Raw genomic sequence first — 56,004 nt, forward strand, 5'->3', positions numbered from 1 at the left:
CTCACCCAAGCTGCGCTAGCCAGCAGGCTGGCAAGCTTCGCTAACCCTCTCCCCTGTCCAGGGGAGAGGGGAAGAAGGCGCAATCGTGAATGCCGATCCCCCTAGGCGGCTGGGCCTTGCGCCAAGTTCCGCTGGTATCGCGGCAAGTTATTGGCGGTGGCCGACGGACAGGCTCTTGGCTAGGTCCGATTGCCATTCCACGCCTTTCCATCCTGAGCGACCAGAGCCTCCATGCGTTTCTTCCAACCCCTGCTGGCCGGCGCCACCCTGTCCGGCCGTCTGCTCGCCTGTATCGGGGCGGTCATCGGCATCGCGCTGACCATTATCGTATGTGGCGGGTTGCCTCCGCTGGGCCCCGACCTGCCGATCATCGTCGCGCCGCTGGGGGCGTCCGCCGTGCTGGTCTTCGCCGTCCCCGCCAGCCCGCTCGCGCAGCCCTGGTCGGTGGTCGGGGGCAATGTCCTGTCCACGCTGGTCGGGGTGGCGATGTTCCATGCGATCCCTTCGCTGCCGCTGGCGGCAGGATGCGCGGTGGGCGGGGCGATCCTGGTCATGTCGCTGGCCCGGTGCCTGCACCCGCCGGGCGGCGCGGCGGCGCTGACCGCGGTGATCGGCAGCCAGGGCATCCATGCGGCGGGCTTTTCCTTCGCCTTCGCGCCGGTGGCGATCAACTCGATCGCGCTGGTGGCGCTGGGCATGTTCTTCCACCGCGCGACGGGGCGCAGCTATCCGCACGAGCCGGGTGTGACCCCGCCCGCGCCCGCCGCCGTGATCCGGCCGGAGGATGTCGAGGCGGCGCTGGCGGACATGCATGAGAGCTTCGACATCGCGCGCGAGGATCTCGACATGCTGCTCGCCCATGCCGAGCGCCATGCGCGGGCGAGGACATAGCCCGACGAAAAAGGCCCGCCCCTCGTATGGAGGGACGGGCCTTTCGCGTCATCCGGTCAAGCCGATCAGCGATACTTGCCGCTGAACGAGACGCCGATGATGCGCGGTTCGTTGAACACGGCCGCCATATAGTTCTCGATCACGCCCTTGAGGTTCTTCTCGTTCGTGATGTTGCGGGCGAAGACCGACAGGCTCCAGTCGTCGTTCGGCGCCGAATAGCCGATGCTCAGGCCACCCTCGAAATTGCCGTTCGAGGTGAACTCCTTGGTCCGGTACAGGACGAAGTTCGTGTAGCCCTGAAGATTCCAGTCGGTCGAGATGAACGCCTTGCCGCCATCGGACAGCGGCAGGTCGTACTTGGCCGCCAGGTTGACGTTATATTCCGGCGCGTTGGGCAGCGGGTTGCCGTTGATTGGCACGAAGAACGCGTTCGCCCCGAAGATGCGGCGCGTCGTCACCGGGCCGTTCAGCACGGTGCAGACCATCACGCCGTTCAGGCCGCAGGTCTGGACGCTGACATTGCGGTCGCGGATTTCCGAATGCAGCAGGCTGACACCCGCCGACAGCGCCAGGTTGCGCACCGGCAGCCACTGGGCATCGGCTTCCAGACCGTAGGCGACGGCCTTGTCGGCGTTGAGGAGCACGCCGTTGCCGTCCGAGTCGTTGCCGTTCAGCTGGATGTTCTTCACCCGGTACGCGAAGGCGGCGGCGTTCAGGCGCAGCGTGTTGTCGAACAGCTTCGACTTGAAGCCGGTCTCGAACGACAGGTTCGTCTCCGAACCGGCGGTCGAGAAGTCCGAATTGAACACCGCCGAACGGCCCTGGATCGTCGGGCCACGGAAGCCCTGGGCCGCGCGGACATAGACGTTCAGGTTCGGATTGACCTCATAGAGCGCCGACAGGTCCCAGCTGGGCTGGGTGTCCGACAGACGCACGTCGCGACGACCACGATAGGTCGAGACGCCGGCGGCGCTGTCGGCGGTGCGCAGCAGCTGGGTCCGCTTGGTATCCTCGCTGATCCGGCCACCGGCGGTCAGGGTCAGGCGGTCGGTCGCCTGATAGCTGACCTGCCCGAACACGCCCCAGCTGGTGTTGACGTCGTGCAGGCGGACCCAGTTGTTCGGGTTCGCCCCGATCAGGAACGCGCGCTGGTAGAAGTCGGTGATGTCGCGGCTGTCGAAATAGATGCCGCCGACCTGCCACTTGAACGGCCCGCTGCCGGTCGAGGCGAGGCGGACTTCCTGCGTCCACTGGTCGAGCCCGCGGACCTGGCCCATGCTCAGGCCATAGCCATTGGCCACGCCGTTGACCGGGAAGTTGGCCGCCGCGCCGCCATCGGTGTCGCCCTTGCTGAAACCGGCCGTGGTTTCATAGGCGGTGATCGAGGTCAGCTCGGCCGCGCCCAGGTCCCAGGCGGCGCGCAGCGAGGCCCCTTGCGTGTCATAGGACTGCGGATTGCCGCGCCCTTCGTCATAGGCCACCCGGTCGCGCGGTTCGGCCGAGACGTCGCGCGAACCCTTCTTGATCGCGCCGCGATGGAACAGGGTCGAGGTGCCGTCATACCAGCGGGCATGGCCCGACAGGTTGAACGACAGCGTGTCGGTCGGCGTGAAGAGCAGCTGGAGGCGGACGTCGCGCTCGGTGAAGCCGCCCATCGCGTCCTTCTTCGGGGTCAGCGTGCCGTCGGCGCTGGGACCCGAATAGACATTGTCGACCCAATCGTCGCGGTGCTGCACCAGCGCCGACAGGCGGAAGGCCAGCACGTCGCGGATCAGGGGGCCGCCGACACCGGCGTCCATGCTGATCGTGTTGTAGCTGCCGATCGAGGCGGTCGCGCGGCTCTGGAAGCTCTGCGTCGGCTTGATCGTGTCGAACTTGATGATGCCTGCGGTCGTGTTGCGACCGAACAGCGAGCCCTGCGGTCCGCGCAGCACCTCGACCTGGTCGACGTCGAACACCGGGTTCGACTTCAGCACGACATGCTCCAGCACCACATCGTCCTGGATGATCGACACCGGCTGCGACGCGCCGAGGTAGAAGTCGATATTGCCCAGGCCGCGAATATAGAAGCGCGGGAAGATGCGGCCGGTGGTGGTTTCGGCATACAGGCCGGGCACCCGACCCGACAGCGCCAGAATGTCCTCGCCGCCCTGCTGGAAGGCGCGCAGGTTGGAACCGCTGACCACGCCCACCGACACGGGCACGCGGTTCAGATTCTCCGAGCGACGCTCGGCGGTGACGGTGATCTCGCCCAGCCCCTGTTCGGGGCCATTGTCGGCCGGGGTGGCCGCCGCCTGATCGGCGGTCTGGGCAAAGGCGGGCACGGCCGCCAGCGTTCCCCACGCCGCGCCCAGCAGCGCCACGGTCTTGATTACGGATTTCATGTCGTTCCCCACGCTCGGCGGATCGGTCGATGCCGTCCGCCCGATTGATTTTCTCCCGGTAAGCCGAGCGGTTAAAAGTGCATTATGGCGCTTACGTGACAGGACTGATGCGCAAAAAGCACAGCGCGACATGAAAAATTCATGACGACATGGCGCGACCGTCATGCAAGGTTGTGCCCCGGCCAGATTGCGTCCTGCCCGCCGTTGCGGGGGCGGACCGGAACGGCCGGGAGGCAGCCATGACAGGGCGGAGCGGCGGAAATGCAGGGGGAACACAGGCCATGGCGGTCCACGAAACCTCGCCTGTCGCCCACCGGCGAAGGGGCCGGAATCCCGCTTCTGTCACATTGCTGTAACAGTGTTTTGCTTGACGCGGGGCGTTCGGCTGGTCAGGGGGGCGGCGTTCGTGCAAGCTTCGATCCCAGGGTCCATTTCGACGGTCCGGCGTTCCGCCGTGGCCCGCAAAGCCATGGGTGCTGAACACGCACGCTATCGGATCACTATCGGGGTTACCGACTGATGTTCGCCTGGTTCCAACGCCTCCTGCCGAAGACGGGGAATTTCTTCGAGCTGTTCGAGGCGCAAGCCGCCACCATCCTGGCGGGGGCCGAAGCCACCGTCCGGCTGTTCGATACACAGGGCAATACCGCCCACGAGATCGCCGCCGTCGCCGCGCGCGAGCATGAGGCCGACGCGATCACGCGCGATGTGCTGACCTCGGTCCGCTCGACCTTCCTGACGCCGTTCGACCGTGCCTCGATCACCTCGCTGATCGGTTCGCTGGACGATACGATCGACGAGATGCACGCCGCCGCCACCGCGATCGGCCTGTACCGTGTGACCAGCTTCGCGCCCGAGATGCGCGAAATGGCGGCGGTCGCGGTCGAGGCGGCCAAGCTGACCGTCGAGGCGATGCCGCTGATGCGCGACGTCGCGCGCAACGGCGACCGCCTGCATGCGCTGACCGAAGAGCTGGTCCGGCTGGAAGGGCGTGCCGACGAGATCCATGCGGCGGGCCTGAAGCGCACGCTGGACGAATGCGGCGAGCGCGACACGCTGCGCTTCGTGATCGAGAAGGAAGTGTACAAGCATCTGGAGCGCATCCTCGACGCGTTCGAGGATGTCGCCGACGAGATCGACGGCATCGTCATCGATCACGCCTGAGGCGTCGGAGATGCACGAACTCGCCTTTCCGTTGCTGGTCGGCCTGATCCTGGTCGCGCTGGCGTTCGATTATCTCAACGGGCTGCACGACGCGGCCAATTCGATCGCGACGGTGGTGGCGACCCGGCTGCTGCCGCCGGTCGCGGCGGTGGGCTTTGCCGCCTTCTTCAACTTCGCGGCCTATTTCCTGACCGTCGCCTTTCCCAGCCTGCACAAGGTGGCCGAGACGATCGGCAAGGGCCTGATCGACCAGAGCATCGTCACCCCCGCCGTCATCTTCGGCGCGCTGGGCGGGGCGATGGCCTGGAACGTCATCACCTGGCTGCGCGGCATCCCCTCGTCGAGCAGCCATGCGCTGGTCGGCGGGCTGGTCGGCGCGGGCGTGGCGCATGCGGGCATGGACGCGGTGAAGTGGGCGGGTCTCAACAAGACGCTGCTCGCCATCGTGCTGTCGCCGATGCTGGGCATGATGCTGGCCATGCTGGTCATGCTGGCGAGCAGCTGGGCCATGCGCCGGTCGAGCGCGGGACAGGCGGAGCGCAGCTTCCGCGCGATGCACCTGGTCTCCTCGGCGGCCTATTCGCTCAGCCACGGGCTGAACGACGCGCAGAAGACGATGGGGATCATCACCGTCCTCCTCTATTCGACCGGGCGGCTGTCCGGCCCGTTCGAGGTGCCGCACTGGGTCGCCATCTCCTGCTATGTCGCGATCGCACTGGGCACGATGACCGGCGGCTGGCGGATCATCGAGACGATGGGCACCCGCATCACCAAGCTGTCGCAGCACCAGGGATTCAGCGCCTCGACCGCGGGATCGATCGTGATCTTCTGCGCCTCTGCGCTGGGCATCCCGGTGTCGACGACGCACACCATCACCGGCTCGATCATCGGCGCGGGCGTGGCCCGACGAGCCTCGGCGGTGCGCTGGGGCGTGGCGGGCAATGTCGTGATCGCCTGGATCATCACCATCCCCGCCTCGGCGGTGATGGGGGCGGGCTTCTACCTGCTGACCCGGTTGTTCTGACAAGGGGGAGGGCGAAGGTCCTCCCCTTTTTCGTTGGGCATAATCCTACTCTCCGTTCAGCCTGAGCGAAGCCGAAGGCCACGGGATTCGGTTCGCGCAGAGGACACCGAGAGCGCCTTCTCCAGAACGCCACCTCAACATCCTTCTGTTCCCCGGCGAAGGCCGGGGCCCAGTTGCTATATACTGGGAGGTGCGCGGCGTCGGTGCGTGGGAGGCAAGAGCGGCCCGCCGTCGATGGTGGGCCGCAACTGGGCCCCGGCCTTCGCCGGGGAACGGAGCAGCATTGAGGGGGGCATTATCCCAAAGAACGCGATCTCTGCGTCCTCCGCGCCTCTGCACGAACCGAATCCCGTGGCCTTCGACTTCGCTCAGGCTGAACGGAGGTGGGTTGTGGGGCGGACTTTGGTCATCCGCCCCCATAACCCTCAAGACCCCGTAACCGGCCCCCCGGCCGCCTGGAACAGCGCGACCGAGTCGGTCATGCGCGCCGCCTTGGCCTGGATCAGTTGCGACCGGGCCTGCGCGTCGGTTGCGGTGGCGTTGAGCAGCTGCAACGTGCCCACATCGCCCAGCGCCAACTGCCGTCGGGCGAAGGTCAGCGCCTGGCCCGCCGCGTTGCTCGCCCGCTGCGCCGCGTCCAGCGCCTGCGCGTCGGTGGACAGGCCGGTCAGCGAGTCGGCGACATCGCCGAACGCCTGGAGCACCGCCTGGCGATATTGCGCCTTGGCACCCTCCAGTGCCGCCTCGGCCGCCTTTTGCTGGTGGCGCAGGGCATTGGCGTGGAACAGCGGCTGGGTGATCCCGCCGAGCAGCGCCCAGAAGGGATTGCCGCTCTTGAACATGTCGCCGAAATTCTGTGCCGAACCGCCCGCATTGGCGGAAAGCTGGATACTGGGCAGCCGCGCGGCGATGGCGGCGCCGACATCGGCCCCGGCCCCCCGCAACTGGGCTTCGGCGGCCAGCACGTCGGGACGGCGATGGACCAGATCGGAGGGGACGATGGCGGGCAGCTCGGTCGGCAGTGTCAGCTGCGCCAGCTCGGGCAGCGGCGGCAGCGCCGATCCCGCCGGGCGGCCGATCAGCGTCGCGATGATGGTGCGCTGCGCCGCCTCGGCACGGACCAGCGGGGGCAGCGCGCCCTCGGCGGTCGCCAGCGCGGCCTGTTGCGTCGACACGTCCGAGGCGCCGACCGCACCCAGCCGCTGACGCTGTTGCAGCGCGCCCAATATGTCGCGATTGACCTGCACCGCCGTCTGCGCGGCGGCGACCTGTTCGGCCAGGCTCGCCCGCTCGATCAGCGCGGTGACGAGGTTCGCCGCCACCGTCATCCGCGCCGCGTCCAGCTGGTGCCGCTCGACCTCGGCGCGCGCGGCGGCGGAGCGGACCTGCGCCCGGTTCCCGCCGAACGCGTCGACGTCATAGGACACGCTGACCTGCGCGGTGTGCAGCGTGTAGAGTTGCTGGTTCTGGTCGGCGACCGCCGGCGACAATGCGTTCGACACCCGCGTCCGCTGCGCCTGATAGTTCAGGCCCCCTTGCGGGAACAGCAGCGAGCCGCGCATCGCCCGCGCCTGTTCCTGCGCCTGCTTCAGCGAGGCTTGCGCGACGGCCACGTCGTTATTGTGCGCCAGCGCCTCGGCGACCAGCGCGTCGAGCTGGGCATTGCCGAAGGCGTGCCACCATTGGGGCGCGACGGTGGCGGACACCGTCTGTGCCGGGCCGGTCGCGGGTGCGATGACCGGCGCGGGCGCCAGCGGCGGCAGGCTGGCATGCGCGTCCAGGTCATGCAGTCCCACGGCGCAGCCCGAGATACTGGCCGAAACGCACGCCAGCAGCGGCAGGGTCAGGAAACGCTTCATGCCGGAACCCCAGAGTCGGAGATGGTGTCGGTGGTGGTATCGTCCTGGTCGTCGACCATCGGATCATGCTTCTTCTTGCGCTGCGACAGCGGCAGGCGGGTCGAATAGCGGCTGATGAGCACCGGCAGGACCAGCAGGATCAGCACGGGGGCCAGCGTCATGCCGCCGACCACGACCAGCGCCAGCGGCTTCTGCACCTGGCTGCCGATCCCGTGCGACAGGGCGGCGGGCAGCAGGCCGATCGCGGCGACCAGACAGGTCATGACGACGGGGCGCAGGCTGTTCTTGACGGTGTTGGCCAGCGCATTCTCGCGCGGGGCGCCCTCGTCGATCGCGTTGTTGAAGGTGGTGACGACCAGGATGCCGTCCATCACCGCGATGCCGAACAGCGCCACGAAGCCGATCGCCGCCGAGATGCTGAACGCCGTGCCGGTCAAAGCGAGGGCCAGCACACCGCCCACGATCGCCATCGGGATCGCGGAGAAGGCGAGCAGGCTGTCGCGCATCGACCCGAAATTGGCATAGAGCAGCAGCAGGATGAGCACGAGGCTGATCGGCACCACCACCTCCAGTCGGGCAATCGCGTTCTTCAGATTGTCCAGCTCGCCTGCCCATTCCAGATGATAGCCCGGCGGCAGGTGGACATTCTGGTTGATCCGCGCGCGCGCCTCCTCGACCGCACCGCCCAGATCGCGGCCGCGCACCGAGAATTTGATCGGGACATAGCGTTCCTGATGCTCGCGATAGATGAACGACGCACCGCTGGTCAGCTTGACGTTCGCCACCTCGGACAGCGGCACCTGGATCGTGCCGTTGCCGTCGGGCGAAGGCGCGCCGATCGTGATGTTGCGCACCGATTCCAGCGAGTCGCGCTGGGCGGGCTTCAACCGCACGATGATCGGGAAGTGACGGTCGGTGCCGGGTTCGTACAGGTCGGCGGGCGACTGGCCACCGATGGCGGCGGCCACCGTCTGGTTGATGTCGTCGGGCGTCAGGCCATAGCGGGCGGCCTTGGCGCGGTCGACGTCGATCCGCACCGTCGGCTGGCCCAGGATCTCGAACACGCCGAGATCCTCGATGCCCTTCACCTTGGCCATCTGCGCCTTGATCTGGTTGGCCAGCTTTTCCAGCGTGACGAGGTCGGGGCCGAACAGCTTGATCGAATTGGCGCCCTTCACGCCCGAGGCGGCTTCCTCGACATTATCCTCGATGATCTGCGAGAAGGAGAAGTCGACGCCCGGATATTTCTTGGCGAGGCGGCTCGACAGTTCCTCGATCAACTTCTCCTTGGTCATTCCGCTCGGCCAGCTGTCGAAGGGCTTGAGCGGCACGAAGAACTCGATGTTGAAGAAGCCGGTCGCATCGGTGCCGTCGTCCGGGCGGCCATGCGCGGACAGGACCGCGGTGGTCTCTGGATAGCTGGCGATGATCTTGCGCACCTCGTTGGTCACCTTCTCGCCCGCCTCGAGGCTGATCGAGGAGGGAAGGGTGGCGCGGATATACATATTGCCTTCTTCGAGGTGCGGCAGGAACTCGATGCCCAGCGAGCGCACGCCGACGATGGCCAGGCCCATCATCAGCAGGCCGCCGCCGATCGTCACGATCTTGTTGCGCAGCGCAAAGGACGCGGCGGGTTCATAGACGGCACGCAGCTTGCCGACGATGAACGTCTCGGTCTCGGCCAGCTTGTCCGGTAGCAGCAGCGTCGAGAGGACGGGGGCGACGGTGAAGGTCGCGAGCAGGCCGCCGGTGATGGCATAGGCATAGGTCTTGGCCATCGGGCCGAAGATATGCCCCTCCACGCCGGTCAGTGTGAACAGCGGCAGGAAGCTGGCGATGATGATCGCGGCGGCGAAGAAGATGCCGCGGCTGACCTCGGACGAGGCGCCCAGCACCGCGCCGAAGCGGCTGGCCAGGGTATAGCGGCCCTGGCCGTTCTCCACCGCGGTCGAGCGTTCGACCATGTGGCGGAAGATATTCTCGACCATGATGACGCAGGCATCGACGACGAGGCCGAAGTCGAGCGCACCCACCGACAACAGGTTCGCACTCTCGCCCTGGAGCACCAGGATCAGGATCGCGAAGGCCAGCGCGAAGGGGATGGTGGCCGCCACGATGATCGCCGAGCGCAGATTGCCGAGGAACAGCCATTGCAGCGCGAAGATCAGCAGGATGCCCACCACCATGTTTTCCATGACGGTGTGGATGGTCAGGTTGATCAGGTCGGACCGGTCGTAGATCCGCTCCAGATGGACGCCGGGGGGCAGGATGCCGCTGTCGTTGATGTTGGCGACCTCGGCCTGGACGGCCTTGATCGTCGGCATCGACTGGGCGCCGCGCTGCATCAGGACGATGCCCTGCACGATGTCGTCGTCGTTATTATACCCGGCGATGCCCATGCGCGGGGCGTTGCCGATCTTGACGGTGGCCACGTCCTTGACGAGCACGGGCTGGCCGCCCGCCTGGCCGACCAGGACGTTCTGGATCGCGTCGGGCGACTGGATCAGGCCGATGCCGCGCACGATCGCGGCCTGTTCGCCGAAGTTGATCGTCTGGCCACCGACATTGCCGTCGCTCTTGGACAGCGCCGCCAGCACCTGCGACACGGTCACGCCGTGCGCGTTCAGCCGATTCTGGTCGATCACCACGTCATAGGCGCGCAGCTTGCCGCCCCAGCCGGTGACGTCGATCACGCCCGGAATCCGCTTGAACCGGCGCTGGAGCACCCAGTCCTGCAGCGTCTTCAGGTCCATCACCGAATAGCCCTTGGGCGCGGAGATGCGGTAGCGATAGATCTCGCCCACCGGCGAGGTCGGCGACAGCGTCGGCTGTGCGCCGCCCGCCAGCGGGGGCAGCTGCGACAGGCGGTTGATGACCTGCTGGCGCGCCTGTTCGTTGGTATAGTCGTAAGTGAACTGGATCTTGATGTCCGACAGGCCGAACAGGCTGATCGCGCGGATCGCGGTCAGATGCGGGATGCCCGCCATCTGGACTTCGATCGGGATGGTGACGTTGCGCTCCATCTCCTCGGCCGACAGGCCTTGCGTCTGGGTGATGACCTCGACCATCGGGGGCACGGGATCGGGATAGGCTTCGATGTTGAGGTTGATGAAACCGATGACGCCAGCGACGATCATCGCGAAGAACAGGCCGACGATCAGCAGTCGCTGACGCAGCGCAAAGTCGACGATGCGGTTCATTACTCGCCGATCCCCGCTTCGTTGACGAACAGCGCGCCCGAGGTGACGATCTTCTCGCCCGGCTTCAGGCCCGACGTGATGGTGACCAGCCCGTTGGCCGAGTCGCCGGTCGTCACGTCGCGCGCGACCAGCAGGCCGTCGGGCCGCATGATCCAGACGCGGGCCGCGTCGCCTTCATGGATGACGGCGGCGGCGGGGACGCGAATCGCCTGACCCGCACCCCGGTGCTGGATCGCGAAGCTGGCGAACATCTGCGGCTTCAGCGCCTTGTCGGGGTTGGGGATCGAGGCGCGCACCGGCAGTCGGTGGGTCTGCGGGTCGAGCGCGGCGCCGACCAGGTCGATGGTGGCGTGGAAGACGCGGCCGGGGATGGCTGGCGTCGTCACCTCGACGGGATCGCCGACGCGGACATTCTCGGCATCGCTTTCGGCCACCTGCGCGACCAGCCAGACGCGCGAGGGGTCGGTGATCGTCATCACCGGCTTGTCGCCGCCCTGCGAGACATATTGCCCCGGCGCGACATCGCGCGAGGCGACGACGCCGCTGATCGGCGCGTGCAGCGTGGTGATGTCGTGGATGCCCGCGACCTCGCCGACATTCTCCAGCCGGTTGATCTCGCCCTGCGACTTGCCAAGGATCGCCAGCTTGTCGCGCGCGGCGCCCAGCGAGGCGGCGGCCGTGCGCGCGGTCGCCTGCGCGGCGGCCAGGTCGACCTTGGCCTGCTGATAATCCTTCAGCGCGCCGCCGGCGGTCTCATAGATTTGCTGCTGGCGGTCGGCATTGCGCTGCGCCGCGACCAGCTGCGCCTGCGCATTCTGATAGGCCGCGCGGGCCGAGAACAGCCCCGAGCGCGCATCGACGAAATCGCTGGTCTTGATCTGCAGCAGCGGCTGGCCCTGGCGGACCGCCTGGCCCGCCTCGGCGAGCACGCGCACGACCTGGCCCGCATAGGGCATCAGCACGGGGGTCGAGCGGGTCGCATCGACCGTGATCGCGCCCGTCGCCATGGTCTGGTCGCCCGACGCGCCCAGCCCGACGCGCACCGTCGGCATCGCCGCCAGCTGCTCCCTGGACAGGCGCAGCGTGCCCGGCGGCGGCGGGGCGGGGGGCGTTTCCTCCTTGTGGGTCAGCTTTCCGATCACCGTGATCAGGATCAGCGCGCCCACCAGCACGGCGGCGGCGATCCCGATCCAGCGCCATTGCTGCGCGGAGGACAGGCGGCGGGTTTCGGGTAATGTCGCGTCGGCAGGATTGACGTGCATCGGAGTCTTTCGGCGCAAGGAACGGAATTGCTTCGGCCGATACGGGCAAGGCTCTGACGCTTTCCTTGCGGAAATCTTACGAGACGTTCATCTGTGCGGGCATTGCGGCATCGATGGCGATGCCGTTTTTGGCATCTTCCTCATCTATTCAAATGCTTGGTCATTGCGGACGCGTCATGAACGGCGTGTCACCTGACAGGGAACAAAAGTTTCGGTTCGTCGTTCGAATCGAACGGCTCAACTGAGGGAGGGTGAAGATGGCCAGCCATAGACCGCCGCCGCGGATTTCGGACCTGCCGCGCGAGGAACGTCTGGATGCCTTGTATCGTCGCGCCGCCGACGATCGCGCGCGCTATATGGCGATGCGGGACCGCAAATCGGGCCTGTTCGACCGACTGCTTCACCTGTTCTGAAACCCGCCGCCGCCGGGGCCTTCCCGGCGGATCGTCAGCGTCCGGCCGTCATCCGGCGCTTGCGGCGGGCGGGCTGACCGCTCTGGACCGGGCGCAGGCGAAAGCGCCGCTCCATGCCGATATCGCTATGCCCGATCGCGATCAGGACGATCGACAGCGACGACAAAGCGGATATCGTGAGCCATATCTTCAGCAGCGCACCCGCCATCCGATATCCCCTGCGTGAGCCGGGCCAACGGCCCATATGCGGCTTTGCTCCCCACAGATAAAAATAAAGTGACGGAAGGCGTCCACGGCAGCCCAAGATGGCCATGTGCGGCGAAATACGATCATGACGTGCGCACGGCCTCGCTTTATGACGGCGCATCATGATCCGATCCGATCGACGTTCCTGGCCCCTGGCCATCGGGCTGGCGCTGCTCGCGGGCTATGTCGACGCGATCGGATTCCAGCATCTGGGCGGCTATTTCGTCTCCTTCATGAGCGGCAACGGCACGATGCTGGCGGTGCATCTCGTTCGTCCCGGTCCGGCGGACGGGAGCGTGGCGATGCTGGCGATGTTGCTCGCGCTGTTCGTCGGCGGGGTGATGGGGGGCACGTTGATCCGCCTGGTCCTGCCGCGTGGCGGACAGGCGGCGGTGCTGCTGCTGGTCGCGCTGCTGCTCGGGCTGGCGGGACTCGATGCGCGGCTCGGTTGGGGAATGGCGGTGGCGATGGGCGCGGCCAACGCCACCTTCGAGCGGGACGGCGAGGTCAGCATCGGCGTCACCTATATGACCGGCACGCTGGTCAAGATCGGCCAGCATCTGGCGCAGGCCGTGGCGGGGCGCGAGCGGTGGCGCTGGTTGCCCTATACGCTGCTCTGGGCGGGATTCGTCGCGGGGGCGGGGCTGGGCGCGTGGCTCTATCCCTTCTGGGGCATGGCGGCCTTGCACGGCGCGGGCATCGGCGCGCTGGCGGCGGCGGCGGTCGCATGGCGCTGGCGTCCGGCTTCCTGACGCGCATCGGGGGCGTTCCGGCGAGGCGCTGCTCGGCTTTTGTTGCGGCCCGACTTGGATTTCACGTGCGAGTAATATAATTACAAGACCTAGAGTCGGGCAGCAGACCCGCGACAGGAGAGCATATGCGCGTGATCGACCATGTGGTCGCCGGTGGACAGACCGCGACCGACGCCGCTTCGACCCGTCAGGGTGATGTGTTCGACCCCAATAGCGGCCAGGTGCAGGCGCGCGTGCCGCTGGGCGATGCCGCGCTGCTCGACCGGGCGGTCGCCGCCGCGCAAAGGGCGCAGCCCGCCTGGGCCGCGACCAATCCGCAGCGCCGGGCGCGCGTGATGTTCCGGTTCAAGGAACTGGTCGAGCAGAATATGGACGCGCTGGCGCATCTGCTCTCCTCCGAACATGGCAAGGTGATCGCCGACGCGAAAGGCGACATCCAGCGCGGGCTGGAGGTGATCGAGTTCGCCTGCGGCATCCCCCACGCACTGAAGGGCGAATATACGCAAGGCGCCGGGCCCGGCATCGACGTCTATTCGATGCGCATGCCGCTGGGCATCGGGGCGGGCATCACCCCGTTCAACTTCCCCGCGATGATCCCGATGTGGATGTTCGGCATCGCGATCGCGTGCGGCAACGCCTTCATCCTGAAACCGTCCGAGCGCGATCCCTCGGTCCCCGTCCGCCTGGCCGAGCTGATGCGCGAGGCGGGGGCGCCCGAGGGCATCCTGCAGGTCGTGCACGGCGACAAGGCGATGGTCGATGCGATCCTGGACCATCCCGCGATCGGCGCGGTCAGCTTCGTCGGCTCGTCCGACATCGCCCATTATGTCTATCGGCGCGGGGTCGAGGCGGGCAAGCGCGTCCAGGCGATGGGCGGGGCCAAGAACCATGGCATCGTCATGCCCGATGCCGATCTGGACCAGGTGGTCGCCGACCTGTCGGGCGCGGCCTTCGGCTCGGCGGGCGAGCGGTGCATGGCGCTGCCCGTCGTCGTGCCGGTGGGCGACAAGACGGCGGATGCGCTTCGCGAAAAGCTGATCCCCGCGATCGATGCCTTGCGGGTCGGTGTCTCGACCGATGCGCAGGCGCATTACGGCCCGGTGGTGAACGCCGCGCACAAGCGCCGCGTCGAGGACTGGATCCAGACCGGCGTCGACGAGGGTGCGGAGCTGGTGGTCGACGGGCGCGGCTTCAAATTGCAGGGCTATGAGGAAGGCTTCTTCATCGGCCCGTCGCTGTTCGACCGGGTGACTCCCGCCATGCAGAGCTATCGCGAGGAAATCTTCGGCCCCGTGCTCCAGATCGTCCGCGCGCCCGATTTCGAGACGGCGGTGCGCCTGCCGAGCGAGCATCAGTACGGCAATGGCGTCGCCATTTTCACCCGCAACGGCCATGCCGCGCGCGAATTTGCCGCGCGTGTCGAGGTTGGCATGGTCGGCATCAACGTGCCGATCCCGGTGCCCGTGGCCTATCACAGCTTCGGCGGATGGAAACGTTCGGCTTTTGGCGACGTGAACCAGCACGGCATGGAGGGCGTCCGTTTCTGGACCAAGGTGAAGACGGTGACGCAGCGCTGGCCCGATGGCGCGCCGGATGGCGGCAACGCCTTCGTGATTCCCACCATGGCCTAAAAGCACGCCCCTCCCGCAGGCGGGAGGGGATGGGGGAGGGAAAGGAGTCTCACAGAGACCATCGCCTGTGGCGTAGCCCCCTCCCCAAACCCCTCCCCCCTCCGGGAGGAGGGGCTTAACAGGACGAGACAAACCCGATGACCCAATTCGACCTGACCGACGAGCAGCGCGAGATCCAGGAACTGGCGCGCCGCTTCACCGCCGACCGCATCACCCCCTTCGCCGCCGAGTGGGACGAGAAGCATGTCTTCCCCCGCGACACGATTCGCGAAGCCGCCGAACTGGGCTTCGCCGCGATTTATGTGTCCGAGGAATCGGGCGGCATCGCGCTCGGGCGGCTGGAAGCGGCGCTCATCATGGAGGCCATGGCCTATGGCTGTCCCTCCACCTCCGCCTTCATCTCGATCCACAATATGGCGTCGTGGATGATCGACCGTTTCGGCGATGCGGACGTGAAGGGGCGGTATCTGCCCGATCTCGTCACCATGGAACGCATGGCCAGCTATTGCCTGACCGAGCCGGGTTCGGGCTCCGACGCGGCGGCGCTCAAGACGCGCGCGGTGCGCGACGGCGACCATTATGTCGTCACGGGCTCCAAGCAGTTCATTTCGGGCGGCGGCGAGAATGAAGTCTATGTCACCATGGTCCGCACCGGGGAGGAGGGGCCGAAGGGCATTTCCTGCCTGGTGATCGACAAGGATACCCCCGGCGTGTCCTTCGGCGCGAACGAACGCAAGCTGGGCTGGCATTCGCAGCCGACGCGGCAGGTGACGTTCGACAATGTCCGCGTGCCGGTCGCCAACCGGCTGGGCGCGGAGGGCGAGGGCTTCCGCATCGCGATGATGGGGCTGGACGGCGGGCGGCTGAACATCGGTGCCTGCTCGCTGGGGGGCGCGCAGCGCTGCCTGGACGAGGCGGTCGCTTACGTGAAGGACCGCCGCCAGTTCGGCAAAGCGATCGCCGAGTTCCAGAATACCCAGTTCACCCTGGCCGACATGGCGACCGAGCTGGAGGCGGCGCGCGCGCTGCTCTATCTCGCGGCCGCCAAGGTGACGGCGGGTGCGCCCGACAAGACCCGCTTCGCCGCCATGGCCAAGCGGCTGGCGACCGATACCGGATCGTCGGTGGTCGACCGGGCGCTTCAGCTGCATGGCGGTTACGGCTATCTGATGGACTATCCTATCGAGCGCTTCTGGCGCGACCTGCGCGTGCATTCGATCCTGGAAGGGACCAACCAGGTGATGCGGATGATCGTTGGTCGGGATTTGCTCAAAGACTAAGCTGTTCCCCGGCGAAGGCCGGGGTCCAGTTTCCAAGCAGCCGATGGCGCGCTTCATAGCTTGCCACAACTGGGCCCCGGCCTTCGCCGGGGAACGGGAAAGGATAGAAGGACCGGCATGACCCAGGATCTGATCGTCACCCGCGAAGGCCCGGTCGGGCGGTTGCGGCTCAACCGGCCCAAGGCGATCCACGCGCTGACCCGCGCGATGTGCGAGGGCGTGCTGGCCGCGCTGGAGGACTGGCGCGGCGATCTGTCGGTCGAGGCGATCATCATCGACCATGCCGAGGGGCGCGGCTTCTGCGCGGGTGGCGACATACGGTTGCTCGCCGAGAGCGGGGCGGGTGACGGCGAGGCTGCGCGCGGATTCTTCCAGGCCGAATATCGGATGAACCACCGGCTGTTCACCTATGCCAAGCCGATCGTCGCCGTCATGGACGGCATCACCATGGGCGGTGGCGTCGGCATCTCGGCGCCCGCGCGCTTCCGGGTCGCGACCGAGAATACCCGGTTCGCCATGCCGGAGACGGGCATCGGCCTGTTCCCCGATGTCGGCGGCGGCTGGTATCTCTCGCGACTGCCGGGGCGAATGGGCGTGTTCCTGGCGCTGACCGGGCATCGGCTCGACGGGGCGGAGGCGCATGCGCTGGGCCTCGCCACCCATTATCTGCCCGCCGCCGCGCTGGAGGAGGCCAAGGCCGCGATCCTCTTGGCCCCGCAGGAGATCGCCGCGACGCTCGACCGGCTGTCCGCCCCCGTGCCCGAGGCCGGGATCATGGCCCATGCCGCCGAGATCGACCGGCTGTTCGCCTCCGACACGCTGGAGGAGATCGTCGCCGCGCTGGCGGCGGATGGCGGCGAATGGGCCGCGCAACAGCTGGCGATCTTGCGCACCAAATCGCCGCAAGCCTGCAAGGTGTCGCTGCGTCTCCTGCACGAGGGGGCGCGGACCACCGACTTCGCCGAGGAGATGCGCCGCGAATATGGCGTCGCCAGCCGTGTGGTGCAGCGGCCCGACTTTATCGAGGGCGTCCGCGCGCTGATCGTCGACAAGGACAATGCGCCGCGCTGGAGCCCCGCCACGCCCGAGGGCGTGACCGACACGATGATCGACCATATCTTCGCCCCCCTGCTCGAGGCTCAGGCCTGGACCCCCGAAGACCGCTGAAGAGGACGCCCGCATGACCGATTACAACACCCTGATCGTCGAGCGCCGCGAGGCGGTGACGCTGGTGACGCTGAACCGGCCCCAGGCGCTCAATGCGCTCAATGCCGATCTGCTGGCCGAATTGCTCGAGGTGATGCGCGCCTATGACGCCGATCCCGAGCAGCGCTGCGCCGTCATCACCGGCAGCCCCAAGGCGTTCGCGGCGGGGGCGGACATCAAGGAGATGCAGGAGATGGACTTCGCCGCCATGTATGGCGGCAACCATTTCTCCGGCTGGGACGAATTCACCCGCATCCGCAAGCCGATCATCGCGGCGGTCGCGGGCTATGCGCTGGGCGGCGGGTGCGAGCTGGCGATGATGTGCGACTTCATCCTGGCCGCCGACACCGCCAGGTTCGGCCAGCCCGAGATCAAGCTGGGCGTGACGCCGGGCATGGGCGGATCGCAGCGGCTGGCGCATGCGGTCGGAAAGGCCAAGGCGATGGAGATGTGCCTGACCGGCCGGATAATGGACGCCGAGGAAGCCGAGCGGGCGGGCCTGGTCGCGCGCATCGTCCCCGCCGCCGATCTGGTCGAGGATGCGCTGAAGACCGCCGCGGCGATCGCCGGCATGGCCCCGATCGCGGTCCGCGCCAACAAGGAGATGGTTAACGCCGCCTTCGACATGGGGCTGGCGCAGGGCGTGCAGTTTGAACGCCGCCTGTTCCACGGCCTGTTCGGCTCGGCCGACCAGAAGGAAGGCATGGCGGCATTCGTGGAGAAGCGCACGCCCGTCTGGACCAACCGCTGATGTGACTCACGTCCCTCCCGCAGGCGGGAGGGGCTAAGAAAAAGAAGAGCGTAGGAGAGAGCATCATGGCGCGGATTGCGTTTATCGGCCTGGGCAATATGGGCGGCGGCATGGCCGCCAATCTGGCGAAGGCGGGGCATGACGTCCGCGCCTTCGACCTGTCGGCGGACGCGCTGGCGGCGGCGCGGGCGGCGGGGTGCCTGCCGGTCGACAGCGCGGTCGCGGCCATGGAGGGCGTCGAGGCGGTGGTGACGATGCTGCCCGCCGGAACCCATGTCGAGCGCGTCTATGCCGACGCCGTCTTCACCGCCGCGCCGCCGTCCGCGATCCTGATCGACTGCTCGACCATCGACGTCGCCACCGCGCGACGCGTGGCGGAGGCGGCGCGGGGCAAGGGCATGATGGCGGTCGATGCTCCCGTCTCGGGCGGGATCGCGGCGGCCAGGGCGGGAACGCTGACCTTCATGGTCGGCGGGTCCGACCAGGCCTTCGAGCGCGCCGAGCCCTTCCTGTCGGCGATGGGCCAGGCGGTGATCCATGCCGGGGGCAATGGCGCGGGGCAGGCGGCGAAGATCTGCAACAATATGCTGCTCGGCGCGACGATGATCGCGACCTGCGAAGCGTTCGTGCTGGCCGAGAAGCTGGGGCTGGAAGCGCAGACCTTCTACGACATCGCCTCGGTGTCGTCGGGGCAGAGCTGGTCGATGACCAAATATTGCCCGGTGCCCGGCGTCGGGCCGGAAACGCCCGCCGATCACGACTATCAGGGCGGCTTCGCGGCGGCGCTGATGCTCAAGGACCTGAAGCTGGCGATGGAAGCTGCACGCGACGCGGGCGCGACCACGCCGATGGGCGCGCGGGCGGCCGAGCTCTACACCGCGTTCGTCGGCGAGGGGCAGCCGCCGGTCGACTTCTCCGGCATCATCCGCACGCTGCGCTAGGGCCGGTCGCCATTCAGCGATCTGACCTGAAAAACCACCGTTCAGCCTGAGCGAAGTCGAAGGCCAAGGGAATCGCTATTCCACAGGAGCCGCCTGAGGAAAGCGCATTGCATCGCCTTCGCGCGCGTAAGGCCGATCGGGGCGGGGCATGTGAAAAACCCATCGCGCCTTTTCCCTCCCGCCAATGCGGCCTAAAGCCCGCAACGTGATGGAAATACCCGCCCCCCTTCGCCTGCGTGTCGATCGCGATGCGCTTGTCTCCAACTGGCAGGCCATGGACCGGATGAGCGGGACGGCGGCGTGCGGCGCGGCGGTCAAGGCCAATGGCTATGGCCTGGGGGCGACGCTGGTGGCGCAGACGCTGGCCGGGGCGGGATGCCGCGACTTCTTCGTCGCCAACTGGGCCGAGGCGCTGGCGCTCGCCCCGCTGGGCCTCACCCTGTCGGTCCTGCACGGCCTACGCGCCGAGGACATGGCCGCGGCCATGGCGGGGTTCGCGCGTCCGGTGCTCAGCACCCCCGAACAGGTGGCGCGGTGGCGTGAGGGCGGCGGCGGCGCGTGCGACGTGATGGTCGATACCGGGATCAACCGACTGGGCGTGTCGGTACAGGCGGTGGCCGACGGCCTGCTCGACGGGCTGGCGATCGAGACACTGATCAGTCACCTCGCCTGCGCCGATGAGGATGTGCCGATGAATGCGCGTCAGCAGGCGGCCTTTGCCGGATTGAAGGGCCGGACGCGCGCGCGCCGGATGAGCCTGGCCAATTCGGCGGGGATCGGCCTGGGCGCCGGCTATCATTTCGACCTGACCCGGCCGGGGCTGGCGCTCTATGGCGGCATTCCGCGTCCCGACATGGCCGGACCGCTGCGGCAGGTCGCCCGGCCCGAAGCGCAGATCCTGCAGCGCCGCCTGGTCCCCGCGGGCGAGACGGTCGGCTACAACGCCACCTGGACCGCCCCCGCTGATACGGAGGTCGCGATCCTGAACCTGGGCTATGCCGACGGTTATCGCCGCGCGCTGTCGGGCCTGGGAGCGGCACGCGCGGACGATGCGGTCCTGCCGGTGCTCGGCCGGGTGTCGATGGATCTGGTCGCGGTCGACGTGACCGCCAGGCCCGATCTGGCCGAGGGCGACTGGCTGGCGATGGATTACGACCTGGCCGCCGCATCCGCCGCATCGGGCGTGTCGCAATATGAACTGCTGACCGGGTTGGGACAGCGGTTCGGGCGGGGATGAAAAAAGGGGCCGCCTCGGAAGAGGCGGCCCGCATGATTCAGTACTGTACCTTAGAAACCGGCGCGTACGTTCGCAAAGAACGTCCGGCCGACATAGTCATAGGCGCTGTACAACGGCACATTGCCGACCCGGTTATAGGCGCCCGACGAAATTTGCGGCAGCGTTTGCTGGAACAGATTGCGGACGCCGAACGTGAACTGGAACTTGTCGGTTGCCTGCCAGCGGACCGAAGTCGAATGGATGAAGTAATCCTTCGCCTCGAACACATAGGTGTCACGCGACGCTTGGGTCAGACCCAGATAGTCCGCCGTGGTATTGGTGGCACCAACCCATTCGACCGAGTAGCGGAACGACACCTTGTCGACCCGAACGCCGCCGTCGAACACGCCCGACCAGCGCGGATTGTTCAGCGAGCCAATCGCGTTCTGGATCGGATCGGTCGGCAGAAGCTGGGTATAGCGTTGGCCGAAGCGAGTCACCTGGCCACCGATGTCGAAATTCGCTTCGCCACGACGAACCGAATAGCGGGCGTTAAAGTCCCAGCCCGTGACCTTCGCGGTGGCGATGTTCACAAAGCCGGTCGTGACGGTCAGTGCCTGGTTTGCGGAGTTGCGCGTGACAAGTGAGCAGATGCTCTCCCGGCGGAAGTCGGGATCATCATAACATTGCTGCAGAATCGTGCCAGCAGCCAGCTGCGACACGCCGCCGTCAACCTTGATGTTGAAATAATCGGCCGACAGCGACAGCTTGCCCCAATCGCCAAAGCTGGGCTGGAATACACCACCAGCAGTCCAGGCGACCGAATTTTCCGACTTCAGGCCCGACTCCGCGCCCCCGCGTTGCAGGACGGTGACCCCGTTATTCTGTATGAAGCCGTTGGTCAGGCCTTCCGACTGACAGTTCGTGACGCGAACTGGATTCTGACCGGCGGCGCCCAGATTGTTGCAGGGGTCGATCGAGGATGACTGGAAGCCCGAGGTCGCCCCCAGAAACTGTTCGAACAGACCCGGTGCGCGATAGCTCGTGCCATAGCTACCCCGCGCCGACAGCCAGCGGAACGGCGAATAGATGCCGCCGACTTTGTATGTTGTCTGCGATCCATAGGATGCATAATCGGTGTAACGGGCCGAAGCCTTGATCGTCAGATCTTCAAAGAACGGACGGTTGGTCAGCAATGGAGCTTCGATCTCCCCGAACACTTCCTTCACACTGTCGCTACCACGGGTGATCGTCGACGAGGTGAAGTTGTAGACATTGCCCCGCTGGCTTTCCAGCGATGGCGTGTCGTTCAGGGTCTGCTTGCGATATTCGGCACCGACTGCAATCTGAACCGGGCCGCCCCAGATGTCGAACAGCGGACCGTCGACAACGGCGCTGACGATGGTTTCGCGGAACTTGGTCGTGCCCGTCACGGGCGCGGAGATGAAGCCGATCCACGAAGCGGGTAGCTGACCGCCGACGACCGCCGGGGTCAGCGCCGGTGCCGCAACGCAGCCGCTTGCCGTATTGCGGCAAACGAAACCCGAACCCGAGGCGACGACGTCCAGGCTCTGGTTGAGCTTGTCGGTCAACACCAGGTCCGAGGTATAGGACGCGTCCGACCAGGACCGCAGTGCATAGGCATCATAGTGGAAGCCGCCGCCCAGATCGCCGCGGATACCGCCGACTGCGCGGACGAAATCGACCGTCTGGCGGTTGTTGTAAATGCCATAGTCGGCGAACACGCGGATACCCACGGGGACGCCGGGGTTCGTCGGTTGAGCGGGCAGGGCGACCGTCGGGAAGCGCAGATTTGCCGGGATCAGCGGGCTGCCAAACGGATAGTCAAACGACAACTGGCGGTTGCCATTCTGCTCGGTCTTGCGGCGGTTGACCAGCAATTCGGTGTAGATTTCCGCATTGCCCAGGCTGTTCAGCTCGTATTTGCCTTGCAGGTAACCGGTGTAGTTCTGGCCCGGATTGACGATCTCGTTCGCATAGAGCGACGGCGGCAGCGTGTCGCGAACGCCGAGCGGCAACTGTCCGCCACCGACGCACTCGAAGCCCGCCACCGCGCCACCCGCCGTACCATCGGGACGGAAGCGGTTGCATACCTGCTGCGCAGGGGTGCCGAAACCCGCCGACGAGGGCAGGGTGCCATAGCCTGCGGGGACGCCCGCCGCGCGATCGACCAGCGAGCCGTTGAAATTCGGCGTGGCGATGGTGTTGATCGTTACGCCGCTCTCACCGGTGACGCCGGTCGGATAGCATTTCGGCTGTCCGGTCAGCGGGTCGATAAAATCGCCGGTACCGGGCGCGCTGCTGGCGTTCGCTTTGCGATAGCTGGTCTGGCAGCGTGCGAAAGCCAGGTCGCGATAGTTGACCCCTTCACGATTCGAATATTCGATCGAGCCGGTGATGCTGAACCGGTCGCCCTGGGCGCCGAACAGCAGGCCGTAGCGCTCCGTGCGGCCCGCGCCGATTTCCGGTGCGTTGATCTGGGCATCGGCCATGATGCCCTTGAAGTTGTTACGTGTGATGACGTTCACCACCCCCGCGATCGCGTCCGACCCGTAAATGGACGAGGCACCGCCGTTCAGAATTTCGATGCGGTCGACCATGATGTTGGGCAGCGTATTCAGGTCGGCCGAGCCCACGGAACCGCGCGATCCCGACGGCGCAAGGCGACGGCCGTTGATCAGCACCAGCGAGCGCGATGTGCCGAAACCACGCAGCGACAGGGTATTCGCGCCAGGTCCACCGGCCGTTACGAAGCCGCCATAGGTGTTGTTGATCTGCGCCGTGCCGTTGCTGACCGCCGCGCTCTGAAGCACCTGCGCCGTCGATGTGAAGCCAGCCTGCGTTGCCTGATCGAAACTGACGATGTTGACGGGATCCGCCGTATTATACTGATTGCGGCGGATGCGTGAGCCGGTGACGACCACGTCATCGCCGCTGGTACGCTCCCGTTGAGCTACGCGACCGATCGCGGAGTCCTTGTCTTCCTCCGGTGTGGTCGTATCACTGGTTGCCGGTTGCGTGATTTGTGCCTGCGTCGAAATCGGCAGAAGAACCAGAGTGCCAGCGAGCGCCGATGCTCCCAGCAGAGTACGCATTCTCATCCTATTTACCCCCATTATGACGGATCTTTCATGTCCGTTCATCTGAGGGAAATGAATTTCCTCTAGGAAAACAAGAGCTTAGGAAATCGCAAATGAAAATTGTGTAACCGATGTTGCAGGGATGTGACAGGTTCGACACATCCCTGCAATATAACCGTTAATCGCGAAATTTTCGCATAGAAGCGTGTTTACCGCTCAACACACATGGCGATGCCCATGCCGCCGCCGATGCACAAAGTGGCGAGGCCCTTTCTGGCGTCGCGCTTCTGCATTTCGTAGATCAGGGTCGTGAGCACCCGCGCGCCGCTGGCGCCGATCGGATGGCCCAGCGCGATCGCGCCGCCGTTGACGTTGACCTTGTCGGGGTCGAAACCCAGTTCCTTGCCGACCGACAGGGCCTGCGCAGCAAAGGCTTCGTTGGCTTCGATCAGGTCGAGGTCGCCGACGCTCCAGCCCGCCTTTTCCAGCGCGCGCCGGGTGGCGGGGACGGGGCCGATGCCCATGACCGACGGGTCGACGCCCGCCGAGGCCCAGCTCTTGATCGTCGCGAGCACCGGCGTACCGCGCTTTTCGGCCTCTTCGCGGCTCATCAGGACGAGCGCGGCGGCGCCGTCGTTCAGGCCCGAGGCGTTGGCGGCGGTGACGGTGCCGTCCTTCTTGAAGGCGGGGCGGACGCCCGACACGCTCTCGAGGGTGGCACCCGCGCGGATATATTCGTCGTCGGCCACCACCGTCTCGCCCTTGCGGGTCTTGATGGTGACGGGGGCGATCTCGTCCTTGAACCGGCCTTCGCCGCGCGCCTTTTCGGCGAGGTTCTGCGAGCGGACCGCGAACCGGTCCTGATCGTCGCGCGTCACCTGATATTGCTCGGCAAGGTTTTCGGCGGTGATGCCCATGTGATAGCCCGCAAAGGCATCGGTCAGGCCGTCATGGACCATGGTGTCGACCATGGTCAGCGGACCCATCTTCGTGCCGCCGCGCATCGTCTGGGCGTGGGGCGAGAGCGACATCGACTCCTGGCCGCCCGCCACGACGATGGTCGCATCGCCATTGGCGATCGCCTGAAGCCCCAGCGCGACCGCGCGGAGACCCGAGCCGCAGACCTGGTTCACGCCGTAAGCCGGAACCTCCTTGGGGATGCCCGCCGCCATCGACGCCTGGCGCGCGGGGTTCTGGCCCTGCGCGGCGGTCAGCACTTGGCCGAGGATCACCTCGGACACATCCTCGCCCTTGATGCCCGCCTGTTCGAGCGCGGCGGTGATCGCCACCCGGCCCAGTTCATGCGCGGGCGTGGCGGCGAAGGCGCCCAGGAAGCTGCCCACGGGGGTACGCTTGGCGGCGGTAATGACGATCTCGGTCATGAAGGCTCCTCTCTACTTACACTCTATCTAGGGGCAGGCAGGCCCGCGATCCAGTCGGCCAGCGGCTGCCAAAGCTGTTGCTCCGCGCGTCCGCCGACGACCATCCCGACATGGCCCGTGCCACCCGCTCGCCGGTCGGACAGTCCGATCGCGGTGGCGGCGGGCACGATCCGGTCGGCGGCGGCGACGAACTCGACGCTAGGGGCGTCGCATTGCGACGGTGTGACGATTTCGCCGCCGACGCGCCATCGTCCCTGACCGGGACGATCCTCGGCGATCAGCCGCTCGAACAGTTCCAGGCCGAAGCCATGGGGCAGGGGCGCGCCCTGGTTGGCCCAGTCCTCCAGCCGGATGAAGCGGCGCGCGGCGTCGCTGCGCAGATCGAGATCGGCGAAGGCGGCATATTTGGCGATGGTCCGTGCCGGGTCGAGCCGCCAGAATCCCGCCTGCAACGCCTCCATGGGAACGACGCCGAGCGCCTCGGAGGTGGGCTTGATCGCGGCCCATTGCGCGGCCATGGCGGCGCGCGCCTCTTCGCCATAGCCGCTGAAATGCCACGGCGCGGCGATGGCGGCGAGCCCGGCCACCTTGCTGCGCGCCGCCGCCGCCATGGCCAGCGTGCCGCCCAGGCAATAGCCGACCAGCACCGGCGGTTCCGCAAATGTCGCGATCAGCGGCAGCAGGAAACGCTCGACATGCCCCGCCACGTCGATGTCGCGATCCTTCGCGCCGGGCGTGCCCCAGTCGATCAGCCAGGGGTGGCAGCCCCGCTCGCGCAGCCAGCGGATCAGCGAGCGGTCGCGGGACAGGTCCAGGATCGAGGCCGGGTTGATCAGCGAGGGGACGAACAGCACGGGCCGCCCTTCCCCTCCGGCATCGCGCAACCGCACCCGTCCGCGCCGTCGCCGCACGGCCAGTGCGCGCATCGGCCGTTCGCGCTTCGCGGCCTGGAACCGCCGCAACCCCTCCATGGCGCGCTTTACCAGATCGGGATTTTCCGCGGCCTCGCTGCGCAACATCGCCAGGAACAGCGGCAAGGGGCGCGGACCATGTTGCGATGCGAAATCCATGACGTTAGGCTAGGTCAAAATCATAGAAGGCGGGGGTCCATGAAGAAGCAGGCAGCGGACGGCGTCGTGATCGTCAAGAAATATGCGAACCGGCGGCTCTACAACACCGAAACCTCCTCCTACATCACGCTCGACCATCTGGCGGCGATGATCCGGGCGGGGCGCGACTTCAAGGTGGTCGACGCCAAGACCGACGAGGACATCACCCATAATGTCCTGACCCAGATCATCATGGAAGAGGAAAGCCGGGGCGAGACGATGCTGCCGGTCAATTTCCTGCGCCAGCTGATCTCGATGTACGGCGACTCGATGCAGGCGGTGGTGCCCGGCTATCTGGAGGCGTCGATGGACAGCTTCCGCCGCAACCAGGAACAGTTCAAGTCGGCGGTCGAGGGCGCGTTCGCGGGCACGCCCTTCGCCGACATGGCCAAGCGGAACCTGGCGATGTTCGAGGCGGCGACGCAGGGGTTCAAGCCCGGTGCGCCCGCCCCTGCACCCGCGCCCGCCCCGGCGGCTCCCGCAGCCGGCAGGGACGACGAAATGGCCGCGCTGAAGGCGGAACTGGCGGCGCTGAAGGACAAGATCGAGAAGCTGGGGGAGTAAGCCCCGACCGCCGTTCAGCCTGAGCGAAGTCGAAGGCCATGCTGAAACGGTGACCGCCGCGCATCTTTCTCTTCCTCTCCTGCAAGGGGAGGGGGACCAGCGGAGCTGGTGGAGGGGTGTCCCCGGTCGTGAGCGCGGCAGCACCTCTTCAACCGGGACACCCCTCCGTCAGGCCTTCGGCCTGCCACCTCCCCTTGCAGGGGAGGAATGAAAAGATGGCCTTCGACTTCGCTGCGGCTGGACGGAGGTCGGGAAACTCCCTCCATTGAACCCGCGCCCACCCGCATCCATATCGCCGCGCATGAGCGGGAATGAACACGCCATGCCCACCTGGCATGGCACGACGATTTGCTCGGTGCGCCGTGGCGGCCGGGTGGTGGTGGCCGGGGACGGTCAGGTTTCGATGGGCCAGACGGTCATGAAGCCCAATGCGCGGAAGGTCCGGCGCCTGGGTGACGGATCGGTCATCGGCGGCTTTGCGGGCGCGACGGCGGATGCCTTCACCCTGTTCGAGCGGCTGGAGGCCAAGCTGGAGCGGCATAACGGCCAGTTGCTGCGCGCGGCGGTCGAGCTGGCCAAGGACTGGCGGACCGACAAGTTCCTGCGCAACCTGGAGGCGATGATGATCGTCGCCGACAAGGACGTGACGCTGATCCTGACCGGCAATGGCGATGTGCTGGAGCCCGAGAACGGCATTTGCGCGATCGGGTCGGGCGGCAATTACGCGTTCGCGGCGGCGCGGGCGCTCGTCGATTACGAACAGGATGCCGAGACGATCGCGCGCAAGGCGATGGCGATCGCCGCCGATGTCTGCGTCTACACCAATGACCGCGTCACGCTCGAAGCCATCGACGGCGCGCAGTAAATTAGGGTTCCCATGAACGACCAGTTGACCCCCAAGGCGATCGTCGCCGCGCTCGACGCGCATATCATCGGCCAGGCCGACGCCAAGCGCGCGGTCGCCGTCGCGATGCGCAACCGCTGGCGTCGCCAGCGCCTCGGCGCGGACCTGCGCGACGAGGTGACGCCCAAGAACATCCTGATGATCGGCCCGACGGGGTGCGGCAAGACCGAGATCAGCCGTCGTCTGGCCAAGCTGGCCGACGCGCCCTTCGTCAAGGTCGAGGCGACCAAGTTCACCGAGGTCGGCTATGTCGGCCGCGACGTCGAGCAGATCGCGCGCGACCTGGTCGAGGAGGCGATCCGGCTCGAAAAGGAACGCCGCCGTGTCGCGGTGAAGGACAAGGCGGAAGAGGCGGCGATGAACCGCCTGCTCGATGCGCTGGTCGGCAAGGATTCGAGCCAGGCGACGCGCGAGGCGTTCCGCCAGCGTTTCCGCGACGGCCATCTCGACCAGACCGAGATCGAGATCGAACTGGAACAGGCCCCGGCCATGCCGTTCGAGATTCCGGGCGGTGCGCCGCAGATGATCAACCTGTCGGAGATGATGGGCAAGGCGTTCGGCGGCGGCCAGCCGCTCAAGCGCCGCAAGCTGACCGTCGGTGCCGCCTGGACCAAGCTGGTCGAGGAAGAAGCGGACAAGCGGCTCGACCAGGACGAGGTCAGCCGCGCCGCGCTGGCCGATGCCGAGGCGAACGGGATCGTCTTCCTGGACGAGATCGACAAGATCGCGGTCAGCGACGTGCGCGGCGGCTCGGTCAGCCGCGAGGGCGTGCAGCGCGACCTGCTGCCGCTGATCGAGGGCACCACCGTCTCGACGAAGTACGGTCCGATGAAGACGGACCATATCCTGTTCATCGCGTCCGGCGCCTTCCATGTCGCCAAGCCGTCCGACCTGCTGCCCGAGCTTCAGGGCCGGTTGCCGATCCGGGTCGAGCTGAAGGCGCTGACCGAGGGGGATTTCGTTGCGATCCTGTCGGATACCAAGGCGTCGCTGCCTGCGCAGTACAAGGCGCTGATCGGCACCGAGGGGGTGGACATCTCCTTCACCGAGGACGGCATCGCCGCGATCGCGCGCATCGCCGCCGAAGTGAACGCGCAGGTCGAGAATATCGGCGCGCGGCGGTTGCAGACGGTGATGGAGAAGCTGCTTGAGGATATCAGCTTCGAGGCGGAGGATCGCCAGGGCACGGTGCTGACCGTCGATGCGGCCTATGTCGACCAGCAATTGTCGGCGGTGGCGCGCAATACCGATCTGAGCCGGTTCGTCCTGTGAGTCCGGGGGGAGGGCTCGGTGAGACACCGCGGCCCTCCCCCATCCCCTCCCGCTTGCGGGAGGGGCGAGCCAAGACCGTCATTGGCGGATAAATCGAACCCTCCGATCTTGCCGCTCCCCTCCCGCAGGCGGGAGGGGGTGGGGGAGGGCAGGCCCCCAGGCGACACCGCCTATTTCTTCACCCGGTCATAGGGCACGAACCCGTCGAACACGCACCATTGCGACGGGATCGACATGCCCTGTTGCAGCACCCGGAACCGGTCGTTGCGGCAAATCTGCGAGCCCCAGCGTTCGACGATCAGCGTGTTGAACGGCTGGAGCCCCGGACATTGTCCGCGCACCTTGGCGCGCCACATGCGCTGGCCGCCGCCATTGATGACGATCGTGTCGTTGTCGTAGATGGACGGCCCCGACATGGCGGTGGTGGTATCGACACACTTGGCGGGCGGCCCCGCGACCCGGCCCGCAAAGGGATCGGACTTGGCCGCCACCAGGCTCAGCCCCAGGGCGACGAGCGGAAGGACGCGCCAGCGCATCACCGGGCCTTCCGATAGGGGGTGAATTCGCCGAAGCTGCAACTGCCGGTGAAGAAACCCGAGGCGCGGTCGACGGTCTGCGCGATATCGCCCGAGCAGAGCTGGCCGGTGGTGGTGCGCGTGACGAAGATGTTGTTGCCCTGTCCGCCGACCCCGTCGCAGCCGCCCGAAGTCTGGCTGACATATTTCAGATTGGGCGACACGGTATAGACGATGGTCGGGCCATAGGAGCGGACCTGCTGCGTCCGATACTGGCTGATGCATTGGGTCGGCGATCCCGGCGTCAGGCCGCGCAACGCCTTGTCCAGATCGGCCTTCTCGGTTTCGGCCCGTTGTTCGATCCGCGCCTTTTCCGCCGGGGTCAACGTACAGCCCGCCAACGCCACCGCCGGAACAAGCACCGAAAGCCATGTCGCGATACGCATCATTTCGTCTCCTTCGATCAGCGTCTCCCGTAGCTAGACGTTAACCTCTGAACGCATCCTTGGCTGCACGCCTCTCGGCCAATTCGTCGGCATCGACCGAACGCAGGAACGGGTTGGTGGCGCGCTCCAGCGCGATGGTCGTGGGGATGGTGGGCTCGCCCTGTTCGCGCATCGCTTCGACATCGGCCAGCCGGGCCGCGATCGCCGCATTGTCCGGCTCGACCGTGGCGGCGAAGCGCGCGTTCGACAGCGTATATTCGTGTCCGCAATAGACCCGCGTATCCTCGGGCAGCGCGGCGAAGCGGCGCATATTGGCGTGCATCTGCGCGGCCGTCCCCTCGAACAACCGGCCGCACCCCATCGCGAACAGCGTGTCGCCGGTGAAGATCACCCCGCGATCGGCCAGGTGGAAGGCGATATGCCCCGCCGTATGCCCCGGCACCGACCAGATGGTGGCCTGCGCATGGCCGACCGCGATTCCGTCGCCTTCCTCCAATAGCGTATCGAGTCCTGCGATCCGGTCCGCCTCCGCCGCCGGCCCCGCGACCGTCGCGCCCGCAGCGCGCAGCGCGGCCGCGCCGCCGACATGATCGGGATGCCAATGGGTCAGCCAGACCTGCCCGATCGTCCAGCCGCGCGCGGCGGCGGCGGCGGCCACCGGCCCGGCCTCGCCCGGATCGAGCGCCACGGTGTGCCCGGCATCGTGGATCAGCCAGGCATAGTTGTCGGACAGGACGGGGACTCGGACGATTTCCATGAACGGCGTCTTACCAGCTTCCGACATTGGGCATCGAGGCCCAAGGTTCGGCCGGGGGCAGCGCACCGTCCTGCAACAGCTCGATCGAGATGCCGTCGGGCGTCTTGACGAAGGCCATATGCCCGTCGCGCGGCGGGCGGTTGATCGTGATTCCGGCGTCCATCAGCCGCTGGCAGGTGTCGTAAATATTGTCGACCCGGTAGGCCATATGCCCGAAATTGCGACCGCCGCCATAGATTTCGGGGTCCCAATTATGGGTCAGCTCGACCTCGGCGCGGCCTTCGTCCCCCGGCGCGGCCAGGAAGATCAGCGAGAAGCGGCCACGCTCATTGTCGATCCGCCGCACCTGTTTCAACCCCAGCAGCTCGAAGAAGCGGATGCTGGCATCGGGATCGCTGACCCGGATCATGGTGTGAAGATAGCGCATCGTGTCTCCTGCCTGGGAATAGAGGGGCGGCGCACCGGTCGCGGGAGGCGATAGCCGCCTCGACCGGATCACCGTCCTACCCGCAACGAATCCGGTTCACCTTGACCTGCGATAAGGGGCGTCAGCGGCTCTGGAACTGGGCCAGGGCCTTGGCGGTCAGGCTGCGGATCGGGCTGTCGGCGGGGGCCAGCCGCGCGGCCTCGCTCCACGCCTTGCGCGCGCCCGCCTCGTCGCCTCTGGCGGCGGCGATATTGCCCGCTTCCAGCTGGACATTGGCATCGTCGGCGGAGCGGGCCAGCGCCTGGGTGATGTCCTTCTGCGCGCGGGGGAGGTCGTTCATCCGCCGGGCCAGCGTCGCCGACAACAGCCAGGCGAGCGGGTCGCCGGGCACGTTGGTCAGCGCGGCGTCCAGATCGACGCGCGCCGCCGCCATCTGGCCGTCGGCGACCAGCGCGCGGGCGCGGTCGAGTTGCACCTCGCCGCGCGCGAAGCCGGTCAGCTCGCCCGCCCCCAGCGCGGCGTCGAGCGCGGCGCGCGCCTTGACGGCATTGCCCGCCGCCAGCTGGGCATTGCCCGCCTGCGCCCAGTAATTGGCGGCGCGGACGTCATGCGCCGTCTCGGCCGCGCGCGCCGCCTGCTCGAAGGCGCTGGCCGCCGCCACCCAGTTGCGCTCGGTCGCATAGGCGAGCCCCAGGCATTGCTGCGCGAAGAATCCACCCCCGGCCAGCTGCCATCGCGCCGCCTCCGCATGCGCCGTCCCCGGATCGCGTTCGGCCAGGGTGATGCAGCGTTGATAGCGCGCCTCGCGCGGGTCGGCGGGCAGGGCGGGCTTGGTTACTGCGGGAGCCCCGGTCTGAACCAGCGCGGCGAGCGCGAGGGGGAGAAGGATCATAGACGGCTCAACACTTCCTCGACGCTCCGGATCAGCAGCGCGATGTCGGCCTCGCGCGACAGCCGATGATCGCCATCCTTGATGAGGAGTGTCTGCACATCGGCTGAACGGAACAGCCCGGCCAGATGCGCGGTGCGGTGCCACGGCACGTCGCTGTCCGCCATTCCCTGGAGCAGCCGGACGGGGCCATCGAACTCGATGGGAGCGGAGGTCAGTCGGTTCGCCTCGCCCGAGGACCAGAAGCGGCGGGTATAGATGGTGGGCGCGGGGCCATAGGGGTTGGGCCGCTCCAGCCGCCCTTCCTGGAGGATCGCCATCTTCTCCTCGGGCGAGAAACCCCAGTCGGTGAAGTCGGGCGCGGGGGCGATGCCGACCAGCGCCTTGACCTGGGTCGGCCGGGCGCGCGCGGCCAGCAGCATCAGCCAGCCGCCCATCGACGATCCCACCAGCACGGCGGGGCCGGGCACCACCGTATCGAGCATCGCGATGACGTCGTCGCGCCAGTCCGCCAGCGCCTGATCCTCGAACGCCCCCTCCGACTCGCCGCAGCCGCCATAGTCGAAGCGCAGGAACGCCCGCCCGTTGGCCTTGGCCCATTGTTCGAGCGCCAGGGCCTTCGACCCCTGCATGTCCGAGGCATAGCCGGGCAGGAAGACGATCGCGGGCGCTTTGCCCGGCGTCCAGTGATGGGCGAGCCTGGGGCGCGGCGGGGCGGGGGTGTCGGTCATGCGCGGGATTTAGGGGATGGAGGAAATAATGGAAACCCATGGGCTTATCCTGCCCTCCGTTCGGCCCGAGCGGAGGGCAGGGGGCTTCAGATCACATATTCCACGCTTTTCATTTGCGCCTGGGCCGCCTGGACCTTGCGACGCTTGGCGACCATCTCGGCATGGAGCCGCGCGATCGTGTCGCTGCCGGTCGTGGTGCACAGCCCCGGCACCACCGCATGGACCAGCGCGCCCAGGCCGCCGGCGATCATGATCCCCCCGAACCGCGCCGCGACGCCGAAATGCTGGACATAGCTCTCGCCGACGCTTTCGGGATGCTCGGTAAACAGGCGGCGGAACATGACAGGCGTTCTCCTATGGCCGTTTGCGCTGATCCTATCATGGCGGTGGGGATTGGCCAAATGACGAACGGGCGGCCCTTTACCGGCCCGCCAGCCGTTCCACCATGTCCTGCGCCAACAGGCTGAGCGTATCGTCGCGCGCGCCCATCACCACGATCCGGTCGCCCGGCCGTGCCTCCGTGAGCAGGGCCTGGGCGGCCTCCGCACGCTCGGCGATGTGGCGGGCATCGACGCCGCGCGCGTGCAGGTCGGCGACGATGTCGGCGCTCGTCACCTCGCGCGCGACGGTGCCGCCGAAATAGGCCGGGTCGGGCAGCGCCAGCACGTCGCCGGGCTTCATCCGCGCGGCGATGCTGTCGACCAGTTCGCGGCGCATGACCTTCAGCGGGCCATAGCCATGCGGCTGGAACAGGACCAGCAACCGGCCCGGAAAGGCGTGGAGCGTGTCCAGGGTCGCGGCGATCTTGTCGGGGTTGTGGCCGAAATCGTCGATCACGGTCACGCCGCCCGCCTCGCCGACCTTCTCGAACCGGCGCTTGAGCCCGGTGAATCGCTCGACCGCGCGGATTGCGTCGATCAGGGGCACCCCCGCCGCGACGCTCGCGCCGATCGCCGCCAGCGCGTTGGAGACATTGTGGCGGCCCGGCACCGACAGCCGGACATGATAGCCCGCGCCCCCCGTGATCAGGTCGAAGCCGATCGCAAAGGGTTCGGGCTTCAGCGCCTCGGCGACCAGATCGCCCGCCCCCTCGACCGCGAAGGTGGTCAGGTTGGGGATGTCGGCCAGCAGCGCCGCCGTCTCGGCATCGCCCGCATTGGCGACGACATGGCGCGCACGCCTGGCAAAGCCGCCGAACAGGCCGCGCAATTCCTCCAGCGACTTGTGGTCCAGGCTGACATTGTTCAGCACCGCGATGGCGGGGTCGTAAAAGGCGATCGAGCCGTCGCTTTCGTCCACCTCGCTGACGAACGCCTCGCCGCCGCCGACCAGCGCGCTGGCAAAGGGGCTGTCGGGCGAGACGAAATCCTTCATCACCGCGCCGTTCATCGCGGTCGGGTCGCGCCCCGTCTCGTGCAGGATGAAGGCGATCATGCCGGTGACGGTCGACTTGCCGCTGGTCCCCGCGACGCCGATGGGCAGCGCGCTGTCGTTGAACAGCCCCGCCAGCATCCGCGCCCGGGTGGCGCGCGCGCAGCCCAGCCGATTGGCGGCGACGATATCGGGCACCGTCTCCTCCACCGCCGCCGAGGCGATCACCAGCTGGTCGGCCGACACCACGCCCGATCCGTCCTGCGGGAACAGCGCGATGCCCGCCCGGCGCAGCGCGTCGAACTTGGCCGCGACCCGGCCCTGGTCGAGCCCCCGGTCGGAGCCCGAAACCGCCCAGCCGCGGGCGCGCAGGATCATGGCGAGCGGCATCATGCCCGATCCGCCGATGCCCACCAGAAAACAGGAATTGCCGTTGTCCATGGCGTCACGCTATCGGCGAGATGGCGGTGCAGGGCAATGCCCGGCCGGACGAGCGACAGGAGGGACGCAGGACATGAAGATCGGAATCCTCGCCCCGGCCAGCATCGGCAATCCCGCCGCCGAGGCGCCGGTCAGCGCCTTCGCCGCGATCGCCTATCCGGACGTCGACCTGATCTTCCACCCGCAATGCTATGAGCAGGACGGGCATTTCGCCGGGTCCGACGAACGCCGCGCCTCGGCCTTTCTCGAATTCGCCAATGACCCCGGCATCGACGCGATCTGGTTCCTGCGCGGCGGTTACGGATCGAACCGCATCCTGTCGCGGGTCATGCCCCATCTGAACGCGGCGGCGGGGCACAAGACCTATATCGGCTATTCCGATCTCGGCTTCGTGCTGGCCGCGCTCTATGCCCGGCGGATCGGGCGGCCCGTGCACGGCCCGATGGCGAGCGACATAAGGCGCAAGGGTGGCGACGTGACGGTGGCGCGCTCGCTCGGCTGGCTGACCGGCGGCGACCGGCAGGGACTGGAGCCCGGCCTGGACGGACGCCCGGCGGCGGCGTTCAACCTGTCGATCCTTCATGCGCTGATCGGCACGCCCTGGCTTCCCGACCTGACCGACCATGTCCTCATCGTCGAGGAAGTGTCCGAGCATATGTATGCGATCGACCGGATGCTGTTCACCATGGCCAACGCCACCCAATTGAAGGGCGTGGCGGGCGTCCGGCTCGGCGCGGTCAGCAATGTGCAGGAAAATGAACCGGAATGGGGCGAGACGCTGGAGTTCATGATCCAGCGCTGGTGCACCGAGATGGGCGTGCCCTATCTGGGGCGGGCACGGGTCGGGCACACCCAGGACAATCATCTGGTGCCGTTCGGAATCGTGTGACGCCATAAAAAGGGAGGTCTGACGTGAAGGCAACGACGGTCGGAATGCTGATGCTGCTATCGGCAAGCGGAGCCATCGCGCAGACGACGGAGCCGCCCCAGATCCGGGTCTCGGGCACCGGCACGGCCAAGACGTTGCCCGATCGCGCCACGGTCGGGTATCGCGTGCGGGGCGAGGGCACGACCTCGGACGAAGCGACCGCCAGGCTGCGCGACACTGCGAAGGCCATTCGCACCGGCGTCGAAGGATTGCTGCGCGGCGAAATGGAGCTTCATTCGACCGATTTCGACATCGTGCCCGTCCGGTCGCGCGAATGCACGCAGAACAGCTATGGCCAGGCGCAGCTCTCGACGGGGCCCTGCGCAATCCTGGGCTATGTCGCGACCATGCCGGTGTCGATCGATACGCCGCGCATCAAGGACGCGGGAACGCTTGTCGGCTTGATCGGACGCTTGGGTGGCCTTGACGCCGGATTGCAGCGTTTCTGGCTGAAGGATGACAGGGCGGCGCGGCAACAGGCGATGCAAGCCGCGCTGGCCAGCGCCAAGGCACAGGCCCGGTTGATCGCCGAAAGCTCGGGCGCCAAACTCGGTGCGCTGCTGCGTGTTCAGGATGGGAGCTTTGCCGACACGACGATCGTCGTGTCCGCGGCCCGCGCGGACGAGGCACCCCCACCGCCGCCGCCTCCGCCGCCCGCGCCCGAGGCCATCCGGGTCGATCTGGCCCCCATGCCGATTTCGACCAACGTCAATGTCGTGGTGGCGTACGCTATCGATCAATGATCCGGCGTTCGGTGGGCGATAGGAACCGGTGATCGCCCACCGTCCGTTCGCGATGGGACTGTCGCACGCCTGATGCGGATAATGATCTGGGTCAGAATGGTCGCCGGGGACGCCGCTTCGCTCCATAAACCAGATCACGTTCATGCTCTTATGCAGAATAATATTATCCGTTCCTTTTCAGAAACTTGATGGGCCTCAATATCGTCTTTGGGCTGCGGGGGCGCAGTAGGAGAGACAAGATGGCCAACAGCAATGGCGGCGGCGGCCGCGAGAACAATCCGGGCAATTTCGCCAATGACCGCGAAAAGGCCTCCGAAGCCGGTCGCAAGGGCGGCCAGGAGAGCGGCGGCAACTTCAAGAACGATCCGGAGCGCGCGGCCGAGGCGGGGTCGAAGGGCGGACAAGCCAGCCATGGCGGCGGCGGCCAGGGTAGCTGACGCTTCGACGCGCCAATTGAGGGCGGCGGTGGAGTCGGACCACCGCCGCCCTTTTTCTTTTGCAAACCTGGGATGTGGAGGCTGTTAACTATTCGCCGATAACCTAAGGGCATGGAAATGCGCAAAATCTGTAGCGGATGCCGGGACGGTATCGATTTCGACATCCCGTTCACGATGGCATTCCAGCCGATCGTCGACACGATGACCGGACGTCCCTTTGCCTATGAGGCGCTGATCCGTGGGCTGGAGGGCGAGGGGGCGTATAGCGTTCTGTCGCAGGTGACCCAGGCCAATCGCTATTCCTTCGACCAGGCGTGCCGGGTCAAGGCGATCGAGACGGCGATGGCGGCGGGGATCATGGACGGCGATGCGCGGCTGTCGATCAACTTCCTGCCCAATGCCGTCTATTCGCCGATGGCCTGTATCCAGCTGACCCTGCGCACCGCCCAGGCCGAAGGCTTGCCGATCGACCGGCTGATCTTCGAATTCACCGAAAACGAGGAGATGGGCTCGCCCGAGCATGTCGGCGGGATCATCGACACCTATAAGCAGATCGGCTTTTCGGTCGCGATCGACGATTTCGGCGCGGGTCATTCGGGGCTCGACCGCTTCGTCCGCTTCCGGCCCGACGAGGTGAAGCTCGATATGGAATTGGTCCGCGACATCGACACCGATCCCCGTCGCCGCGCCATCGTGCGCGCGATGGTCGGCATGTGCGCCGAACTCGACACGCTGCTGATCGCCGAGGGGATCGAAACCGCCGCCGAGGCCGGGGCCTTGCGGGACCTGGGCGTGCGCTATCACCAGGGTTACTGGTATGCGCGCCCCGCGCTGGAGACGCTGCCCGGGGTTCAGGGACGGGCCTGAGCCACCCCATATACGCCGCCGGGATTCTTCCCTATAGAGCCGCGCTGTGCCCGCCGATCCCGCGCAGGCGCATCATCCGCACCTATCGAAGAGAGTTGTTCCATGTCCGCGATGTTCCGTATCACGCTGCCCGACGGTTCCGTCCGTGAGGTCGCGCCCGGAACTACTCCCGCGGACATCGCCGCCGCGATAGGGCCGGGCCTGGCCAAGGCGGCGATCGCCGCGCGCGTCGATGGCGAATTGCGCGACATCATGCGCCCGTTCGAGGGCGACTCCGCGCTGGCGCTGGTGACGGCGAAGGACGAGGCCGACGCGCTCGAACTCGCGCGCCACGATTATGCGCATGTCCTGGCCGAGGCGGTGCAGGCGCTGTTCCCGGGCACGCAGATCACCTTCGGGCCCGCGACCGATGACGGCTTCTATTACGACTTCGCGCCCAAGGATCGCCCCTTCACCGAGGAGGACCTGCCCGCGATCGAAGCCGAAATGCGCAAGATCATCGCGCGAGACGAGCCGCTGATCCGCGAGGTCTGGACCCGCGAGCAGCTGATCGAGCGCTGGACCGCGCAGGGCGAGACGTTCAAGGCCGAATGGGCGGCCGAGCTGCCCGATACCGAGGAACTGACCGTCTATCGCGCCGGCAAGGGCGAGGATGCCTGGCTCGACATGTGCCGGGGGCCGCATCTGGCCTCGACCGGCAAGCTTGATCCCAACGCCTTCAAGCTGACCCGCGTGTCGGGCGCCTATTGGCGCGGCGACCAGAAGAACGCGATGCTCAGCCGCATCTACGGCACCGGCTGGCTGAACAAGAAGCAGCTGGCCGAGCATCTGACGCGCCTCGAGGAAGCCGCCAAGCGCGACCATCGCAAGCTGGGCAACGAGATGGACCTGTTCCACCTCCAGCAGGAGGCGCATGGCTCGGTCTTCTGGCATCCCAAGGGCTATCGCATCTGGCGCGAGCTGGAGGCCTATATGCGCCGCGCGATCGACTCGACCGGCTACCGCGAGGTCAAGACGCCGCAGGTGATGGACGCGCGCCAGTGGGAGCAGTCGGGCCATTGGGGCAAGTATCGCGAAAATATGTTCGTCATCCCCGACGAGGTGCCCAACACCGAGGATGAGGGCCCGCTGGTCTCGGACGATGCGCAGTGGATGGCGCTGAAGCCGATGAACTGCCCGGCGCACGTGCTGATCTTCCGCCAGGGCATCAAGTCCTATCGCGACCTGCCGCTGCGCCTCTATGAGAATGGCTGCTGCCACCGCAACGAGCCGCATGGCGCGCTGCACGGCCTGATGCGCGTGCGCCAGTTCACCCAGGACGACGCGCATATCTTCTGCCGCGAGGACCAGATCGTCGAGGAAGTCCGCGCCTTTTGCGAACTGGCGGACCGGATCTACAAGGATTTCGGCTTCACCTATTCGATCAAGCTGGCGCTGCGCCCCGAAAAGCGTTTCGGCACCGAAGAAATGTGGGACCAGGCCGAAGAGGAGCTGCGCAATGCGGTCGTCGCGGCTGGGCTCGCCACGGAAGCCTATGGCTGGGAAGAGCTGCCGGGCGAGGGCGCCTTCTATGCGCCCAAGCTGGAATGGCATCTGACCGACGCGATCGGCCGGACCTGGCAGGTTGGCACCATCCAGTCGGACCGCGTCCTGCCCGAGCGACTCGACGCGTCGTACATCGGCGAGGATGGCGAGCGGCACCGTCCGATCATGCTCCACCGCGCGATCTTCGGCTCCTATGAGCGGTTCATCGGCATCCTGATCGAGCATTATGCGGGCCGCTTCCCCGTCTGGCTCGCGCCCGTCCAGGCGGTGGTCGCGACCATCGTGTCGGATGCCGACGGCTATGCCGAGGAGGCGGCGGCCAAGCTGGCGGCGGCGGGTATCCGGGTCGAGACCGATCTGCGTAACGAGAAGATCAACTACAAGGTGCGCGAACACTCGGTCGCCAAGGTCCCCGTGCTGCTGGTCGTCGGCAAGCGCGAGGCCGAGGAAGGCAAGGTCGCCGTCCGCCGTCTGGGCAGCCAGGCGCAGGAGGTGATGACGCTGGACGAGGCCATCGCCATGCTGCGCGAAGAGGCGACTCCGCCCGATCTGCGCGGCTGAAACATCACGGGTTGAACGAAAGGGCGGGACGTTTGTCTCGCCCTTTCAAATTCGTGCCCGATCGCTTATATTGAAATCGTAATTGCCACAGGAGAAATACCCATACGTCCTCCCATGATGCGCCGTCCGATGCAGGCGCCGCCGATGAACGGTCCTCGGTTCAACGAGTGGATTCAAAGCCCCAAGGTTCGCGTGATCGACCATGAGGGCGAGAACCTTGGCGTGATGTACACGCGCGAGGCGATGGCGCAGGCCCAGGAGCTCGGCCTCGACCTGGTCGAAGTGTCGCCCAACGCCGACCCGCCCGTCGCCAAGTTCCTCGACGTCGGCAAGTATAAGTACGAGGCGCAAAAGAAGGCGAACCTCGCCCGCAAGTCGCAGAAGACGCAGGAGATCAAGGAGATCAAGATGCGTCCGAACATCGACGACCATGATTACGACACCAAGATGAAGAAGGTGGTCGAATTCATCGGCGAGGGCGACAAGGTGAAGGTCACCATGCGCTTCCGCGGCCGCGAGTTGAGCCACGGCCAGCTGGGCATGAACGTGCTCCAGCGCGTCGCCGAGCAGGTGGCCGAGGTCGCCAAGGTCGAAGCCTATCCGCGCATGGAAGGCCGCCAGATGCTGATGGTGCTGGCACCGAAGTGACCCGGATCGACTCGGGGGCGTGAGCCCTCCGGGTGACGCGACGATTCTGAAACCCCTGGTGGCCCGATGGGCCGCCGGGGGTTTTCGTTTTCGGGTTCGTGCGGAGGTGCGGAGCCATGGGGCCAGGGTGGAATGACATGGGATGGCCCTACCCCTGCTCCGAAGGGGAGGGGCCGGGGGGTGTGGCGTGTCCGCAAGCGTATGGTTCGCGGCGAGGCCCCACCCCCAACCCCTCCCCTGAAGGGGAGGGGCTCTCGCTGCTTCAACGCAATGCCGTCATGGTTTTCGCCAGCGGGCGGCATCGCACGACCCCCACCCCCCGTTCAGCCTGAGCGAAGTCGAAGGCCACGGGACTCGGGCCGGACCTGGTCGTGATGGGAAGCCAAGAGGCGAAGGCGGGGCGCGCCCTTCGACTTCGCTCAGTGCGAGCGGATGCGGGGACATGGACGAAGGCTCAACCAGTCCCTTGCCCCAAACCCTTTCCACCCCTTCCAAGGGGAAGGAATTTGCCGCTCGTCTAAACCGGCCTCTGCACGAACCTCCATTCGCTCAGGCGGGCCGGGGGAATATCACGCCGCCACCTCCAGCACTTCCCCCGCCGCCGCGCCGAGCAGCCTTTTCTCCAGCGTTTTCAGCCGCCCGCCATTGGTGATCCGGTCGCCGGTCAGGTCGGTCAGGTAGAAGACGTCGACCGCGCGCTCGCCATAGGTCGCGACATGCGCCGAGTGGATCGTCACCTTCGACTGGAACAGCGCATGGGCGAGCTGGTTGAGCAGCGCCGGGCGGTCGCGCGCATGAACCTCGACCACGGTAAAGCGGTTGGAGGCGCGGTTGTCGATCAGGACATTGGGGGCGATCGGGAAGGCGTCCGCGCGCGGACGGACCGAGGGCTTGGCGACCAGCCGGTCGGCCAGCTTGCTGCGATTGGCCAGCGCATCCTCGATCGCGCGACGCAGGCGGCCCAGCTGGCCCGGATCGTCGAAGGGGCGGCCCAGCGGGTCCTGCACCAGGAAATTGTCGATCGCCATGCCGTCGCGCGTGGTGTGGATGCGCGCGTCGATGATGTTGCCGCCCGCGACATGGATCGCCCCCGCGATGCGGTAGAACAGCCCCGGATGGTCGGCGGCATAGATGGACACCAAGGTCGCGCCGCGCTCGCCGTAAACCTGTGCATCGATCGACAGCTGCGCATCGCCCGCCGCCGCCATCTGGCGGGCATTATGCGCCAGCACATCCTCGGGCTCGGCGATCCAATAGGCTTCGGGCAGGCGGCGGACATGCGCGGCGAACTGCGCCTCGGGCCAGCCCAGCGTTTCGCGCAGCCGTTCCTGCTTGGCCGTGATCCGCTCGCCCCGGCCGCGCTGCTTGTGACCGAGCCGCAGCACCTCCTCGGCGGCGTCGTAGAGATCGGCGAGCAACTGGCGCTTCCACCCGTTCCACGTCCCCGGCCCGACCGCGCGGATGTCGACGATGGTCAGTAGGAGCAGCAGGCGCAGCCGCTCGGGGCTCTGCACCGTTTCGCAAAAGTCGAGGATCGTCTTGAAGTCGGACAGGTCGCGCTTGAACGCGGTCGCCGACATCAGCAGGTGCCAGCGGACCAGCCACGCCACCGTCTCGGTCTCCGCCTCGCTCAGCCCCAGGCGGGGGCAGAGCCGCTCGGCGACTTCGGCGCCCAGGATCGAATGGTCGCCGCCGCGCCCCTTGGCGATGTCGTGGAGCAGCACCGCGACATAGAGGACGCGCCGCGACACGATCTGGTCGATGATCGCCGAGGCGACCGGGTGTTCCTCGACCAGTTCCTGCCGCTCGATCTTCGCCAGCAGGCCCAGCGCGCGGATGGTGTGCTCGTCGACCGTATAGTGATGGTACATGTCGAACTGCATCTGCGCGACGACGCGGCCGAAATCGGGCACGAAGCGGCCGAAGACCCCCGCCTCGTTCATCCAGCGCAGCACCAGCTCGGGGTCGTGGCGGCTGGTCAGCACGTCGAGGAACAGCGCATTGGCCCTGGGATCGCGGCGGATATCGTCGGCCAGCTTGGCATCGCGCGACGCGGCGCGCATCGCCAGCGGATGGACCTCCAGCTCATAGCGGTCGGCGAGCTGGAAGATCTCGATCAGCCGGACCGGATCCTCCTGGAAGAAATCGTCGCGCGGCAGGGCCAGCCGCCCGCGATCGAGGACGAAGCCGTTCAACCGGCGCGGCCGCCTGCGGATCGTGGGCAGGCCGAAGCGATGCCCGCGCGCCGCGAACCGCTCGTCCAGATGCGCCAGGAAGGCGCCGGTCAGCGCGCCGACCGTCTTCACCTGGAGGAAATAGAGCTGCATGAACCGCTCGACCTTGGCCTTGCCGGGCCGGTCGGAAAAGCGCATCCGCTCGGCGATCTGGCGCTGCACGTCGAAGGTCAGCCGGTCCTCGGCACGGCCCGTGATGGTATGGAGGTGGCAGCGCACCGCCCACAGGAAATTATCGGCGCGGTGGAATTGCCGATATTCCTCGCGGGTGAACAGCCCGCGCTCGATCAGGTCGGCGGCGCGGTCGACGTCATAGACATATTTGCCGATCCAGAACAGCGCATGGAGGTCGCGCAGGCCGCCCTTGCCCTCCTTGACATTGGGTTCGACGACATAGCGGGTGTCGCCCATCTTGCGGTGGCGCAGGTCGCGCTCGGCCAGCTTGTCGGCGATGAACTGGCGGTGCGAGTCGGTCTGGATCTCGGACTTGAAGCGGCGCGAGGCCTCTTGATACAGCGCCTGGTCGCCGCACAGGAACCGCCCTTCGAGCAGCGCGGTGCGCACCGTCACGTCGGCGCGCGCCTGGCGGATCATCTCGTCGATCGAGCGGCTGGAGTGGCCGACCTTCAGTCCCAGGTCCCAGAGCGAATAGAGCATCGATTCGATGACCTGCTCGGCATGCGGCGTCTGCTTGAAGGGCGTGAGGAAGCCGATATCGACGTCCGAATAGGGGGCCATCTCGCCGCGGCCATAGCCGCCCACCGCGATCAGGGTCAGCCGCTCGCCCGCCGTGGGGTTGCTGAGCGGGTAGAGCGTCTCGGTGGTGAATTCGAACAGCAGCTTCAGCACCTGATCGGTCAGATAGGCCTGTGCGGCGGCCGCCTCCAGTCCGCGCGAGGGGTGGAGGGACAGCCGCCGCGCCACCTCCTGCCGCCCGGCGTCGAGCGCGGCGCGAAGGATCGGCGTGACCTGCGTCCGCCCCTCGGGCCCGGTGATGCCCAGCGCCGCCACCTGCTCGGCAAGGGCCCGGCGGTCGACGATGGCGCGGCGGTTGGGGAGGGATTCGAAACGGCTGTGCATGGGGCCTTCATAGGGACTGGTGATGAACAAATGGAGAGGGGCCGTGGGCGGTCCTTTCCACCGGCCAAGATTCCCATGCTTGGGCCCGCCGCCCGACCATGATACCGCCGCGCCATGGCCGACCATCACGACATGCCCGCCCTGATCGCCGACATGGGCCGCCGCGCCCGCACCGCCGCGCAGACGCTGGCGCAGATGCCGACCGCCGCCAAGGCGCAGGCCCTGCGCGCCGCCGCGCAGGCGATCCGTCAGGACAGCCCGGCGATCCTGGCCGCCAATGCGCAGGATGTCGCGGCCGGCGCGGCGAACGGTCTGTCCCCGGCGATGCTCGACCGGCTGAAACTGGACGAGGAGCGGATCGCGGGCATTGTCGCGGGCGTCGAGGCGGTGGCGGGGCTTCCCGATCCGGTCGGCGAGCGGATCGACGAGCGGACCCGGCCCAACGGCCTGAACCTGTCGCGCATCCGCGTGCCGGTGGGGGTGATCGGCATCGTCTATGAAAGCCGTCCCAACGTCACGGTCGATGCCGCCGCGCTGTGCGCGATGGCGGGCAATGCCGCGATCCTGCGCGGGGGCTCGGAGGCGGTGCACAGCAACCGCGCGCTCCATGCCGCCTTCGCCCGTGGCTGGACCGCGGCGGGTGGTCCGGCGGACGCGGTGCAGCTGGTTCCCACGACCGACCGCGCGGCGGTGGGCGCGATGCTGGCGGCGGACGGGCTGATCGACCTGCTGATCCCGCGCGGCGGCAAGAGCCTGGTCGCGCGGGTCCAGGCCGAGGCGAAGGTGCCGGTGCTCGCGCATCTCGACGGGATCAACCATGTCTATGTCGACGGCTCGGCGGACCATGCGATGGCGACACGGATCGTGCGTGACGCCAAGATGCGCCGTACCGGCATTTGCGGCGCGATGGAGACGTTGCTGATCGACCGCGCCTATTGCCACGCCGCCGAGCTGGTCGCCGCGCTGATCGATGCGGGCTGTACGGTGCGCGGCGACGATGCGATGCGCGAGATCGTGCCCGGCCTGGAAGCGGCGAGCGCGGAGGATTGGGACACCGAATATCTCGATGCGATCGCCAGCGTCGCGCTAGTCGACGGCGTCGCGGGCGCGATGGCGCATATCGCCGCGCACGGGTCGCACCATACCGATGCGATCGTGGCCGAGGACGAAGCCGTCGCCGAGCGGTTCTTGGCCGAAGTGGACAGCGCGATCGTGCTCTGGAACGCCTCGACCCAGTTCGCCGATGGCGGGGAGTTCGGGCTGGGGGCGGAGATCGGCATCGCGACCGGGCGCCTGCACGCGCGCGGGCCGGTCGCGCTCGAGGGGCTGACGACGTATAAATGGGTCGGGCGGGGCACGGGTCAGATCCGGGCCGACGCGCGGGGATGAGGATCGGACTGCTCGGCGGGTCGTTCAATCCCGCCCATCGGGGGCACCGGCGCATCTCGCTGGACGCCATGCGCGCTTTGGGGCTCGACGAGGTGTGGTGGCTGGTCTCGCCCGGCAATCCCCTGAAGGACGGGGCGGGGGACATGGCGCCCTTCGCCGCGCGGCTGGCCTCGGCCGAGCGGATGGCGCGCCGCGCGCCGATCCGGGCCAGCGCGATCGAGCGGGAATTGCACACCCGCTATACCCTCGACACCGTGCGCGCGATCACCCGGCGCTACCCCGGCCACGACTTCATCTGGCTGATGGGCGAGGACAATCTGCGGCAGTTTCACCGGTGGCGCGGATGGCGATCGATTGCGCGCGCGATCCCGATTGCGGTTATCGGCCGTCCGGGGTACAATGCCGCCGCCCACGCGACACCCGCGCTGGGCTGGTTCAGGCGTTTCCAGAGGCGTCCGGGCCAGGCGAAGAACTGGACGATGTGGAGTTTGCCGGCCTTCGTGCTGCTGCGCTTCCGCCCCGACCCGACTTCCGCCACGGGCCTTCGGGCCCGCGATCCGGACTGGTTTCGGCATATGGGCCGAAACGTCCCCTGAACAGGAGCTAACTTGGCCACTTCCCCCCAATCGCCGCGTCCGTCCGATCCTGCCGAGGTGGAGGCGCTGCATCGCCTGATCCTCGCCTCGCTCGACGACGACCAGGCGGTGGAGACGATTTCGATCCCGCTGGCGGGCAAGTCGTCGATCGCAGATTTCATGGTGATCGCCAGCGGTCGGTCGACCCGGCAGGTCGCGTCGATGGCGATGAAGCTCGCCGAGAAGATCAAGGCCGAGTTCGGCCGTTCGGTGCGGATCGAAGGTCTGCCGACCGCCGACTGGGTGCTGATCGACGCCAATGACGTCATCGTCCACCTGTTCCGGCCCGAGGTGCGGACCTTCTACAATCTCGAGCGGATGTGGGCGTTCGGCGATGCGCCGACTCCCCCCGCCAGCCCGGCCGACCGCAACCTCTGACGCCCAGGGATTTCGCCCGTGCTGCTGCATATCGTCGCGCGCGGGCGAATCGGTCGTTCGCCCGAGGCCGAGCTGGTCGATCGCTATATCAAGCGGATCGGCTGGCCGACCCGGATCACCGAACTTCCTGACACCGGCGGGAAAATCCCTCCGCTGGAGGGACAGGTGCGCCTCGTCCTGATGGACGAGAAGGGCGAGAACCTGACCTCGATGGACTTCGCGCGTCGGCTGGAGCGCTGGCGCGACGACGGCGTGCGCGAGTGCCGCTTCATGATCGGCGCGGCGGACGGGTTCGAGGATGCCGACCGCGCGCGCGCCGACCTGCTCATCTCCTATGGCCGCGCGACCTGGCCGCACATGATGGCGCGGGCGATGCTGGCCGAACAGCTTTTCCGCGCGACCAGCATCCTGGCCAACCACCCCTATCACCGCGAGGGATAGGCGTGGCCCGGCGGCATGCGACGCTGGCGCTGGCCGCTCTGGCGCTGCTCGGCGCGACCGACATCGCCGCCGACCAGCGTCGCCTGGCCGATGCGCGCGCGGGCGCGGCGGCGGCGCAGGCGCGCGCCCAGGCGCTGGAACGACAGGCGGATGCCGAACGCGATGCCGCCGCCATCGCCCAGGCGCGCGAACGGGCCATGGCCGCACGCGTCGCGGCGGCCGAGGCGGAGGTGCGTGCGGCGCGCGCGCGGGTCGATCTGGTCGCGGGGCTGCTGGCGCAGCAACAGGCGCGGCTGGCCCGGGCGCAGGCGCCGCTCGCGCATCTGCTGGCGGCGATGCAGGGCATGGCGGCGCGTCCCCCCATCGCGGCGGTGGCGCAGCCGGGCTCGGTCGCCGACGTCGCGCATGTCCGCGCGGTCTTCGGCACCATTGCGCCGGTGATCGCGGAACGATCGGCGGTGGTGCGCGCCGAACTGGCGACGACCCGGCGCATCCGGGCGCAGGCGGGACTGGCGGCGCGGGCGCTGTCGGCGACCACCGCGAAATTGGAGAGTGAGCGTCAGGCGCTGGCCCGGCTGGAGGCGGTGCATCGCGGACGGGCCGACACGCTGGGGCGCGGGGCGGTGGACGAGGCCAATCGCGCGCTGGCGCTGGGCGAAGCGGCACGCGACATCGTCGACCGCATGGCCGAGCGTGGCGAGGCGCAGGCGACGGCGGGCGAACTCCTGGCGCTGCCCGGCCCGGTGGCGCGGCCCCTGGCGCCGGGCGCGGCGGGACCGGCGATCCCGCCGGGCACCTATCGCCTGCCGGTCGCCGGACGGGTGGCGAGCGGCTTTGGCGAGATTTCGGATGCGGGCGTGCGTGCGCGCGGCATCACGCTGGCGACGGGGCCGCAGGCGCCGGTCGTCGCGCCGGCCGGGGGCGAGATCCGCTATGCCGGACCGTTTCGCGGCTATGGCGGGATCGTCATCGTGGATCATGGCGCGGGCTGGACCAGTCTCGTCACCGGGCTGGGCGGCATCGCGGTGCGGGTCGGACAGAGGGTCGCGGCGGGCGCGGTGCTGGGCCGGGCGGGCCAGGGGCGCGGGGGCATGGCGCCGCGTGTGACGGTGGAGTTGCGCCGCGACGGGCGACCGATGGATATCGCGGCGATCTTGGGGTGAGGGCGGCCCCGAACCCCGCTCACCCCCCGTTCAGCACGGTTGCGCTTTGATTGGCAACGGCTTCCCGCTACACAGGCGGTCCGCTTTTCTGGTCCAGGACCCTCGATGCCCCGTTTGCTGCCGAAACGTCCGCTTCTGACTGCTACTGCCATTGTCGGCGCGCTGGCCATGGTGCCGATCACCACCTCCGCGATGGCGGCGGTGGACAGCTCTACGGTCCGCCAGTTCGACCGGTTCCTCGACGTCTATAACCGGATCAAGGCCGATTATGTCGACAAGGTCGATGACGACACGCTGATCAAGGGCGCGATCCAGGGGATGCTGGCCGCGCTCGATCCGCATAGCAGCTATGTCGATGCGCTCGACTTCGACAATCTCAAGATCCAGACCGAGGGCAATTATGGCGGGCTGGGCCTGACCGTCTCGATGGAGGACGGCGCGATCAAGGTCATCGCGCCGCAGGAGGATACCCCGGCGGGCCGCGCAGGCATCAAGTCGGGCGACTATATCACCCATATCGACGGCAAGCTGGTCTATGGCCAGTCGCTGGACGAGGCGATCGGCCAGATGCGCGGCAAGCCCGGCACCAAGATAAAGCTGACCATCGTCCGTCCCGGCCGCGACAAGCCGATCGAGCTGACCCTGACCCGCGAGGTCATCGTCCAGCGCCCGGTCAAGTGGGAGGTGAAGGGCGATGTCGGCTATATCAACATCAACACCTTCTCCGAAAACACCGGCGCCGACACGCGCGCCGCGATCATGGCGATCGACAAGGCGCTGGGCCACCGTCCGCTGGGCTATGTCGTCGACCTGCGCGACAATGGCGGCGGCCTGCTGACCCAGGCGATCGCGGTCAGCGACGCCTTCCTGGACCATGGCGAGATCGTGTCGCAGCGCGGCCGCGAGAAGTCGGACATCGAACGCTATTACGCCAAGCCCGGCGATGACGCGCATGGCCTGCCCGTGATCGTCCTGACCAATTCGGGCACCGCCTCGGCCTCCGAGATCGTCGCGGGCGCGCTTCAGGATCATCACCGCGCGCTGGTGATGGGCGAGCGCAGCTTCGGCAAGGGATCGGTCCAGACGCTGCTGCCGCTCGGCCCCGAAACCGCGCTGCGCCTGACCACCGCGCGCTACTACACCCCTTCGGGCCGGTCGGTGCAGGAGGGCGGGATCGAGCCGGACATCAAGGTGCCGCAGATTTCCGATCCCGATTACAAGACGCGGCCCGTCTTCCGCGAGGCCGATCTGCGCCGTCACCTGATCAACGAGGTGAAGGCCGACAATGCGATCCTGGAAGAGGATACCAAGACCGATCCGCGCTTCGCGATGACCCCCGATGCGCTGAAGAAGCAGGGGGTCGAGGACTTCCAGCTCTATTATGCGCTGAAGACCATCGCGCGACTGGGCGGGGCCGCGCAGGTCGCCGCCGCCACCAAGCCGCCGGTGAAGTGACATGACGACCCCGCGTACCCGCAACGAACGCTGTGCCAACTGGATCGCGCTGCTGCTGCCCGCCGCCCTGCTGGCGGGGGCGTGGGGCAGCCAGCTGATCGGCGGGCTGTATCCGTGCGAGATGTGCCATTGGCAGCGCTGGCCACATTATGCCGCGCTGGTGCCCGCGCTGATCGCGTTCTTCGTGCCCCAGCGCAGCATCCGGGGATCGCTTGTCATCCTTGCCGCGTTGTTGATCGCGGTGTCGGGGGCGATCGGTGTCGCGCATGCCGGGGTCGAATATGGCTGGTGGCAGGGCTTCACCGCCTGCACCTCGACGGTGGACTTGAACGGATTGAGCGCGACCGACCGGTTGAATGCGATCATGCATGCGCCGGTCATCCGCTGCGACGTGGCGCAATGGACGCTGGGCGGCATTTCGCTGGCCGGGTTCAATGCGATCTTCTCGCTGGGCGGCGCGGCGGCGATCCTGATGTTGATGAGGAAGGCGCGATGAGCCAGCTTCGCTGGATGCCGGGCGACCGGCGCGAACCGATGAAGGCGATGGTCCGGGTGGACCAGGCCGGGGAATATGGCGCGACCCGCATCTATGCGGGGCAACTGGCGGTGCTGGGCGACCGGCATCCCTTTGCCCGCGCCATTCACCACATGGCCGAGCAGGAGGAGCGCCACCGCGCCTTTTTCGACCGGATGATTGCCGAACGCCGGGTGCGGCCGACGCTGTTCCAGCCCTTCTGGGACAAGGCGGGCTTCGCATTGGGCGCGATCACGGCGGCGATCGGGCCGAAGGCGGCGATGGCGTGCACCGCGGCGGTCGAGACCGAGATCGACAAACATTATCAGGACCAGCTCGACCAGCTGGGCGACAGCGACCCCGAACTGTCCGAGGCGATCGCCGATTTCCAGGCCGAGGAACTGGAGCATCGCGACCATGCGCTGGGCGCGGGTGCGGAGGAGGCGATCGCCTATCCAGTGCTGTACGGATTGATCCGGGCGGGCTGCAAGGTCGCGATCGCGGCGGCCAAGCGGATCTGACACGGGGTGAGCGGGAGAGAGGATATGGTCGAGCGGACGTGGCGCAGGGCGATGCTGGCGGGGCTGGGCGTGATCGCGGCGGCGAGCCCGGTCGCGGCTCAGCAGGCTCCCGTCCGGCAGGCCCCAATCCAGCCGGCTCCGATCCAGCAGGTTCCGGTCCAACCGGTCGCCGCGCCCGGTGCGGTCAAGCCCAAGCCCGCCCAGGCGCCGGGCGAGGTGTCGCGCAACGCGCCGATCAACGGCGTGCTGACCCTGTTCGGCAACGAACGCTGCCCCACCGACAATAACGGCAACGAGATCGTCGTCTGCGTCCGCCGTAGCGCGCAGGAACAGTTCCGCGTGCCCAAGGAGCTTCGCGAGCTCCAGGTGACGCCCGAGAATGAAAGCTGGGCGGTCCGCGCGACCGGCACCACCAACGAAGGCGTCGGCGTCAACAGCATCGGTAGCTGCTCGGCGGTCGGCGCGGGCGGCGCGACCGGCTGCTTTGCCCAGCGCATCCGCGAGAATCGCGCCGCCAATGCCGACCGCAAGCGCGAGGCCAGCGTCCCCTAAGGCCGATCGACATTCGGCGACACCTTTCCGTCCCTCGCCCCTCGCAGAGGGGAGAGGGTTGCGCAGACTAAGCCTTTGCAAAAGCAAAGGCTTAGTCGGAGCTGGGTGAGGGGTGGGCGCTCGCAAAGCGAGCGCGCGAGCCCTTGGGCTCGCTCAACCCCTCACCCAAGCTGCGCTAGCCAGCAGGCTGGCAAGCTTCGCTAACCCTCTCCCCTGTCCAGGGGAGAGGAGAAGAAGACGCAATAGTAAATGTCGATCCGCCCTAATCCTCCCCGACACGGGGAATGATGGTCGCTACACCACGCCCGCCAGCGCCAATATCCGCTCCGCCTCGATCAGATGGAGTCGCTCGACCATCTGCCCGTCCAGCCGGATCGCGCCCAGTGCCGCCTGGTCGGGCTCGGCAAAGGCGGTGACGATCCGCCGGGCCCAGGCGATCTCAGCCTCGTCGGGGCCGAAGCCGCGATGGGCGGCGCCGATCTGGTTGGGATGGATCAGCGTCTTGCCGTCAAACCCAAGCCGCCGCCCCTCGGCGCATTCCGCCGCCAGCCGTTCGGGCGCATCGAGCGCGTTGCAGACCCCGTCGAGCGCGATCATCCCGCCCGCGCGGGCCGCCACGACGATCTGCACCCGCAGCGGCAGCAAGGCCTCGGGCGGCGGCGGCGCGGGCAGGCGCATCTCCTTGGCGAGATCGTTGGTGCCCGCCACCAGCGCGGTCAGCCCGACCTCGCGCGCGACCTGCGCGATCGCGCCCAGCGACAGGATGCCCCGGCATGTCTCGATCATCGCCCAGAGCGGCACGCCCGGCCCCAGCGCCGCCCGCGCCCGTGCCAGGGTCGGAACGTCATCGACCTTCGGGATCAGCACCGCCGCCGGACGCACGGCGGCGAGCGCGGCGAGATCGTCCGCCGCCCAGCGGGTGTCCAGCCCGTTGGTCCGCACCACCAGCAGCCTGTCCCCAAAGCCTCCCTCGCGCACCGCGGTCACCGCCGCCTCGCGCCCGGCCGCCTTGGCATCGGGAGCGACCGCATCCTCCAGGTCGAGGATCACCGCATCGCTGTCCAGCGTGCGCGCCTTGGCGATGGCGCGGGGATTGGAGGCGGGAAGGAACAGGGCGCTGCGCAGGGTCATGGCACGAGCATAGACGCGAGCGGGCGCCGCCGTCACGCCTCTGGTAAATCGCCGTTTCGTCTCCATAGTGGGACGGTCGCGAAAACCGATTCCACCATCCCCGCAAGGGAACGTGGAGGCGGCAGGGGGATCGAAGGGGGATGATCGTGGAGACGACCGCGCTGTTGCTTCTGGGGCTGACGATTCTGCTGCGCTGTTGCCCGACCTTGCCGATAAGCCGCTGGTTGGCGCGCCTGCTGGTCGAGGCCCCGGCGCGGCAATTGAATCGGGTCCGGCCGGGGCATTGGGCGACGATCGCGCTGGGGGTGGCGCTGATCGGGTTCGCCATCTGGTTCGAGATCGACGAGATCCGCATGCTCGGCGCGGCGGCGGGGTCGATGGGCGATCTGGTGATGATCGTCTCGACGATCGAATGGGGTGGGCTGGCTGAACTGACTATGGCTACGGTCCTGTCCTCCTCGATGCTGGCGCGCTGGCCGGTCTTCCGTCGCTGGGGACGGCAAATGTCCGCGAGCCGGGCAGCGCGCCCGCGCCGGACGGAGCGGCCCGCCAATGACAGCGGCGACGGCGAGGGACGACGACTGGCGGCCTGACCATGCGGGGGCGGAACGAAAGCATGAGGCCGCCGTTCACCGTCTGAATGCTCCGCGATCCGCGCCTAGCCCGATTTTCCGCGCGTTTTGCGTGCCTTGGCCTGTGTGCTGTCCTGACCGCCTGCGAGCCGGGCATATTGAACCCCGCCGGGCCGATCGCGGCGGGTGAGCGCAGCATCTTCTTCAATGCGCTGGCGGTGATGCTGGCCATCGTCGTGCCGGTGATCGTGCTGGCCTTCGCCTTTGCGTGGTGGTTCCGGGCGGGCAACACGCGGGCCAAGCATCTGCCCGAATGGGCCTATTCAGGGCGGCTGGAATTGCTGGTCTGGTCGATCCCGGCGCTGGCCATCATGTTCCTGGGCGGCATCGCCTGGATCGGCAGCCACGATCTCGATCCACCCAGGCCGATCGCCTCCCGGGCAAGGCCGATGACGGTCGAGGTCGTCGCGACCGACTGGAAATGGCTGTTCCTCTATCCCGAACAGGGGATCGCCACGATCAACCGGCTGGTCGTGCCGGTCGGTACGCCCGTCAAGTTCCGAATCACCTCGGCGGGCGTCATGAACAGCTTCTTCGTGCCGCAGCTGGGCAGCCAGATCTATGCCATGTCGGGGATGGACTCGACGCTTCACCTGCGCGCCGACAAGGCCGGGCGGTATCGCGGGCTGTCGGCGCATTATAGCGGGGAGGGCTTTGCCGATATGGACTTCTTCGTCGATGCGGCGCCGCAGGCGGCGTTCGACCGCTTCGTCGCGACCGCCAGGGCGGGGCGGGGCAAGACGCTCGACTGGAACGAGTTCGTGGCGATGGCGCATCCCAGCCGCAATGTCCGCCCCGCCAGCTATCCCCGGCTTCAACCGGGCCTTTACGACCAGATCGTGATGCGCAACGGCGCGCCCGAGGGCGACCGAGCCGAGGACGGACGCGAGCAATGAGCCTGACCGGCAAGCTGGGCTGGGATTCGATCCCGTTCCACGAACCGCTGCCGCTGGTGTCGGCCGGGGTGATCGGCGCGGTCCTCTTGGGCGTCTTCATCTGGGTCTGGCGGCGCGGGGCTCTGCCCTATCTGTGGAGCGAGTGGATCACCAGCGTCGACCATAAGCGGATCGGCGTGATGTATTGCCTGCTGGCGGGGGTGATGCTGTTGCGCGGCTTTTCCGACGCGCTGCTGATGCGGTCGCAACAGGCGATCGCGTACGGCAATGAGGGCTATCTGCCGCCCGACCATTACGACCAGATCTTCTCGGCGCATGGCACGATAATGATCTTCTTCGTGGCGATGCCGTTCATGATAGGGCTGATGAACTTCGTCGTGCCGTTGCAGCTCGGCGTGCGCGACGTGGCCTTTCCGACCCTCAATTCGGTCAGCTTCTGGCTGACGTGCAGCGGCGCGCTGCTGATCAATATGAGCCTGGTGATCGGCGAATTCGCCAAGACCGGCTGGCTGGTCTATCCGCCGCTGTCCGAACTGCGCTTTTCTCCCGGCGTCGGGGTCGATTATTATCTGTGGGCGCTGCAGATATCGGGGATGGGGACGCTGCTGTCCGGCGTGAACCTCGTCACCACCATATTGAAGATGCGCGCGCCGGGCATGGGCTATAGCCGGATGCCGATGTTCACCTGGACCTCGCTGGCGTCCAACCTGCTGATCGTCGCGGCCTTTCCGGTGCTGACCGCCTGCCTCGGCATGCTGATCCTTGATCGTTATCTGGGCTTCCACTTCTTCACGCCCGAGGCGGGGGGCAACCAGATGATGTTCGTCAACCTCATCTGGGCCTGGGGCCATCCGGAGGTCTATATCCTGATCCTGCCCGCCTTCGGCGTGTTTTCCGAGATCATCTCGACCTTCTCGTCCAAGCCCCTGTTCGGTTATCGATCGATGGTCATCGCGACCATGGTGATCTGCATCCTGTCCTTCATGGTCTGGCTGCACCATTTCTTCACCATGGGGGCGGGGGCCGATGTGAACGGTTTCTTCGGCATCACCACGATGATCATCGCGGTGCCGACGGGGGTGAAGGTCTTCAACTGGCTGTTCACCATGTATGGCGGGCGTATTCGCTATACGTCGATGATGCTGTGGTCGATCGGGTTCATCGTGACCTTCGTGATCGGCGGCATGACCGGGGTGATGCTGGCGGTGCCCCCGGCCGATTTCGTCCTGCACAATTCGCTGTTCCTGGTCGCCCATTTCCACAATGTCATCATCGGCGGGGTGTTGTTCGGCGCCTTTGCGGGCTTCACCTTCTGGTTTCCCAAGATGTTCGGCTTCACCCTGGACGAGCGCTGGGGCAAGCGCGCCTTCTGGTTGTGGATCAGTGGATTCTATGTCGCCTTCATGCCGCTCTATGTGCTGGGGCTGATGGGCATGACGCGGCGGATGCAGCATTATGACGTGCCCGGCTGGCATCCCTGGCTGATGGTGGCCGGGGTCGGTGCGCTGCTGATCCTGGGCGGGATCGCGTGCCAGGTCATGATGCTCTATGTCTCGATCCGGACGCGCGGGACCCGTATCGACGAGAGCGGCGACCCTTGGGACGGGCGTACGCTAGAGTGGATCACCACGTCGCCGCCGCCCGCCTTCAACTTCGCGGTGCTGCCCGATGTGAAGGGCGAGGAGGCCTATTGGGGCATCAAGGCCAAGGCACGGGAGAACCGCGCCTTGTCCGACCGCCCCGATTACGAGCCGATCGAGATGCCGCGCAATTCGCCGACCGGAGTGGTCGCGGCCTTCTTCGCCACCGCCATGGGATTTGCCCTGATCTGGCATATCTGGTGGCTCGTGATCCTGGGCTTTCTTGGCGCCTGGGCGACGTTCGTCGTCTTCGCGTGGCGCGATAAGGCTGAGTATGAAATCCCCGTCGAGGAGGTGGAACGGCTCGACCAGGCGCGCCGCCGGAGCAAGGCGACGCTGCTCGACCTGCCCGAAGAGGCGCTGTCATGAGCCAGACCGCCAAGGCCCATGATCCCAACAAGCTGGGCCGCGCCGCCGAGCCCAACCCGGATGGTCCGGCCCCCAAGCGGATCGTGGTGTCCTATGGCTTCTGGATCTTCCTGCTGTCGGACTTCATCCTGTTCGCCTGTTTCTTCGCCGCCTATGCGGTGCTGGTGGACGCGACGGCGGGCGGCCCCTCGGGCAAGGACCTGTTCGAGCTGAAGCTGGTCGAGGCCGAGACGGTGCTGCTCCTCCTGTCCAGCTTTGCCTGCGGGCTGGCCGGGGTGGGCACGATGGCGCGCGACATGCGCTGGTTCCAGATCGCGATGGCGGTGACCGCCTTGCTGGGCGCCGCCTTCCTCGCGCTGGAGGCCTATGAGTTCCTCCACCTGATCGGCGAGGGGGCGGGGCCGGGGCGTAGCGCCTTCCTGTCAGCGTTCTTCGCGCTGGTCGGCTGTCACGGATTGCACGTGACGCTCGGTCTGCTCTGGCTGACGACGATGATGGCGCAGGCCTGGGCCAAGGGGTTTCGCGAGGACATATTGCGCCGCATCCTGTGCTTCAGCCTGTTCTGGCATGCGCTCGACATCATCTGGGTGGCGTTGTTCACCATGGTCTATCTGATGGGAGTGCGCGGATGAGCGAGCGGCCCGACGAGGAAATGGCGCGCGACGAAACCGCGCCGGGCGTGGATGCCGAGCGCGACTCGATCGTCGGCGGCGTGCGCAGCTATGCGATCGGGCTGGCCGCGGCGGCGATCCTGACGGCGGCGTCCTTCGCATTGGTGCAGTTCGACATCGTCTGGGGCCCGGCGGTCCCCGCCGCACTGGTCGCGCTGGCGATCGGACAGATGGGGGTGCATCTGGTGTTCTTCCTCCACATCACCACCGGGCCGGACAACAGCAACAATGTGCTGGCGCTGTTGTTCGGGGTGCTGATCGTCGCGCTGGTGCTGCTGGGCTCGATCTGGATCATGGGGCATCTGAACCACAATCTGATGGGACCGATGGCGATGCCCTAGCTTTCCAGCAGCAAGCCCCGGATTGCGGAGACGCCGTGGGTTCGGTCGAAGCGCAGGATCAGGCTTTCCTTGCCCATGGGCAGGTGGAGCGCGAAGCCATCGCC

General features: G+C 67.2%; 53 protein-coding genes (1 of these 53 only partly in view). 34 read left to right on the forward strand and 19 right to left on the reverse strand.

Features of this window, described 5'->3' with window-relative positions; genetic code table 11:
* Positions 1-231 precede the first annotated feature (231 nt).
* On the forward strand, positions 232-891 hold the full coding sequence (locus ACFX59_RS09795; protein WP_309692441.1) for an HPP family protein: 660 nt from the start codon (positions 232-234) through the stop codon (positions 889-891).
* A 65-nt stretch (positions 892-956) separates the two neighbouring features.
* On the opposite strand, the gene ACFX59_RS09800 is transcribed toward ACFX59_RS09795, so the two are convergent.
* Complete coding sequence (locus ACFX59_RS09800) at positions 957-3,275, reverse strand: TonB-dependent receptor (RefSeq protein ID WP_387431981.1); 2,319 nt, start codon at positions 3,273-3,275, stop codon at positions 957-959.
* A 519-nt stretch (positions 3,276-3,794) separates the two neighbouring features.
* Between ACFX59_RS09800 and ACFX59_RS09805 the strand changes: the two genes are divergently transcribed.
* Positions 3,795-4,439: a DUF47 family protein gene (locus tag ACFX59_RS09805; protein WP_309699356.1), complete on the forward strand. Its 645-nt coding sequence runs from the start codon at positions 3,795-3,797 to the stop codon at positions 4,437-4,439.
* A 10-nt stretch (positions 4,440-4,449) separates the two neighbouring features.
* A complete protein-coding gene (locus tag ACFX59_RS09810) occupies positions 4,450-5,463 on the forward strand; it encodes an inorganic phosphate transporter (RefSeq protein ID WP_307102701.1) in 1,014 nt (337 codons plus the stop codon).
* A gap of 425 nt (positions 5,464-5,888) precedes the next feature.
* Here ACFX59_RS09810 and ACFX59_RS09815 read toward each other — a convergent pair whose 3' ends face one another.
* From ACFX59_RS09815 to ACFX59_RS09825, 3 genes are read right to left on the reverse strand one after another with little or no spacing between them, the layout of a single operon-like run.
* Positions 5,889-7,322: an efflux transporter outer membrane subunit gene (locus ACFX59_RS09815; RefSeq protein ID WP_387431986.1), complete on the reverse strand. Its 1,434-nt coding sequence runs from the start codon at positions 7,320-7,322 to the stop codon at positions 5,889-5,891.
* Entirely contained in the window at positions 7,319-10,522 is a 3,204-nt protein-coding gene (locus tag ACFX59_RS09820; RefSeq protein ID WP_387431988.1) for an efflux RND transporter permease subunit, read from the reverse strand. Before ACFX59_RS09820 ends, ACFX59_RS09815 begins: the two co-directional genes overlap by 4 nt.
* Positions 10,522-11,784, reverse strand: a complete 1,263-nt coding sequence (locus tag ACFX59_RS09825) for an efflux RND transporter periplasmic adaptor subunit (protein WP_354294934.1) — start codon at positions 11,782-11,784, stop codon at positions 10,522-10,524. The genes ACFX59_RS09820 and ACFX59_RS09825 overlap by 1 nt, the downstream gene beginning before the upstream one ends.
* A gap of 257 nt (positions 11,785-12,041) precedes the next feature.
* Here ACFX59_RS09825 and ACFX59_RS09830 point away from each other — a divergent pair, with 257 nt between their 5' ends.
* Positions 12,042-12,197, forward strand: a complete 156-nt coding sequence (locus tag ACFX59_RS09830; protein WP_307102708.1) for a hypothetical protein — start codon at positions 12,042-12,044, stop codon at positions 12,195-12,197.
* Positions 12,198-12,231: 34 nt separating this feature from the next.
* Here the strand turns inward: ACFX59_RS09830 and ACFX59_RS09835 are convergent, their stop codons facing one another.
* Positions 12,232-12,405, reverse strand: a complete 174-nt coding sequence (locus ACFX59_RS09835; protein ID WP_387431992.1) for a hypothetical protein — start codon at positions 12,403-12,405, stop codon at positions 12,232-12,234.
* Between the two features lie 160 nt (positions 12,406-12,565).
* Here ACFX59_RS09835 and ACFX59_RS09840 point away from each other — a divergent pair, with 160 nt between their 5' ends.
* From ACFX59_RS09840 to ACFX59_RS09870, 7 genes are all read left to right on the forward strand, one after another.
* Positions 12,566-13,195 (forward strand): YoaK family protein, encoded by a 630-nt coding sequence (locus ACFX59_RS09840; protein WP_307102712.1) that lies wholly within the window; start codon positions 12,566-12,568, stop codon positions 13,193-13,195.
* A gap of 125 nt (positions 13,196-13,320) precedes the next feature.
* Positions 13,321-14,826 (forward strand): CoA-acylating methylmalonate-semialdehyde dehydrogenase, encoded by a 1,506-nt coding sequence (locus ACFX59_RS09845; protein WP_387431995.1) that lies wholly within the window; start codon positions 13,321-13,323, stop codon positions 14,824-14,826.
* 137 nt (positions 14,827-14,963) lie between these two features.
* Positions 14,964-16,106, forward strand: coding sequence for an acyl-CoA dehydrogenase family protein (locus ACFX59_RS09850; RefSeq protein WP_387431998.1), 1,143 nt, complete (start codon positions 14,964-14,966; stop codon positions 16,104-16,106).
* 117 nt (positions 16,107-16,223) lie between these two features.
* The gene (locus ACFX59_RS09855) at positions 16,224-17,273 is read left to right on the forward strand and encodes an enoyl-CoA hydratase/isomerase family protein (protein ID WP_387432001.1); all 1,050 of its coding nucleotides are present in this window, start codon (positions 16,224-16,226) and stop codon (positions 17,271-17,273) included.
* Between the two features lie 13 nt (positions 17,274-17,286).
* On the forward strand, positions 17,287-18,063 hold the full coding sequence (locus ACFX59_RS09860) for an enoyl-CoA hydratase (RefSeq protein ID WP_387432004.1): 777 nt from the start codon (positions 17,287-17,289) through the stop codon (positions 18,061-18,063).
* Positions 18,064-18,128: 65 nt separating this feature from the next.
* Positions 18,129-19,004, forward strand: a complete 876-nt coding sequence (gene mmsB / locus ACFX59_RS09865; RefSeq protein ID WP_387432006.1) for a 3-hydroxyisobutyrate dehydrogenase — start codon at positions 18,129-18,131, stop codon at positions 19,002-19,004.
* A 208-nt stretch (positions 19,005-19,212) separates the two neighbouring features.
* Positions 19,213-20,241, forward strand: coding sequence for an alanine racemase (locus tag ACFX59_RS09870; protein ID WP_387432009.1), 1,029 nt, complete (start codon positions 19,213-19,215; stop codon positions 20,239-20,241).
* A 50-nt stretch (positions 20,242-20,291) separates the two neighbouring features.
* On the opposite strand, the gene ACFX59_RS09875 is transcribed toward ACFX59_RS09870, so the two are convergent.
* The 3 genes from ACFX59_RS09875 to ACFX59_RS09885 all read right to left on the reverse strand — a co-directional run bounded on the left by ACFX59_RS09875 (position 20,292) and on the right by ACFX59_RS09885 (position 25,773).
* Positions 20,292-23,336, reverse strand: a complete 3,045-nt coding sequence (locus tag ACFX59_RS09875) for a TonB-dependent receptor domain-containing protein (RefSeq protein ID WP_387432012.1) — start codon at positions 23,334-23,336, stop codon at positions 20,292-20,294.
* A gap of 194 nt (positions 23,337-23,530) precedes the next feature.
* Complete coding sequence (locus ACFX59_RS09880; RefSeq protein WP_387432015.1) at positions 23,531-24,703, reverse strand: acetyl-CoA C-acetyltransferase; 1,173 nt, start codon at positions 24,701-24,703, stop codon at positions 23,531-23,533.
* Positions 24,704-24,726: 23 nt separating this feature from the next.
* Complete coding sequence (locus tag ACFX59_RS09885; protein ID WP_387432017.1) at positions 24,727-25,773, reverse strand: alpha/beta fold hydrolase; 1,047 nt, start codon at positions 25,771-25,773, stop codon at positions 24,727-24,729.
* Between the two features lie 39 nt (positions 25,774-25,812).
* Here ACFX59_RS09885 and phaR point away from each other — a divergent pair, with 39 nt between their 5' ends.
* The 3 genes from phaR (at position 25,813) to hslU (ending at position 28,552) form a co-directional block, all read left to right on the forward strand.
* The gene (gene phaR, locus ACFX59_RS09890) at positions 25,813-26,376 is read left to right on the forward strand and encodes a polyhydroxyalkanoate synthesis repressor PhaR (RefSeq protein WP_307102732.1); all 564 of its coding nucleotides are present in this window, start codon (positions 25,813-25,815) and stop codon (positions 26,374-26,376) included.
* Positions 26,377-26,698: 322 nt separating this feature from the next.
* Positions 26,699-27,241 (forward strand): ATP-dependent protease subunit HslV, encoded by a 543-nt coding sequence (gene hslV / locus ACFX59_RS09895; RefSeq protein ID WP_387432019.1) that lies wholly within the window; start codon positions 26,699-26,701, stop codon positions 27,239-27,241.
* 12 nt (positions 27,242-27,253) lie between these two features.
* Complete coding sequence (hslU, locus tag ACFX59_RS09900) at positions 27,254-28,552, forward strand: ATP-dependent protease ATPase subunit HslU (RefSeq protein ID WP_387432021.1); 1,299 nt, start codon at positions 27,254-27,256, stop codon at positions 28,550-28,552.
* A gap of 170 nt (positions 28,553-28,722) precedes the next feature.
* Here the strand turns inward: hslU and ACFX59_RS09905 are convergent, their stop codons facing one another.
* From ACFX59_RS09905 to murC, 8 genes are all read right to left on the reverse strand, one after another.
* A complete protein-coding gene (locus ACFX59_RS09905; RefSeq protein ID WP_307102739.1) occupies positions 28,723-29,088 on the reverse strand; it encodes a DUF6491 family protein in 366 nt (121 codons plus the stop codon).
* Positions 29,088-29,516: a hypothetical protein gene (locus tag ACFX59_RS09910; RefSeq protein WP_309692495.1), complete on the reverse strand. Its 429-nt coding sequence runs from the start codon at positions 29,514-29,516 to the stop codon at positions 29,088-29,090. The genes ACFX59_RS09905 and ACFX59_RS09910 overlap by 1 nt, the downstream gene beginning before the upstream one ends.
* Before the next feature lie 37 nt (positions 29,517-29,553).
* On the reverse strand, positions 29,554-30,270 hold the full coding sequence (gloB, locus tag ACFX59_RS09915; protein WP_307102743.1) for a hydroxyacylglutathione hydrolase: 717 nt from the start codon (positions 30,268-30,270) through the stop codon (positions 29,554-29,556).
* 10 nt (positions 30,271-30,280) lie between these two features.
* A complete protein-coding gene (locus ACFX59_RS09920; protein WP_387432024.1) occupies positions 30,281-30,697 on the reverse strand; it encodes a VOC family protein in 417 nt (138 codons plus the stop codon).
* A gap of 121 nt (positions 30,698-30,818) precedes the next feature.
* Complete coding sequence (locus ACFX59_RS09925; RefSeq protein WP_387432026.1) at positions 30,819-31,589, reverse strand: tetratricopeptide repeat protein; 771 nt, start codon at positions 31,587-31,589, stop codon at positions 30,819-30,821.
* On the reverse strand, positions 31,586-32,317 hold the full coding sequence (locus tag ACFX59_RS09930; RefSeq protein WP_387432029.1) for an alpha/beta hydrolase: 732 nt from the start codon (positions 32,315-32,317) through the stop codon (positions 31,586-31,588). The genes ACFX59_RS09925 and ACFX59_RS09930 overlap by 4 nt, the downstream gene beginning before the upstream one ends.
* A gap of 86 nt (positions 32,318-32,403) precedes the next feature.
* Complete coding sequence (locus ACFX59_RS09935) at positions 32,404-32,658, reverse strand: DUF6356 family protein (RefSeq protein ID WP_307102750.1); 255 nt, start codon at positions 32,656-32,658, stop codon at positions 32,404-32,406.
* 79 nt (positions 32,659-32,737) lie between these two features.
* On the reverse strand, positions 32,738-34,129 hold the full coding sequence (gene murC / locus ACFX59_RS09940; protein WP_387432031.1) for a UDP-N-acetylmuramate--L-alanine ligase: 1,392 nt from the start codon (positions 34,127-34,129) through the stop codon (positions 32,738-32,740).
* Positions 34,130-34,202: 73 nt separating this feature from the next.
* Here murC and ACFX59_RS09945 point away from each other — a divergent pair, with 73 nt between their 5' ends.
* From ACFX59_RS09945 to infC, 6 genes are all read left to right on the forward strand, one after another.
* Positions 34,203-35,018 (forward strand): LD-carboxypeptidase, encoded by an 816-nt coding sequence (locus tag ACFX59_RS09945; protein WP_387432034.1) that lies wholly within the window; start codon positions 34,203-34,205, stop codon positions 35,016-35,018.
* A 23-nt stretch (positions 35,019-35,041) separates the two neighbouring features.
* Positions 35,042-35,800: an SIMPL domain-containing protein gene (locus tag ACFX59_RS09950; RefSeq protein WP_387432037.1), complete on the forward strand. Its 759-nt coding sequence runs from the start codon at positions 35,042-35,044 to the stop codon at positions 35,798-35,800.
* A gap of 239 nt (positions 35,801-36,039) precedes the next feature.
* Positions 36,040-36,237, forward strand: a complete 198-nt coding sequence (locus ACFX59_RS09955; protein WP_307102756.1) for a general stress protein — start codon at positions 36,040-36,042, stop codon at positions 36,235-36,237.
* 117 nt (positions 36,238-36,354) lie between these two features.
* Complete coding sequence (locus tag ACFX59_RS09960) at positions 36,355-37,104, forward strand: EAL domain-containing protein (RefSeq protein ID WP_387432040.1); 750 nt, start codon at positions 36,355-36,357, stop codon at positions 37,102-37,104.
* Between the two features lie 102 nt (positions 37,105-37,206).
* Positions 37,207-39,210 (forward strand): threonine--tRNA ligase, encoded by a 2,004-nt coding sequence (gene thrS / locus ACFX59_RS09965; RefSeq protein ID WP_387432043.1) that lies wholly within the window; start codon positions 37,207-37,209, stop codon positions 39,208-39,210.
* 114 nt (positions 39,211-39,324) lie between these two features.
* Positions 39,325-39,858 carry a translation initiation factor IF-3 gene (infC, locus tag ACFX59_RS09970; RefSeq protein ID WP_037569087.1) on the forward strand — a complete coding sequence of 178 codons (534 nt, stop codon included), beginning with the start codon at positions 39,325-39,327 and terminating at the stop codon, positions 39,856-39,858.
* A gap of 569 nt (positions 39,859-40,427) precedes the next feature.
* Here the strand turns inward: infC and ACFX59_RS09975 are convergent.
* Entirely contained in the window at positions 40,428-43,172 is a 2,745-nt protein-coding gene (locus ACFX59_RS09975) for a [protein-PII] uridylyltransferase (protein ID WP_354294899.1), read from the reverse strand.
* Between the two features lie 114 nt (positions 43,173-43,286).
* Between ACFX59_RS09975 and ACFX59_RS09980 the strand changes: the two genes are divergently transcribed.
* From ACFX59_RS09980 to ACFX59_RS10020, 9 genes are all read left to right on the forward strand, one after another.
* The gene (locus ACFX59_RS09980) at positions 43,287-44,561 is read left to right on the forward strand and encodes a glutamate-5-semialdehyde dehydrogenase (protein WP_387432047.1); all 1,275 of its coding nucleotides are present in this window, start codon (positions 43,287-43,289) and stop codon (positions 44,559-44,561) included.
* Positions 44,558-45,157 carry a nicotinate-nucleotide adenylyltransferase gene (locus ACFX59_RS09985; protein ID WP_309692534.1) on the forward strand — a complete coding sequence of 200 codons (600 nt, stop codon included), beginning with the start codon at positions 44,558-44,560 and terminating at the stop codon, positions 45,155-45,157. Before ACFX59_RS09980 ends, ACFX59_RS09985 begins: the two co-directional genes overlap by 4 nt.
* A 12-nt stretch (positions 45,158-45,169) precedes the next feature.
* A complete protein-coding gene (gene rsfS / locus ACFX59_RS09990; RefSeq protein WP_307102768.1) occupies positions 45,170-45,574 on the forward strand; it encodes a ribosome silencing factor in 405 nt (134 codons plus the stop codon).
* A gap of 18 nt (positions 45,575-45,592) precedes the next feature.
* Positions 45,593-46,015, forward strand: a complete 423-nt coding sequence (locus ACFX59_RS09995; protein ID WP_309692538.1) for a 23S rRNA (pseudouridine(1915)-N(3))-methyltransferase RlmH — start codon at positions 45,593-45,595, stop codon at positions 46,013-46,015.
* Between the two features lie 2 nt (positions 46,016-46,017).
* Entirely contained in the window at positions 46,018-47,178 is a 1,161-nt protein-coding gene (locus tag ACFX59_RS10000; protein WP_387432051.1) for a murein hydrolase activator EnvC family protein, read from the forward strand.
* Between the two features lie 105 nt (positions 47,179-47,283).
* A complete protein-coding gene (locus ACFX59_RS10005) occupies positions 47,284-48,633 on the forward strand; it encodes a S41 family peptidase (protein ID WP_387432054.1) in 1,350 nt (449 codons plus the stop codon).
* Between the two features lies 1 nt (position 48,634).
* Positions 48,635-49,129 carry a disulfide bond formation protein B gene (locus ACFX59_RS10010; RefSeq protein ID WP_387432057.1) on the forward strand — a complete coding sequence of 165 codons (495 nt, stop codon included), beginning with the start codon at positions 48,635-48,637 and terminating at the stop codon, positions 49,127-49,129.
* Positions 49,126-49,668 carry a demethoxyubiquinone hydroxylase family protein gene (locus tag ACFX59_RS10015; RefSeq protein WP_307102782.1) on the forward strand — a complete coding sequence of 181 codons (543 nt, stop codon included), beginning with the start codon at positions 49,126-49,128 and terminating at the stop codon, positions 49,666-49,668. The genes ACFX59_RS10010 and ACFX59_RS10015 overlap by 4 nt, the downstream gene beginning before the upstream one ends.
* Before the next feature lie 24 nt (positions 49,669-49,692).
* Entirely contained in the window at positions 49,693-50,220 is a 528-nt protein-coding gene (locus tag ACFX59_RS10020) for a hypothetical protein (RefSeq protein ID WP_387432060.1), read from the forward strand.
* A 294-nt stretch (positions 50,221-50,514) separates the two neighbouring features.
* On the opposite strand, the gene ACFX59_RS10025 is transcribed toward ACFX59_RS10020, so the two are convergent.
* A complete protein-coding gene (locus tag ACFX59_RS10025) occupies positions 50,515-51,351 on the reverse strand; it encodes an HpcH/HpaI aldolase/citrate lyase family protein (protein ID WP_387432063.1) in 837 nt (278 codons plus the stop codon).
* A gap of 140 nt (positions 51,352-51,491) precedes the next feature.
* Between ACFX59_RS10025 and ACFX59_RS10030 the strand changes: the two genes are divergently transcribed.
* The 5 genes from ACFX59_RS10030 to cyoD are packed head-to-tail and all read left to right on the forward strand — an operon-like array spanning position 51,492 to position 55,900.
* On the forward strand, positions 51,492-51,944 hold the full coding sequence (locus ACFX59_RS10030) for a hypothetical protein (RefSeq protein WP_387432065.1): 453 nt from the start codon (positions 51,492-51,494) through the stop codon (positions 51,942-51,944).
* A gap of 47 nt (positions 51,945-51,991) precedes the next feature.
* Entirely contained in the window at positions 51,992-52,879 is an 888-nt protein-coding gene (cyoA, locus tag ACFX59_RS10035) for a ubiquinol oxidase subunit II (protein WP_387432068.1), read from the forward strand.
* Positions 52,876-54,888: a cytochrome o ubiquinol oxidase subunit I gene (cyoB, locus tag ACFX59_RS10040; RefSeq protein WP_387432071.1), complete on the forward strand. Its 2,013-nt coding sequence runs from the start codon at positions 52,876-52,878 to the stop codon at positions 54,886-54,888. Before cyoA ends, cyoB begins: the two co-directional genes overlap by 4 nt.
* Positions 54,885-55,520, forward strand: coding sequence for a cytochrome (ubi)quinol oxidase subunit III (locus ACFX59_RS10045; protein WP_307102795.1), 636 nt, complete (start codon positions 54,885-54,887; stop codon positions 55,518-55,520). Before cyoB ends, ACFX59_RS10045 begins: the two co-directional genes overlap by 4 nt.
* Positions 55,517-55,900 (forward strand): cytochrome o ubiquinol oxidase subunit IV, encoded by a 384-nt coding sequence (cyoD, locus tag ACFX59_RS10050; protein WP_387432074.1) that lies wholly within the window; start codon positions 55,517-55,519, stop codon positions 55,898-55,900. The genes ACFX59_RS10045 and cyoD overlap by 4 nt, the downstream gene beginning before the upstream one ends.
* Here cyoD and glgX read toward each other — a convergent pair.
* Positions 55,897-56,004, reverse strand: partial view of a glycogen debranching protein GlgX gene (glgX, locus tag ACFX59_RS10055; RefSeq protein WP_387432076.1) — the 3' end only. It continues 1,692 nt past the right edge of the window; only the last 108 of its 1,800 coding nucleotides appear in the window; its start codon lies beyond the right edge, outside the window — the gene reads right to left on this strand; its stop codon occupies positions 55,897-55,899. The genes cyoD and glgX overlap by 4 nt on opposite strands.

The sequence above is a fragment of the Sphingomonas sp. NCPPB 2930 genome, assembly GCF_042867205.1.
In the GTDB taxonomy this organism is placed as follows: domain Bacteria; phylum Pseudomonadota; class Alphaproteobacteria; order Sphingomonadales; family Sphingomonadaceae; genus Sphingomonas.

Excerpts from the sequence above, each read along its gene's own strand:
- ACFX59_RS09795 (WP_309692441.1), top strand. The coding sequence starts at position 232 with ATGCGTTTCTTCCAACCCCTGCTGGCCGGCGCCACCCTGTCCGGCCGT.
- ACFX59_RS09800 (WP_387431981.1), bottom strand. The coding sequence starts at position 3,275 with ATGAAATCCGTAATCAAGACCGTGGCGCTGCTGGGCGCGGCGTGGGGA.
- ACFX59_RS09805 (WP_309699356.1), top strand. The coding sequence starts at position 3,795 with ATGTTCGCCTGGTTCCAACGCCTCCTGCCGAAGACGGGGAATTTCTTC.
- ACFX59_RS09810 (WP_307102701.1), top strand. The coding sequence starts at position 4,450 with ATGCACGAACTCGCCTTTCCGTTGCTGGTCGGCCTGATCCTGGTCGCG.
- ACFX59_RS09815 (WP_387431986.1), bottom strand. The coding sequence starts at position 7,322 with ATGAAGCGTTTCCTGACCCTGCCGCTGCTGGCGTGCGTTTCGGCCAGT.
- ACFX59_RS09820 (WP_387431988.1), bottom strand. The coding sequence starts at position 10,522 with ATGAACCGCATCGTCGACTTTGCGCTGCGTCAGCGACTGCTGATCGTC.
- ACFX59_RS09825 (WP_354294934.1), bottom strand. The coding sequence starts at position 11,784 with ATGCACGTCAATCCTGCCGACGCGACATTACCCGAAACCCGCCGCCTG.
- ACFX59_RS09830 (WP_307102708.1), top strand. The coding sequence starts at position 12,042 with ATGGCCAGCCATAGACCGCCGCCGCGGATTTCGGACCTGCCGCGCGAG.
- ACFX59_RS09835 (WP_387431992.1), bottom strand. The coding sequence starts at position 12,405 with ATGGCGGGTGCGCTGCTGAAGATATGGCTCACGATATCCGCTTTGTCG.
- ACFX59_RS09840 (WP_307102712.1), top strand. The coding sequence starts at position 12,566 with ATGATCCGATCCGATCGACGTTCCTGGCCCCTGGCCATCGGGCTGGCG.
- ACFX59_RS09845 (WP_387431995.1), top strand. The coding sequence starts at position 13,321 with ATGCGCGTGATCGACCATGTGGTCGCCGGTGGACAGACCGCGACCGAC.
- ACFX59_RS09850 (WP_387431998.1), top strand. The coding sequence starts at position 14,964 with ATGACCCAATTCGACCTGACCGACGAGCAGCGCGAGATCCAGGAACTG.
- ACFX59_RS09855 (WP_387432001.1), top strand. The coding sequence starts at position 16,224 with ATGACCCAGGATCTGATCGTCACCCGCGAAGGCCCGGTCGGGCGGTTG.
- ACFX59_RS09860 (WP_387432004.1), top strand. The coding sequence starts at position 17,287 with ATGACCGATTACAACACCCTGATCGTCGAGCGCCGCGAGGCGGTGACG.
- mmsB (WP_387432006.1), top strand. The coding sequence starts at position 18,129 with ATGGCGCGGATTGCGTTTATCGGCCTGGGCAATATGGGCGGCGGCATG.
- ACFX59_RS09870 (WP_387432009.1), top strand. The coding sequence starts at position 19,213 with ATGGAAATACCCGCCCCCCTTCGCCTGCGTGTCGATCGCGATGCGCTT.
- ACFX59_RS09875 (WP_387432012.1), bottom strand. The coding sequence starts at position 23,336 with ATGCGTACTCTGCTGGGAGCATCGGCGCTCGCTGGCACTCTGGTTCTT.
- ACFX59_RS09880 (WP_387432015.1), bottom strand. The coding sequence starts at position 24,703 with ATGACCGAGATCGTCATTACCGCCGCCAAGCGTACCCCCGTGGGCAGC.
- ACFX59_RS09885 (WP_387432017.1), bottom strand. The coding sequence starts at position 25,773 with ATGGATTTCGCATCGCAACATGGTCCGCGCCCCTTGCCGCTGTTCCTG.
- phaR (WP_307102732.1), top strand. The coding sequence starts at position 25,813 with ATGAAGAAGCAGGCAGCGGACGGCGTCGTGATCGTCAAGAAATATGCG.
- hslV (WP_387432019.1), top strand. The coding sequence starts at position 26,699 with ATGCCCACCTGGCATGGCACGACGATTTGCTCGGTGCGCCGTGGCGGC.
- hslU (WP_387432021.1), top strand. The coding sequence starts at position 27,254 with ATGAACGACCAGTTGACCCCCAAGGCGATCGTCGCCGCGCTCGACGCG.
- ACFX59_RS09905 (WP_307102739.1), bottom strand. The coding sequence starts at position 29,088 with ATGCGCTGGCGCGTCCTTCCGCTCGTCGCCCTGGGGCTGAGCCTGGTG.
- ACFX59_RS09910 (WP_309692495.1), bottom strand. The coding sequence starts at position 29,516 with ATGATGCGTATCGCGACATGGCTTTCGGTGCTTGTTCCGGCGGTGGCG.
- gloB (WP_307102743.1), bottom strand. The coding sequence starts at position 30,270 with ATGGAAATCGTCCGAGTCCCCGTCCTGTCCGACAACTATGCCTGGCTG.
- ACFX59_RS09920 (WP_387432024.1), bottom strand. The coding sequence starts at position 30,697 with ATGCGCTATCTTCACACCATGATCCGGGTCAGCGATCCCGATGCCAGC.
- ACFX59_RS09925 (WP_387432026.1), bottom strand. The coding sequence starts at position 31,589 with ATGATCCTTCTCCCCCTCGCGCTCGCCGCGCTGGTTCAGACCGGGGCT.
- ACFX59_RS09930 (WP_387432029.1), bottom strand. The coding sequence starts at position 32,317 with ATGACCGACACCCCCGCCCCGCCGCGCCCCAGGCTCGCCCATCACTGG.
- ACFX59_RS09935 (WP_307102750.1), bottom strand. The coding sequence starts at position 32,658 with ATGTTCCGCCGCCTGTTTACCGAGCATCCCGAAAGCGTCGGCGAGAGC.
- murC (WP_387432031.1), bottom strand. The coding sequence starts at position 34,129 with ATGGACAACGGCAATTCCTGTTTTCTGGTGGGCATCGGCGGATCGGGC.
- ACFX59_RS09945 (WP_387432034.1), top strand. The coding sequence starts at position 34,203 with ATGAAGATCGGAATCCTCGCCCCGGCCAGCATCGGCAATCCCGCCGCC.
- ACFX59_RS09955 (WP_307102756.1), top strand. The coding sequence starts at position 36,040 with ATGGCCAACAGCAATGGCGGCGGCGGCCGCGAGAACAATCCGGGCAAT.
- ACFX59_RS09960 (WP_387432040.1), top strand. The coding sequence starts at position 36,355 with ATGCGCAAAATCTGTAGCGGATGCCGGGACGGTATCGATTTCGACATC.
- thrS (WP_387432043.1), top strand. The coding sequence starts at position 37,207 with ATGTCCGCGATGTTCCGTATCACGCTGCCCGACGGTTCCGTCCGTGAG.
- infC (WP_037569087.1), top strand. The coding sequence starts at position 39,325 with ATGATGCGCCGTCCGATGCAGGCGCCGCCGATGAACGGTCCTCGGTTC.
- ACFX59_RS09975 (WP_354294899.1), bottom strand. The coding sequence starts at position 43,172 with ATGCACAGCCGTTTCGAATCCCTCCCCAACCGCCGCGCCATCGTCGAC.
- ACFX59_RS09980 (WP_387432047.1), top strand. The coding sequence starts at position 43,287 with ATGGCCGACCATCACGACATGCCCGCCCTGATCGCCGACATGGGCCGC.
- ACFX59_RS09985 (WP_309692534.1), top strand. The coding sequence starts at position 44,558 with ATGAGGATCGGACTGCTCGGCGGGTCGTTCAATCCCGCCCATCGGGGG.
- ACFX59_RS10005 (WP_387432054.1), top strand. The coding sequence starts at position 47,284 with ATGCCCCGTTTGCTGCCGAAACGTCCGCTTCTGACTGCTACTGCCATT.
- ACFX59_RS10010 (WP_387432057.1), top strand. The coding sequence starts at position 48,635 with ATGACGACCCCGCGTACCCGCAACGAACGCTGTGCCAACTGGATCGCG.
- ACFX59_RS10015 (WP_307102782.1), top strand. The coding sequence starts at position 49,126 with ATGAGCCAGCTTCGCTGGATGCCGGGCGACCGGCGCGAACCGATGAAG.
- ACFX59_RS10020 (WP_387432060.1), top strand. The coding sequence starts at position 49,693 with ATGGTCGAGCGGACGTGGCGCAGGGCGATGCTGGCGGGGCTGGGCGTG.
- ACFX59_RS10025 (WP_387432063.1), bottom strand. The coding sequence starts at position 51,351 with ATGACCCTGCGCAGCGCCCTGTTCCTTCCCGCCTCCAATCCCCGCGCC.
- ACFX59_RS10030 (WP_387432065.1), top strand. The coding sequence starts at position 51,492 with ATGATCGTGGAGACGACCGCGCTGTTGCTTCTGGGGCTGACGATTCTG.
- cyoA (WP_387432068.1), top strand. The coding sequence starts at position 51,992 with ATGCTCCGCGATCCGCGCCTAGCCCGATTTTCCGCGCGTTTTGCGTGC.
- cyoB (WP_387432071.1), top strand. The coding sequence starts at position 52,876 with ATGAGCCTGACCGGCAAGCTGGGCTGGGATTCGATCCCGTTCCACGAA.
- ACFX59_RS10045 (WP_307102795.1), top strand. The coding sequence starts at position 54,885 with ATGAGCCAGACCGCCAAGGCCCATGATCCCAACAAGCTGGGCCGCGCC.
- cyoD (WP_387432074.1), top strand. The coding sequence starts at position 55,517 with ATGAGCGAGCGGCCCGACGAGGAAATGGCGCGCGACGAAACCGCGCCG.